The sequence below is a fragment of the Algoriphagus terrigena DSM 22685 genome (assembly GCF_000429445.1).
Lineage (GTDB): Bacteria > Bacteroidota > Bacteroidia > Cytophagales > Cyclobacteriaceae > Algoriphagus > Algoriphagus terrigena.
The window spans coordinates 1-57671 of the sequence record NZ_AUBW01000003.1; the positions used below are offsets into that span (position 1 = coordinate 1).

44 protein-coding genes (1 of these 44 running past the window's edge) are annotated in these 57671 nt (G+C 49.4%); 29 read left to right on the forward strand and 15 right to left on the reverse strand.

Annotated features, from left to right (window positions below):
• The 8 genes from G459_RS26495 to G459_RS0100040 form a co-directional block, all read left to right on the forward strand.
• Positions 1-216, forward strand: a 216-nt coding sequence (locus G459_RS26495) for a GMC oxidoreductase (protein ID WP_026969751.1), incomplete at its 5' end; no start/stop codon positions are given.
• Between the two features lie 3 nt (positions 217-219).
• Positions 220-924, forward strand: a complete 705-nt coding sequence (locus G459_RS0100010) for a gluconate 2-dehydrogenase subunit 3 family protein (RefSeq protein ID WP_026965787.1) — start codon at positions 220-222, stop codon at positions 922-924.
• A gap of 357 nt (positions 925-1281) precedes the next feature.
• Positions 1282-3093, forward strand: coding sequence for an MSCRAMM family protein (locus G459_RS0100015; protein WP_026965788.1), 1812 nt, complete (start codon positions 1282-1284; stop codon positions 3091-3093).
• A 31-nt stretch (positions 3094-3124) separates the two neighbouring features.
• Positions 3125-4555: a glycoside hydrolase family 76 protein gene (locus G459_RS0100020; RefSeq protein WP_245588097.1), complete on the forward strand. Its 1431-nt coding sequence runs from the start codon at positions 3125-3127 to the stop codon at positions 4553-4555.
• Between the two features lie 98 nt (positions 4556-4653).
• Positions 4654-7884 (forward strand): SusC/RagA family TonB-linked outer membrane protein, encoded by a 3231-nt coding sequence (locus tag G459_RS0100025; RefSeq protein WP_026965790.1) that lies wholly within the window; start codon positions 4654-4656, stop codon positions 7882-7884.
• Between the two features lie 42 nt (positions 7885-7926).
• Positions 7927-9984: a RagB/SusD family nutrient uptake outer membrane protein gene (locus G459_RS0100030; protein ID WP_026965791.1), complete on the forward strand. Its 2058-nt coding sequence runs from the start codon at positions 7927-7929 to the stop codon at positions 9982-9984.
• Positions 9985-10014: 30 nt separating this feature from the next.
• A complete protein-coding gene (locus tag G459_RS0100035; RefSeq protein ID WP_026965792.1) occupies positions 10015-10827 on the forward strand; it encodes a DUF3823 domain-containing protein in 813 nt (270 codons plus the stop codon).
• A 170-nt stretch (positions 10828-10997) separates the two neighbouring features.
• On the forward strand, positions 10998-13202 hold the full coding sequence (locus G459_RS0100040; RefSeq protein WP_026965793.1) for a hypothetical protein: 2205 nt from the start codon (positions 10998-11000) through the stop codon (positions 13200-13202).
• 28 nt (positions 13203-13230) lie between these two features.
• Here G459_RS0100040 and G459_RS0100045 read toward each other — a convergent pair whose 3' ends face one another.
• Positions 13231-15753, reverse strand: coding sequence for a Kelch repeat-containing protein (locus tag G459_RS0100045; RefSeq protein ID WP_051314993.1), 2523 nt, complete (start codon positions 15751-15753; stop codon positions 13231-13233).
• A 456-nt stretch (positions 15754-16209) separates the two neighbouring features.
• On the opposite strand from G459_RS0100045, the gene G459_RS0100060 reads away from it, so the two are divergent.
• From G459_RS0100060 to G459_RS0100085, 6 genes are all read left to right on the forward strand, one after another.
• Positions 16210-16620: a hypothetical protein gene (locus tag G459_RS0100060; RefSeq protein ID WP_026965795.1), complete on the forward strand. Its 411-nt coding sequence runs from the start codon at positions 16210-16212 to the stop codon at positions 16618-16620.
• 151 nt (positions 16621-16771) lie between these two features.
• On the forward strand, positions 16772-17866 hold the full coding sequence (locus tag G459_RS0100065; protein WP_035454785.1) for an efflux RND transporter periplasmic adaptor subunit: 1095 nt from the start codon (positions 16772-16774) through the stop codon (positions 17864-17866).
• A gap of 25 nt (positions 17867-17891) precedes the next feature.
• Positions 17892-21119, forward strand: a complete 3228-nt coding sequence (locus tag G459_RS0100070; protein WP_026965797.1) for an efflux RND transporter permease subunit — start codon at positions 17892-17894, stop codon at positions 21117-21119.
• Positions 21112-22554, forward strand: coding sequence for a TolC family protein (locus G459_RS0100075; RefSeq protein WP_026965798.1), 1443 nt, complete (start codon positions 21112-21114; stop codon positions 22552-22554). Before G459_RS0100070 ends, G459_RS0100075 begins: the two co-directional genes overlap by 8 nt.
• Before the next feature lie 202 nt (positions 22555-22756).
• Positions 22757-24595, forward strand: a complete 1839-nt coding sequence (locus G459_RS0100080; RefSeq protein ID WP_026965799.1) for a right-handed parallel beta-helix repeat-containing protein — start codon at positions 22757-22759, stop codon at positions 24593-24595.
• A 207-nt stretch (positions 24596-24802) separates the two neighbouring features.
• A complete protein-coding gene (locus G459_RS0100085; RefSeq protein ID WP_084454281.1) occupies positions 24803-25393 on the forward strand; it encodes a DUF4142 domain-containing protein in 591 nt (196 codons plus the stop codon).
• A 244-nt stretch (positions 25394-25637) separates the two neighbouring features.
• Here G459_RS0100085 and G459_RS0100095 read toward each other — a convergent pair whose 3' ends face one another.
• The 5 genes from G459_RS0100095 to G459_RS0100115 form a co-directional block, all read right to left on the reverse strand.
• Positions 25638-26795, reverse strand: a complete 1158-nt coding sequence (locus G459_RS0100095) for an esterase (RefSeq protein ID WP_026965801.1) — start codon at positions 26793-26795, stop codon at positions 25638-25640.
• Positions 26796-26817: 22 nt separating this feature from the next.
• Positions 26818-28014: an esterase gene (locus tag G459_RS0100100; protein WP_026965802.1), complete on the reverse strand. Its 1197-nt coding sequence runs from the start codon at positions 28012-28014 to the stop codon at positions 26818-26820.
• A 115-nt stretch (positions 28015-28129) separates the two neighbouring features.
• Positions 28130-30472: an ABC transporter permease gene (locus G459_RS0100105; protein ID WP_026965803.1), complete on the reverse strand. Its 2343-nt coding sequence runs from the start codon at positions 30470-30472 to the stop codon at positions 28130-28132.
• 525 nt (positions 30473-30997) lie between these two features.
• Entirely contained in the window at positions 30998-32056 is a 1059-nt protein-coding gene (locus G459_RS0100110; RefSeq protein ID WP_026965804.1) for a hypothetical protein, read from the reverse strand.
• Positions 32049-32678, reverse strand: coding sequence for an ABC transporter ATP-binding protein (locus tag G459_RS0100115; RefSeq protein ID WP_026965805.1), 630 nt, complete (start codon positions 32676-32678; stop codon positions 32049-32051). Before G459_RS0100115 ends, G459_RS0100110 begins: the two co-directional genes overlap by 8 nt.
• Before the next feature lie 202 nt (positions 32679-32880).
• Here G459_RS0100115 and G459_RS0100120 point away from each other — a divergent pair, with 202 nt between their 5' ends.
• The gene (locus tag G459_RS0100120; protein WP_026965806.1) at positions 32881-34026 is read left to right on the forward strand and encodes an acetyltransferase domain-containing protein; all 1146 of its coding nucleotides are present in this window, start codon (positions 32881-32883) and stop codon (positions 34024-34026) included.
• 115 nt (positions 34027-34141) lie between these two features.
• On the opposite strand, the gene G459_RS0100125 is transcribed toward G459_RS0100120, so the two are convergent.
• A complete protein-coding gene (locus G459_RS0100125; RefSeq protein WP_157373242.1) occupies positions 34142-36547 on the reverse strand; it encodes an ABC transporter permease in 2406 nt (801 codons plus the stop codon).
• Between the two features lie 620 nt (positions 36548-37167).
• Between G459_RS0100125 and G459_RS0100135 the strand changes: the two genes are divergently transcribed.
• Together G459_RS0100135 and G459_RS0100140 are read left to right on the forward strand one after the other, a co-directional pair.
• Complete coding sequence (locus tag G459_RS0100135; RefSeq protein WP_245588098.1) at positions 37168-37833, forward strand: Tat (twin-arginine translocation) pathway signal sequence containing protein; 666 nt, start codon at positions 37168-37170, stop codon at positions 37831-37833.
• Between the two features lie 10 nt (positions 37834-37843).
• Positions 37844-38257, forward strand: coding sequence for a DsrE family protein (locus tag G459_RS0100140; RefSeq protein ID WP_026965809.1), 414 nt, complete (start codon positions 37844-37846; stop codon positions 38255-38257).
• Between the two features lie 184 nt (positions 38258-38441).
• On the opposite strand, the gene G459_RS0100145 is transcribed toward G459_RS0100140, so the two are convergent.
• Positions 38442-40262 carry an alpha/beta hydrolase-fold protein gene (locus G459_RS0100145; protein WP_026965810.1) on the reverse strand — a complete coding sequence of 607 codons (1821 nt, stop codon included), beginning with the start codon at positions 40260-40262 and terminating at the stop codon, positions 38442-38444.
• Between the two features lie 426 nt (positions 40263-40688).
• Here G459_RS0100145 and G459_RS0100155 point away from each other — a divergent pair, with 426 nt between their 5' ends.
• From G459_RS0100155 to G459_RS0100195, 9 genes are all read left to right on the forward strand, one after another.
• Positions 40689-41270, forward strand: coding sequence for a Crp/Fnr family transcriptional regulator (locus tag G459_RS0100155; protein WP_026965811.1), 582 nt, complete (start codon positions 40689-40691; stop codon positions 41268-41270).
• A gap of 79 nt (positions 41271-41349) precedes the next feature.
• Complete coding sequence (locus G459_RS0100160; protein ID WP_051314994.1) at positions 41350-42183, forward strand: DUF2306 domain-containing protein; 834 nt, start codon at positions 41350-41352, stop codon at positions 42181-42183.
• Positions 42184-42577: 394 nt separating this feature from the next.
• Entirely contained in the window at positions 42578-42814 is a 237-nt protein-coding gene (locus G459_RS0100165) for a type II toxin-antitoxin system ParD family antitoxin (RefSeq protein ID WP_026965813.1), read from the forward strand.
• Complete coding sequence (locus tag G459_RS0100170) at positions 42811-43086, forward strand: type II toxin-antitoxin system RelE/ParE family toxin (protein ID WP_026965814.1); 276 nt, start codon at positions 42811-42813, stop codon at positions 43084-43086. The genes G459_RS0100165 and G459_RS0100170 overlap by 4 nt, the downstream gene beginning before the upstream one ends.
• A gap of 450 nt (positions 43087-43536) precedes the next feature.
• Entirely contained in the window at positions 43537-44115 is a 579-nt protein-coding gene (locus G459_RS0100175) for a hypothetical protein (protein ID WP_026965815.1), read from the forward strand.
• Between the two features lie 98 nt (positions 44116-44213).
• Positions 44214-45089, forward strand: a complete 876-nt coding sequence (locus tag G459_RS0100180) for a carbon-nitrogen hydrolase (protein ID WP_026965816.1) — start codon at positions 44214-44216, stop codon at positions 45087-45089.
• Between the two features lie 4 nt (positions 45090-45093).
• A complete protein-coding gene (locus G459_RS0100185) occupies positions 45094-46167 on the forward strand; it encodes an agmatine deiminase family protein (protein WP_051314995.1) in 1074 nt (357 codons plus the stop codon).
• Positions 46168-46262: 95 nt separating this feature from the next.
• Positions 46263-47075, forward strand: coding sequence for a DUF2490 domain-containing protein (locus tag G459_RS0100190; RefSeq protein WP_026965818.1), 813 nt, complete (start codon positions 46263-46265; stop codon positions 47073-47075).
• 86 nt (positions 47076-47161) lie between these two features.
• A complete protein-coding gene (locus tag G459_RS0100195; RefSeq protein ID WP_026965819.1) occupies positions 47162-48001 on the forward strand; it encodes an alpha/beta hydrolase in 840 nt (279 codons plus the stop codon).
• 127 nt (positions 48002-48128) lie between these two features.
• On the opposite strand, the gene G459_RS0100200 is transcribed toward G459_RS0100195, so the two are convergent.
• The 4 genes from G459_RS0100200 to G459_RS0100215 all read right to left on the reverse strand — a co-directional run bounded on the left by G459_RS0100200 (position 48129) and on the right by G459_RS0100215 (position 52480).
• Entirely contained in the window at positions 48129-48803 is a 675-nt protein-coding gene (locus tag G459_RS0100200) for an ABC transporter ATP-binding protein (RefSeq protein ID WP_026965820.1), read from the reverse strand.
• A gap of 8 nt (positions 48804-48811) precedes the next feature.
• On the reverse strand, positions 48812-50068 hold the full coding sequence (locus tag G459_RS0100205; RefSeq protein WP_026965821.1) for an ABC transporter permease: 1257 nt from the start codon (positions 50066-50068) through the stop codon (positions 48812-48814).
• Entirely contained in the window at positions 50065-51207 is a 1143-nt protein-coding gene (locus tag G459_RS0100210) for an efflux RND transporter periplasmic adaptor subunit (protein ID WP_245588099.1), read from the reverse strand. The genes G459_RS0100205 and G459_RS0100210 overlap by 4 nt, the downstream gene beginning before the upstream one ends.
• 64 nt (positions 51208-51271) lie before the next feature.
• Positions 51272-52480 (reverse strand): serine hydrolase domain-containing protein, encoded by a 1209-nt coding sequence (locus tag G459_RS0100215; RefSeq protein ID WP_026965823.1) that lies wholly within the window; start codon positions 52478-52480, stop codon positions 51272-51274.
• Between the two features lie 78 nt (positions 52481-52558).
• On the opposite strand from G459_RS0100215, the gene G459_RS0100220 reads away from it, so the two are divergent.
• Entirely contained in the window at positions 52559-53398 is an 840-nt protein-coding gene (locus tag G459_RS0100220; RefSeq protein WP_026965824.1) for an alpha/beta hydrolase, read from the forward strand.
• A 3-nt stretch (positions 53399-53401) separates the two neighbouring features.
• On the opposite strand, the gene G459_RS0100225 is transcribed toward G459_RS0100220, so the two are convergent.
• Positions 53402-53803: a DoxX family protein gene (locus G459_RS0100225; RefSeq protein ID WP_026965825.1), complete on the reverse strand. Its 402-nt coding sequence runs from the start codon at positions 53801-53803 to the stop codon at positions 53402-53404.
• Between the two features lie 145 nt (positions 53804-53948).
• On the opposite strand from G459_RS0100225, the gene G459_RS0100230 reads away from it, so the two are divergent.
• Entirely contained in the window at positions 53949-54254 is a 306-nt protein-coding gene (locus G459_RS0100230; protein ID WP_342664311.1) for a winged helix-turn-helix transcriptional regulator, read from the forward strand.
• Between the two features lie 35 nt (positions 54255-54289).
• On the opposite strand, the gene G459_RS0100235 is transcribed toward G459_RS0100230, so the two are convergent.
• Both G459_RS0100235 and G459_RS0100240 read right to left on the reverse strand, forming a co-directional pair.
• Positions 54290-55147: a 3-keto-disaccharide hydrolase gene (locus G459_RS0100235; RefSeq protein WP_035454788.1), complete on the reverse strand. Its 858-nt coding sequence runs from the start codon at positions 55145-55147 to the stop codon at positions 54290-54292.
• Positions 55140-55943, reverse strand: a complete 804-nt coding sequence (locus G459_RS0100240; RefSeq protein WP_051314996.1) for an endonuclease/exonuclease/phosphatase family protein — start codon at positions 55941-55943, stop codon at positions 55140-55142. The genes G459_RS0100235 and G459_RS0100240 overlap by 8 nt, the downstream gene beginning before the upstream one ends.
• 213 nt (positions 55944-56156) lie before the next feature.
• On the opposite strand from G459_RS0100240, the gene G459_RS0100250 reads away from it, so the two are divergent.
• Positions 56157-57671, forward strand: the 5' portion of a protein-coding gene (locus G459_RS0100250) for a DUF748 domain-containing protein (protein WP_026965829.1). 93 nt of this gene lie beyond the right edge of the window; only the first 1515 of its 1608 coding nucleotides appear in the window; the start codon lies at positions 56157-56159; its stop codon lies beyond the right edge, outside the window.

Below are 57671 nucleotides of genomic sequence, written 5' to 3' on the forward strand. Positions count from 1 at the left end.
ATCATCCACGAAGTGGGCACCACCCGGATGGGAGACGATCCGAAGTCTTCGGTAGTCAACTCCAACTGCCAGGCACACGACTGCAAAAACGTCTTTGTCGTCGATGCGGGTTCGTTCGTGTCCCAGGCAGACAAAAACCCCACTTGGACGATCCTGGCCCTCTCCTGGAGGACCTCCGAATACATCGTGGACCAACTCAAACAAAAAAACATCTAAGCCATGAACAGAAGAGAAAACCTAAAACTCCTCTTTACAGGCTCCGTGGGAGCGGGCTTGCTGTTGACAGGCTGCGAGCCTGAGCAGGTTGCCGTACAGAACCAAGTCCTCACCGGAGGCACCATCGGCGGCAGGACCGAGGAGGAAAAACTCCGCGATTCACAACTGCTCTCCGAAACCTTCTTCACCGAAGCGGAAGTGAAAAAACTCAACACCCTCGTGGACATCATCATGCCCGCAGGCGAGGATTCCCCCTCGGCTACGGAACTCAAAGTGCCCGACTTCATCGAATTCATGATGAAAGACCAGCCCGGCAACCAAACCCCGATGCGGGGCGGACTAATGTGGCTGGACTTCGAGTCGGACGAACTGTTCGGAAAGCCCTTCAACGAGCTGAGCAAAGACCAGGTCATCCAGATCGTGGAACTGGTCGCCTGGCCGGACAAAGCCGCTCCGGAGTACGCCGGCGCCGTCCGCTGGTTCAACATGCTCCGAAACCTGACCTGCTCGGGCTACTTCTCCACGCAGGCCGGCTGGAAATACATGGACTACCGCGGCAACACCCCCAACGTATGGGACGGCGTCCCGCAAAAAGTCCTCGACCAGTACGGCCTCGCCAACCCCGACAAATACAAAGACCTCTACCTCAAACCCGAAGAGCGCGGCACCATCGCCCAATGGGATGAAGAAGGTAACCTGGTCGGGTAATCTTCCTCTAAACCAAAAAAGCCCTCCGAAATTGAATTCGGAGGGCTTTATTTTTTATATCTGTCTGTGTTTTCGAAGCTGTGGAGGGTCTGAAGTCATACGTTTTTTTGGAGGCCTCTATGAATCTCCCCCGGCAAATTCATACGACCAGGAGCTGAGTTCGACCATGAATGATCCGAACGTCTCTAATCCATTCCCATTGCCAGATTAACAAATTTTTCCGGCGGATTAACCCTGATTTAACCGATTATTTAACCACTCGGCTTCTATTTTCCCTACCTGCCAACCGGTGAAGTGACACGCATTTCAGTTCGGTTGATCAGATTAAAATCAGTACAACCCCTAATAACCTTACCTATGATTAAACAACTACGAGCGATTGTATACGTCGCTTTGCTGGGTACTTTTTTCGTATCCGCAATCTCCTGTATCAATGAAGATGAGCCGATTGAGGAGAGTCGGGGAACCATCACGGGGACTGTCACGGACACGGACGGGCAGCCTATCGCGGATGTAGACGTTTCTCTTTTGGGAATCGGTGAAGAAGAGATCTCTGTCACGACGGGCAGTGACGGGAAGTATGTCTTTGAGAACGTCACGTTGAAGACACGTGCCGTGAAATTTGCCAAGACGGGCTGGCTTGCTGTCAGCGTAACCGTAAATCCCGAAAAATACAACAGTGAAAACATCGCCACGGCGGATGTGTCCTTGGTGTTTGCCTCTGCCAAGATCACCGGCACAATCAAAGACGGCAGGAACGAGAATGCTCCTCTCGAAGGGGTGACCGTCAGCGTGGGAGTTGCCGGTACGCAAACCACCGGAAGCGACGGGACTTTTGCCCTCGAAAACCTGATCGTAGACACCTATACGGTCACCTTCACCAAAGCAAATTATGAGACCGTCACCAAGACGGTAAGCGAGGCTGATTTTGTCGACGGTGTCGCAGCCTTGGACCTTACCATGGGCAGCAGCGAAATCCTCAGAGGATTGACTTTTGCCGATCTCCTGGTAGCTGAGAAGTGGTTCTACAATGAATATCGGGGCGGACGGAATGCAGATGCCTACCCACGATGGGACTGGGCATGTAACTACATGTCTGCACTGGATTTCCGTGGGGCATGGCAAGAGCAAAATGAGGGTACTACCCTGCAAATCCGGAATGGGGATGCGGATCGCAGCAATCCAGCCGATCTCAATGTATTTGACTCCTATGTGTATGGCAGCAAACTGATCACGGAGGACAACAAGATCCTTTCCTTAAGAATCAGCACGCACAACACTGACGCGGCAAACCCGGCCTATTTCGGAGTGCAGGTAGTGGACCTGTCAGCAGCTCAGCCTATCGCGGTGAAGATCGGTGAAAATAGAACGTATGCTTCCGGAAGCTACGGCGACGTCGAGTTTGATCTAAGTGACTATGTGGGCAAGGAGGTCATCGTCGCTGTGGGTATCTACCGACAGTCCACCGGCGACTATTGGAAGCAGCTGGTGGTTCGCGCGATTCGCTTCGCGGACCAAAAAGTGAACAATTGGGACTGGCTGCCGGGCACCGAGGTGATCGAAGGCTGGAAGCTGACCCAAGAGACTGTCCGCTCCACGATGCCGCATACAAAAAAGTCCTTTACTGGGATCAGCCCTGTCAATGGCAACCGTGATAACTATGTCGATGCCTACCGTGCCTGGCGGAATGTAGACCACGTTGCTGCACGATGGTTCTTTGTCCCGCTGAAGAAAGACCCAGAGGTGTTCCCGTCTGAGGGCTATCTAATCAAAACCCGCAATACGACGGAAACGAGCACCGAGGTGCCGGAGGCCTATCTGTATTCTAAGTTTTCCATCAATGCAGGCAGCAATCTGCTTACGCTGAACACGCGAAACTTCGGCGACAACTTCACCTATTTCAAACTTACCGCAATAGAAGACGACGGTACGGTGACGCATCTGGATCCCCAGTCTAATACCGCCGACGAAGCCAGTGCCGCAGAAGACGGATGCTGGAAGTTCAAGCATGGCGATGGGGGAGCCGGCAATCCGGAAGGCTACGCATCTTTTGTGTATGACTTATCTCAATTCAATGGCAAAGACGTGACTCTCGCACTTGGGGTCTACAACGCGGAGGCCAATTCGGGAGAGAACAAACTGGTAATCCACAGAATTGATCTGAACTAATACAATAAACCTAAACATGATACAATATCGAATGATGATCACAATTTGGAGTCTGTGCTTACTGCTGCTATCGGCATGTACTGAAAATCCATCTGACACCGACCCAAAGACCCCTCCGGTGGAGGTGAGTCTTTCTGAACAGAACCTGACCCGCGCCATGGAACTCACGGACAAAGCCGTATCCGCCCACTTTAGCGGATCAGGGATGGCAATGGCCAGGTATTACAATCCTTACACGGGAGTCCGGTCCGATGAGACCGGGAGCGTGTGGATGTACTCAGCTGCGATTGAAGCCGTCAACGCAATCCTCCACGGACTGCAGGCGCAAAAGGAAAACGGCAACGTGGCGATTTACGATGCGCACTTTGACCGCTATGCCACGCTTCTGGGACAACTCTACGATAACGCGGACTATTACCTGGGGACGTTTGAGTTGGTATCTTTTACCCAGACCAAAGAATGGTCAGTGTACGGCGTAAACCGCGGCAATGCCAAGGGGACAGCCAAAGTCGAAGGCATCGAAAATGTCTACGATGACCAGATGTGGCTGATCCGTGAACTGCTCGAGTCTTACAAGATCACCGGAGAAAATGCCTATTTGGAAAAGGCAGAATACCTGACAGACTATGTCTTGGATGGATGGGACAGCACCCGAAATCCGGACGGAACAGAGCGGGGCGGGATACCCTGGGGTCCAGGCTATGCGACCAAGCACGCCTGTAGCAATGGGCCAATGGTAAGCCCCTTGGTATGGCTTCACGAGATCTATAAGGACAAAAGCGACGAGATCACCTACCGCTACATCGATGCGGAAGACCGAAAGACCAGAAAGACCGCATCAGTGAAGAAAAGCGAGTACTATGCTGACTTTGCCAAGAAAGTATATGAGTGGCAGAAGAGTCAGTTGCTGCGGGCTGACGGGGTTTACGATGACATGAGAGGCGGATGTTCTCCGGGAAGTCCTCAGAACGAGACCATTGACGGCGAAGTCTATCGCAGAGGTATCACCTGCAACGATCGCGTAGGCCCGGCGATCTCTTACAACTCCGGGACGATGCTTTCGGGAGCTGCAGATCTATACAGAGCCCTCGGAGATGGCAGCTATCTGGACGACGCGAAGAAATTGTCCGACGACAGCTTCCGCTATTTTGCGAAAGCAGGAGAGACCAAGGAGGGATACTACACCTACAACATCGGCGGCTTCAACAACTGGTTTAACGGAGTCTTGATGCGCGGCTACGTAGACGTGCAGCCAGCTCACGGCGCTGCTGCTGAGTACATCGACACGTTCCAGAAGAACCTCGACTATGGCTACGAGAACTTCCTCTACGAGGGATTTCTTCCTACCAACCTGCTGGTAGGCTGGAGCCCAACGCCTAACAACAACAGGACTGAGGGTATGTTCAACTTCGCATTTGCAGCAGAATATGCCGTGCTATCGCGCTATGAGCTGTCCAAATGATTCCGGTTTTTGGCTTCCTGTGACAATGGAAAAGCCAAGTTTCTCAACTGTGGTATCTGCCTCAAAGGGGCATCGATCAATTAACTAGTCTAAAACATATGCAAAAGATATATAAGCAGTTTTTCAAAGGACTGATTAAGTATTCCCTCTTGGGAATTGCAATACAGTGCTTTGTCTTTGCTCCTGCTCTAGCTTCGGGATTTGTCGCAAACATTCATCCGATAGAGAAGCCTGATTTAGAGGACAAAGACAGAACCGTCACAGGTACGGTGACATTTTCCGAAGACGGAACCCCGATGCCGGGAGTGAATGTGCTGATCAAGGGGACGGTAGTGGGTACGACCACGGATATTGATGGTAAATTCCAGTTGACTGTCCCTGACGAGAATGCCGTCTTGACATTTTCCTTCATAGGATATGTGACTCAGGAGATCGAAGTAGGGGCACAATCAGTGATATTAGTGGCGATGGTGCCGGATACACAGCAGCTTGGAGAAGTGGTGGTCGTGGGCTATGGGATGCAGGAAAAAGTAACCGTGACAGGCTCTGTAGCCAACATCAAAGGTGACGAAATGCTGCGGACCAAGAACGAAAACCCACAGAACATGCTCACCGGTAGGGTAGCGGGTGTCCGGGTGTGGCAGAAAAGTGCCGAGCCCGGTACGTTTAACGCCAGTTTGGACATCAGAGGGCTGGGCTCCCCATTGATCGTGATCGATGGTATCCAGCGGACGATGGCTGATTTTCAGCGCCTCAATCCGACTGATATCGAAGATCTGTCGGTCTTGAAAGATGCTTCCGCTGCGATCTATGGCGCCCGTGCCGCCAATGGTGTAGTCCTCGTGACCACCAAAAAAGGCAGCACGACTGGCAGAGCACAGGTAACCTACAATGGCTCCTACACCCTGCAGAGCCCTTCTGGATTTCCGGAGCTGTCGGATCCCTACCAGACCATGACCCTCTACAACGAGATGGCCATGAACAATATCAACGGGGGAAATCTGATCTATGGGGCTGATGATTTTGAGGCCTTCCAAACCGGCCGACGCCGCACGACCGACTGGAATTCACTGCTGATCAATGAGTATTCTCCGCAGACCCAACATGATATCAGTATCACCGGGGGCACGGAAAAAACCCAGTATTACATCGCGGGTGGATACCTCTATCAGGAAGGATTTTTCAAATCAGGTGACATGAACTACAACAAAGTCAACCTGAGATCCAACATCACTACTGAGATCGCAAAGGGGCTGGATTTCAACCTGAACCTAAGCGGCGTGGCTGACCAACGAAATTCGCCTTACTCCAGCGCGGTGGACATCATCCGCAACTATTGGAGACAGGGAGTCTTGTTTCCGGCTTACGCAGATCCGGAGAATACCATGCTGAACTATGAAGGACTGGATCTGGAACAGAATACCGTGGCAATGATGGACGCTGATGTGTCAGGCTATAGACAATACAAGCAAAAGTATTTTCAATCTTCGGCTTCACTGGACTTTGATTTCGGAGCAGTCTCCCACGCATTGCAGGGACTGTCCGTCAAGGGGTTGATCAGCTACGACTTTCGGGGCGATGACAACAATTTCTATCGCAGAGAATACTACCAGTACATGTACGACCCGGTTGCCGATTCGTATGTGTCAAAACTCTATAACAACAGCTCGCCCAACCAGATCCGACGCGAGATCTACAGCAAGCAGCAGATACTGGGACAGTTTCTGATCAACTACAAGCGCACCTTTGGTGTCAACCACGACGTGTCCGGCCTTTTGGGTTTTGAAACCCAAAACCGAAAAGGAGACAATTTTTATGCGCAGCGTGATCTGGCGTTCGCCATGGGGTATCTCGTCGGCGGTATGAACGAAAATCAGCAGGGCGGAATGCAGGGTGGTTCCGGTGACCTCTATGAGATCGCCAACTCTGCGATGTTTGGTAGAGTGAACTACGCATACGCTGACAAATACATCGCCGAGGTGCAGTTCAGATATGACGGATCGTCCAAATTCGTCAAAACCAACCGCTGGGGCTGGTTCCCTTCCGCTTCTGTTGGTTGGAGACTTTCTGAAGAATCTTTCTTCAAATCTGTTTCCGCGCTGTCTTTTATCGATCAGCTCAAGTTCAGAGCCAGCTATGGGATGACTGCTGATGACGGATCGCTGGCCTACGACTGGTACCCTGGCTATATCTATCCGGCTACCAGCGGCAATGCCCAGCAGGGATACTACAACCAGTATGCTCCGGGATATATGCTCAACGGGGAGTTTGTCTATGGTGCGTCTGTGGTCGTTCCCAATGAGAACATCACCTGGTGGACAGCCAAGACCTTTAACGTAGGCTTGGATTTCGAAGCATGGAGAGGCAAGTTCGGTTTCGCGGTGGACTACTTTGACCGTCGCAGGGATGGGCTTTTCTCCACCCGCTCGGGCGATGTACCATCGGTGGTAGGTACTGGAGCACCGAGGGAAAATACCAACAGCGATCGCCAGTTTGGGATCGATCTGGAGCTTTCGCACCGCAACACCATCGGCCAATTGTCCTATGGGCTGAAAGGGATCGCGACCGTGACCCGCAGACAGCATTTGATCGCTGCGGAAAAGGGCCCCTATGGCAATTCCTATGACCGCTGGCGCAACGACAACCTGACGGACCGCTATCAAGGGGTACAGTTCGGGTATGTATCCGCGGGACGGTACACGGACTGGGAGGATATCTGGTCTTATGATATCTACAAGGATCGCGACATCTTGCCTGGTGACTACAAATATGAGGACTGGAACGGGGACGGCGAGATCAATGGTCTGGACCAGCATCCCTTTGCCTACGATCAGACCCCTTGGGTCAACTTCAGCTTGGGGCTCGACGCCAACTACAAGGATTTTGATCTGAGTCTGTTGTTTCAGGGATCTGCCCTGGGCTCGATGGAGTATCAGGAGCCACTGTACTCGATATGGGGCAGCAACGGAGGTGGTGCTTTGCAGCAATACTTGGATCGCTGGCATCCGGTGGATCCGATGGCTGATCCATACGATCCCGAGACAGAGTGGGTGAGCGGCTACTACGGCTACACCGGAAATTATCCTTTTGGAAACTCCGACTTCAACAGGGTAAGCACTGACTATCTGCGTCTAAAAAGTATCGAACTCGGCTATACACTGAGACCTCGGAACAGTCCCTCTACCAACATCCGGTTCTTTGCCAATGCTTACAACCTGCTGACTTTCACCGGGGTGAAGTTTGTCGATCCTGAGCATCCCGGAGATGAACTGGGACGAATGTATCCTTTGACCAAGACCTACACAGTGGGTGTGACAGCGTCATTTTAATGAGCGCTAGTTGAGACTTTGGAAAATTAAAATCGAAAAAAAATGAACATACGAATCATACTATTGCTATTCAGCTTATTGTACATCTCAAGTTGTACAGAACTGGATGTGCCCCCACCGAATGTGATCGGTGATGAGACACTCATGACCAGTGAGTCAGGAATGGATGTGTACATCGCCGGCATGTACAGCAAGATGCCTTTTGAGGATTTCAAATACATGGCACAGTGGGGTGTGGAATACAACTCCTGGCTGGGTTCGCTGGGGATCGAGGGAACCGGCGAAGCGCTCAATCGAGATGGAATCAGTGCGGCTTTCACAGGAGAGCGGACCCCTTACTGGGGGATGGCTTTTGGCTTGCTTCGCGAGGCAAACTATCTGTTGGAGAAATTGCCTGAGTATGCGGACGCATTCCCAGAGGTGACTTACAATCACTACCTGGGTGAAGCGTACTTTGTCCGGGCGACCGTCTTCTCGGCCATGGCCAGACGCTTCGGAGGCGTGCCGCTGGTGACAAGTGTACTTCGTTACCCTTCGGATTCGGAGACTTTGGAAGTACCCCGTTCCACAGAGGAAGAGACTTGGGATCAGGTGTTGGCCGACTACAATCAGGCGATAGCTTTGCTACAGCCGACCAGTCCTAAAAGCGGATACTCCAACAAAAACGTTGCGCATGCATTCAAATCTGAAGCAATGCTCTACGCGGGAAGTGTGGCAAAATACAACGAAACCGTGCCGGGAAGACTTACAGGCACCGGTCTGAAAACAGGGGTGCGCGTCATCGGCTTTTCCGAGCAAAGTGCACAGGCTGCTTCGATCCGATATTTCAGAGAAGCTTACCTTGCTGCAAACGAGGTGATCCAAAGTGGCCAGTATTCCCTTTACAAAAGGAAATGGGCGGCAAACGATCCAGACGCACAATACCAGAACATGGTGGACATGTTCAGTGACCCTACCAGTCCTGAGAACATCTATGTGAAGCAATACCAGTTTCCCGTGGCGACTCATGGCTACGACGCGTACAGCGCTCCATTTATCTTCAAAGCTCCACTTGCGGCAGGCACCTGCCCAACGCTGGATTTCCTGGAGCTGTTTGAAGGCTTCGACCGCTATCCGGATGGAACCATCAAGGTCACCACGGGTTCGTCAAATAACCAGGGAGATTACCTGATGTATGACTCTCCGATGGAGTTTTTTGAAGATGCCGAGCCCCGACTTCGCGCTTATGTCATATTTCCGGGCGATGTGTTTAAAAACCAGGAAATCGAAGTCCGCGCCGGAGTTTATACCGGTTCGGAGCCGGTGAAGCCGCTCTTCAACGATTATTCCTATGCTACGGCTGAGACACGCTATCAGCAATTGGCTGCATACACGCAGGCGCCCAAGAAGCTTTTCCTCAGCGCAAGAGAGGGAGGGAGCCAGGAGTTGGTTTCTTATCAGGGCGGACAGATCACTGCAGCCGGAGCCAACGGGCCTTTTTTCAACAATGGAGAAAGCACGCTCACAGGATTTTATGGTCGTAAGTGGTTAAATCCCGATCCTTCTTTCGAAGCAGGAGAGGGCAGATCTTCCCAGCATTTTGTGTTGATGAGATATGCAGACGTATTGCTCAACGCTGCCGAAGCGGCAGTAGAGCTTGCGCTCGCAGGCGAAGCTTCTCCGGATGGATCGGATATGCTGCAAATAGCGACCTCAGGCATCAATGAGATCCGTGAAAGAGCCGGTGCAACCCTGCTTACCGGAGCGCTTGCCTCGGATATCGCCAGCCGCAATATCGTGCGCAAAGAGCGTCGTAAAGAACTCGCACTGGAGCATAAGACCAAGTGGGACCTTCGCCGATGGAGAGTACAGCACTACGAAGAAAGAGATGGATTCTGGGGCGAGACGCGAGACAAAGAGGATTTCAGCATGAACTCCCGCTATCGCTTCAGAGGGCTGTATCCGTTTTTGTCTACCGAAAGTGGCAAGTACTTCTTTGACGCCCGTTTTCAGTGGGTGAGTCTGAAGACGTTCGAATACAACATTATCGACTACTACTTCGCCATCCCCGGCGGGGAAGTATCCAAGAGTCCGGTAATAGACCAGCAACCCAACAGATAAGTGATTCCCAATAACCTAGAATTTCAGAAGATGAAGAATATAGCATCCTTAGTACTTGCAGCGCTGATATCCCTCAGTTCCTGCAGTATGTTTGAACTGGATAACTACGATCTGCCAGCCGAAACTCTCCAGGGAGAAGTGGTGGACAAAGAGACAGGCGAGCCTGTGCTAACAGACCAGGGAAGCGAGGGCATCAGAGTCCGGCTGACCGAACTGAGCTGGGGAGAGAATGCCTCTCCCAACCCGGACTTCTTTTGTATGCCGGACGGGACATTCCAAAACACCAAGCTTTTTTCGGGAACTTACAATGTGCAAGTTGACGGTCCTTTTATTCCGCTTCTTCGCGAGGATAACCGCGGAGTGCCGCTGGCAAATGAAACCCAGACGCTGGATATCCAGGGCGTTTCCAATGTACGATTTGAGGTACAGCCTTTCCTGAGAGTGGAATGGGTCAAAGACCCGGAAGTGATCAATGGCAAGGTACGGGCGCAGATCCGTGTGACCCGTGGCGTGTCCGAAGAGGAGTTTCGCGCCAAGATCGAGCCTATGGGAGGGTACAGCAACAGCTTTCAGAATGTGACCGATATCCAGTTGTTCGTCAGCTATTCTTCCACCGTGGGCTACCGTGCCCGGGATGAGCGCTGGTCGAGCCAGTTGGAATTCTCCGGCACTTCGTTCAATTCGATGCTCGGGGAGGTCATCACGATCGAGTCAAACGGGACCATTCCGGAAGGCCGGATGGTCTTTGCCCGGGCAGCTGCGCGGATCAATTTTGACACCCCAAGAGGAAGCGGTACCCGACGCTGGAACTACAATGAGCCCCGTCAAGTATTGGTTTATTGATTTCAATAAAAGTAAGGAAGCCACCGGTTTTAGCGGTGGCTTCCCATTTACAGTCATTGCGGGAAAAGACCGCTTCATCGGCAAGTGATTCACACCGGGAACTTGATTCCTTTGGCACCGCCATGTAATCACTGCTCATCTCCATCCGTTTTTAAACAGTTTTTAAACTCATGCAAAAAATTATCCCAGTACTTCTACTCTCTCTTTTTCTCCTTCAGGCTTGCTCAAAACTACCCAATACAGGTTATCGACAGCAAAGCAAGGAAGGCGAGAAAACTGCTTTCCAAACCTCGAATCCCTGGAAACCCGTCACAGACGTCCGGGCGGATGTGGCGATCGTCTACAGTGTGAAGGATCATCACGGAAAGGCCGAAATGACATTCGAAGAACGGGTCCAGACTTGGCGCGACCGGGGATATACCACGCACTTCATGACCGGGATCGCCTGGGGCGAATACCAGGATTACTTCACCGGCGAATGGGATGGTGAATGGCATCTGGACGAAGGACAGGTGACCCAAAAGGGCGATACGCTGTGGCACGGCCGGATGGTACCCTACATCGTCCCGACGGAGAATTTTATAAAATACATGAAGGAGAAAGTGATCAAACGGGTCATTGACGCGGGGATTGATGCCATCTATCTGGAGGAGCCGGAGTTTTGGGCAAAAGCAGGATACAGTGAAGCATTTAAACGGGAGTGGAAAGCATATTACGGGTTTGACTGGAGGCCTCAGCATGAGTCCGCTGAAAACACCTATCTGGCCAACAAACTTAAATATCATCTGTACTATCGGGCGGTGGAGGAGGCCTTTTCCTTTGCCAAAGAATATGGGAAAAGCAAGGGGATGGACGTCCGCTGCTATGTTCCCACGCATTCGCTGGTGAACTATTCGCAATGGATGATCGTGAGCCCGGAGGCAAGTCTGGCTTCGCTGCCAAGTGTGGACGGATACATTGCGCAGGTCTGGACCGGCACGTCGCGTGAACCCAATTATTTCAACGGGCAAGCCAAGGAGCGCGTCTTCGAAACCGCTTTTCTCGAATACGGCTCCATGGAATCCATGACTGCTCCGACGGGCAGGAAGATGTACTTTCTGACCGATCCGATCGAAGACTGGCCGCGTGATTGGGCCGACTACAAGAAAAACTACCAGGCCACCTTTGCAGCACAATTGCTTTATCCGATGGTGGCCGACTACGAGGTCATGCCGTGGCCAGACAGGATCTACGAGGGACTCTATCGCACCAGTGCCAACAGTGAAGAAAAGGCGCAGATTCCGCGATTCTACTCCACCCAGATGCAGGTCATGATCAACACGCTCAACGACATGCCTCTGTCTGATAACAAAGTCAGCGGGTCGCAGAGGATTGGTATCTTGATGTCCAACTCCCTGATGTTTCAGCGGTTTCCAACCCACGAAGGGTACGATGATCCGCAGCTGTCCAATTTCTATGGACAGGCCCTGCCGCTGCTGAAGCGGGGAGTTCCCGTCAAGACGGTTCATATCGAGAATGTCTCATTTGAGCGTACCTGGGATGACCTGAAGATCCTGATCATGTCCTATTCCAACATGAAGCCCATGGAGAGAGAGGCGCATGACCACATTGCTGATTGGGTGAAAAACGGCGGGACATTGGTCTACTGCGGCAGGGACGATGACGCTTTTCAGAAGGTTCAGGAGTGGTGGAACACGGATGGAAATGACTTCAAAGCTCCATCTGAAGACCTGTTTCAGAAGTTGGGCTTGAAGGCGCCATTTGAGGCTGGAGAGTTTGCTGTTGGCAAAGGCAAAGTAGTCATCATGCGAAATGATCCAAAGGAGTTTGTCTTGGAGGAAAACAAGGACGAGGAGTTTGTCGGCACGATCAAGAGGCTTTACGATTCCGATGTCAAGTCCGCTGAGCTGGAGTTCAAAAACCACTTTGCGCTGACTAGGGGTCCCTACGAAATAATCTCAGTGGTCAATGAAAATGAAGATCAATCACCCTATACAGCCAAAGGGAAATTCATCGATTTGTTTGACCCGGAGATTCCTGTGCTGGACGAAAAGCAGGTGAATCCGGGTGAGCAGGCGTTTCTCTACAATATCGGAAGCGTAAAGAATCCAAAACTGCCACAGGTTTTGGCTGCTGCCGCGCGGATTTATGAGGAGAAAGTAGCGAATGATTCCTATTCCTTCGTGGCTAAAAGCCCGCTGAATACGACCAACGTGATGCGGGTCCTTTTGCCCGAAAAACCGAAAACCATCGAAGTAACTGATTCGGCTGGCGCGTCCCTACAGTCGGAAAGCTCCTGGGATGAGGGGAGCAAAACCTACTTCCTAAGCTTCGAAAACAGCCCGGAGGGAGTGCGGGTGAAATTCAGCTGGTGAGAGTTGCGGTGGCGGAAAGGGGAGGACGTCATTGATTGCTAATACCGGAATAGGTCCGGTGAAACTCCCTGCCCGTCGCCCTTTTGTACTCGATGGCAAAGGTCCGGTAGGCGATCTTGGACTCCTCAATCATCTTGAGTTTCAGCATGGCTTTGATCTGATGTATTAGTGCGGTCTCACTCAGGGGATCAATGTTGAATAGGGCTTCTGCCAGCGAGATCGTAATCGGGTACGATTCGCTGGCAAAGCTTTTCTCCACTTCCAGTACCAAGACCGGTTCCAGCTTTGTTTCCGCTTCTTCCTTGAACTGGTCAAACAGCGGATCATCTGCGAGGTACAGGAATTTGCCACGGGACACGATCTCTGCAAACTCGTCTCTGTGGGCGTCCATCTCATGTGCGGCGATGATCTCCAGACACTTGGTGTAGTCGCAGTAGGCTCCTTGGTGTAGGATCAGTTTGTAATGTCCTTTTTCATGGATCAATTCCACGCCTTCCAACTCGTTCAGTGTTTTACGGAGGTTGTTGATCGTGACTCCGCGGGAGTTTTTGACTTTTTCAGCAGGCTTATCCGGCCACAGCAGATTGCTGAGATGCTGGGAACTGATGCCGTCTTCCGTGATGCTACCTTGTAAGATGAGACAGAAAACCTGCTTTAGCTGTGTGCTAAACATGTACGTAATGTCTCGGCCTTTACTGTCTCTGACTGTGAAGTTGCCAAACAGCTGGATGGAATTGGGTCGGATTGAGTGTTCGGACTTTTGGACAGGGATATAGCCGCCCACTTCCTCGGGTTCAGTCGGGGTGTTGGCTGGCTGCGGTTTTAGTTTTTTGTACAAAAAGAACCCCAATCCTATTGCCACGGCTCCTGCAAGAATTGCCAACAGGGGCGCTTTTCCGGTTTGTTTTTCGGGAAAACTCGACAATTCTGCTTTGGTGATAGCAGGGAAAGCCAAGGAGTAGACCTTCAAATCCGAGGAGATGTCGTCCTCAAATTCCTGAACAACTGCGTACAGATTATTGAGTCCCTTGTCAAAATAGAGGTTGGCGTTGGTGGTGATCTTGTCCGAGCGGATCGGGATCGAATCGCCCAATATCTCGTAGCTGCCGTCTTTGATAGAAAAGCGATACAGTCTCAGCGATGACTGGGAGAAATGTTCGGGGTAGAGGAGGGTGTAGAAACTGGAATCGTTCAGTACCACCATTCCCCGCACCGGTACCATATTGTCATCTTCCCAAGGGATTTCCCAAAGTTTGGTGACCTGGTTTGTGTTTAAATCGACCTGATGAAGATCGTAGTAGTATTTCCTGCCCACGGATTGTTCCCCTGACTCATTGCCCATTCCGCCCAAGATGTATATCCGGTTGCTTTCAGGCTGATAGCCAAGGGAGGAAAAGTAACGGGGTGAGATTACGTCACCGGCAAATCCGTCCGTTTGATTCCACTTCTTTTGATTCAAGTCGAAGGCAAAGAAGCTTTTGCTGTACTTCATATTCCCAAACCCGCCGAAGATGGTGTATTGGGAACTGGAGTGGTCGATGTAAGATCCGTGGTGGTGGAGCTGGGTTGGCAGTTGTTCGCTGCTTTCTACATTCCACTGATAGGTGGCAAGATCCAGGCTGGCGACTGTCGGTCCCTCGTAGGGAGTGTCATAATAGACCTCATAAGTGTACAGTCTATTTCGGGTTGTATCGACGAAGTTGGTCCCCAGGATGAGTTCTACGGGACTTTTTTGCTCCAAAACTCTAATCTCGGTACTTCCATTTCGGACATTGTATAGCCAGAGGGAATCTTCGTTGTAGTAGTAAATTTCCTTTTTTTGCGGATTGTAGTTTGCGCCTGCGACGGAGGCCGATTTGAACGTGGTCTGATGCTTCCATTGGTAGGCATAGTTCTTTAACCAATCCGGATTGGTCACCTGGCCATAGGGCGTACCCTTCATGTCATGGACGATATTTCCTTCGTTTTCAAGCAAGGGAAAATGGTAGGATTCCCGACCCGCTATGGATAAATCTTTTATAGCAAAAGAGGGGACGTCGATGATATGGTCGCTCTTCCCGAAGAGAATCTTGGGGTGATAGATGTCGGCGAGATTCTGATTTTCAGCGGAAAAATCCTCACCGTCGATCGACAGTGTAATGGAATCGCCTACGAGGTCAAAGGAGATTTTCATGTCAAACCATTGTCTGTTGAGCAATTGGTCCCGATCCATATTGGCGACAATAAGGGTGCTTTTGCCTTCCTCGTTGAACTTGAAAACCAGATCTCCGCCTTGCCCATCGTAAAACAGATTGAAGATGCGACCGTTATCCCGGTTTTTGATCCGAAGGATGTATCCGATCTCGGTAGCCGGACTCAGGGAAAGGCTAAGGTCGATGTTAAAACGATCGGGAAACTCTACCTGATGTGCTCCCAACACATCGTAGGACGTCCGTTGGTCAATTGCCCGCTCGCTTCCATGGAATTTTAATCCTCCGATGTTGGAGGACTGCTGCGGCAAAAGCCCCACAAAAAGAATGACTAAGAAGTAGATTTTAGTAAATATGGGCATCGGTTATTTTGGTCGATCAAATGCTCAGGAGCGCTTTACTGCATACCAAGTAAAGATCTCAGGATCACAGGAGAATGCGGGATTCTATTTCAAGGAGATGTACCCCTTGAATTTTCATCCCCGTAGATAGCTGCTCTCATGCAATATTCAATCATTCGGGTCTTGGGCAAAGGTATCAAATTGGAAAAAAAATCAAAGAAGGCATGTGCTAACGGTAGTCGGACTTTCAGTAAAGTCAATCGTTACTTGTAGCTCCAGCCGCTGACAAATCCAGGAAAGACGGCTTTAGAATTTCTTTCGTAGGGTTTTCTGAATTTTTCTGCAAGCATTCTGGTTTTCAGGGATATGAAAAATTTCATAGAACAGATGTTGTCTTAAATATCTCGCAACGTTTTGGTGAAAAAATTAATAATTTTTCACTTGTTCTGGAAAATAACTCGATTTAGCTTTGTAGTCATGTTGAGAAAAGTGCTCCGACTTATTGTGAGTTTAACGCTGATCCTTTCTATAGGATACAGCCAGCTTTTCCTTGTATACTCCCTCGGCTCATTTACGTTCGGTTCCTCTACCTCGGACCAGCCCGTCAAGACAGAATCCAGAGCTTTTCATTTCAGCCCAAAAGTGAAGTCCGACCATTCGGCGGATCAGCAAAATCAGGACTGGGAATCGGAAGTATTGGAGAAAGACCCGGATGAGTACGCCGGAGCCTTCTCACTTGAACTCCAGCTTGCCCTGTCGGCGGTCTTCTTATTCCTCCTTTCGGTAAGTTTCGGAGCGTATCGCACCCGTTTTCTTAGATTCTACAGACACTTTTTCTTCATATTTCCGCATCGTTTGCACTTGTACAACGGGGTCTTTACTATTTAACAGGTTTCTTTTTCCCGGCAGTTTCCTGCCTGGTATCCTGTTCAATTAGCATATGACCCACTATCCCTGGAAGGCGGACTGAGATAGCCTCAGTCTGGTAATGTCCTCTCCAGCAGTTGTATTTCCATCACTCTTTTAATGATTTTAACGAATGAAGATCAATAGAATTCTCATGGCTATGGGAATCAGCACGCTGCTGTTTCATGCCAGCTGTGACTCCCATCATGAAAAACACGAGGAAGAAGCTACTTTCCTCGTCACGAGTCCCGTTCAGAAGGACACCATCGTATACAAAGACTACGTCAGCCAGATCCGCTCTTCCCAGCACATCGAGCTGAGAGCACTTGAGAAAGGCTACCTCCAAAATATCTACGTGGACGAAGGCCAGATCGTAAAAAAAGGGCAGCTGATGTTTCGTATCATGCCGCTGATCTACCAGTCTGAGATGGAGATCGCCAAGGCGGAAGCCAGCTTTGCGGAGATCGAATACCTCAATACCAAGACCCTTGCCGACAGCAATGTGGTTTCCCAAAACGAGTTGGCGCTTGCAAAAGCCAAATTGACAAAAGCCAACGCAGAATTGAAACTCGCTGAGACGCACTTGAGCTTCACCGAAATCCGAGCGCCATTTGACGGCATCATGGGTCGGTTCAACGACGTCCGGATGGGAAGTTTGCTGGACGAGGGAGAACTGCTGACGACCCTGTCTGACAATACCACGATGTGGGTATACTTCAACGTGCCTGAGGCGGAATACTTAGACTTGGTGTCCAGTGCTTCCATCGAAAATCTGCCAAAAGTGTTGCTCCACATGGCAAACGGTAAAGATTTTGGCACCCCCGGTGTGATCGAAGCGATCGAGTCCGACTTCAACAACGAGACAGGAAACATCGCCTTCCGGGCGACTTTTCAAAACCCAAACAGAGTCCTGAGACACGGTGAAACGGGAAATATCAAGATGCCCGTGCAGCACCCCGGCTCTTTGCTCATTCCCCAAAAGGCAACCTTCGAAATTCTGGACAAGAAATTTGTCTTTGTCGTAGGTGAAGACGGCGTGGTTCAATCCAAACAAATCACTGTTTTGACCGAATTGCCGCATCTTTTCATCATAGCAAATGAACTGAGAGCGAATGACAAGATCTTGATTGAGGGTTTGAGAAAAGTAGAAAACGGCCAAAAGATCAAGGTTGAATTTGTACCACTGGAGAAAGTAATGTCTGAGCTGAACAGCTTACATGCTGAATAAGGTCATACTCTAAATCACAGCTAAGATGTTTACTAAATTCATCCAAAGACCGGTATTGGCTATAGCCATATCGCTGGCCATTATATTCCTCGGAATTTTGGCTATCACTACCCGTCCGATATCCCAGTTTCCCGAGATTGCCCCTCCACGGGTCAATATATTCATCGCCTATCCCGGTTCCAGTGCCGACGTGCTGGTAAGTTCCACCCTGATTCCTCTGGAGCGCGCCATCAACGGCGTACAGGGCATGCAGTACATCATCTCTGATGCGACCAGTGCCGGTGAAGCGACTGTTCAGATCATCTTCGAACCCGGTACTGACCCGAATGCGGCGGTTGTAAACGTGAAAACCAGGGTCGATCAGATCATGAACAACCTGCCGCCTCTGGTGCAGCGTGAAGGGGTCATCATCACCCCGATTCAGCCGAGTATGTTGATGTATGTCAACCTGTTCAGCAAGGATAAGAATGCGGATGAGAAGTTCCTATACAACTACGCCAACGTTCACATTCTCCCTGAACTGCAACGGATTCATGGAATGGGCCGTGCCCAGATCCTGGGTAGCCGCCAGTATGCGATGCGGGTTTGGCTGAAGCCAGACCGGATGAGGGCTTACAACATTTCCACAGAAGAAGTGCTGGAGGCCATCGATGAGCAAAGTGTGATCGGCCGGCCGGGTCGATTGGGGCAGGCATCAGGTAAGGATCCGCAGTCTCTCGAATATGTGCTGACCTACAAAGGTCGATTCAACAAGCCCGAGGAGTATCAGGAGATCATCATCAAAGCTAACCCAGAGGGAGAAATCCTGAAGCTGAAAGACGTGGCGGAGGTTGAGCTGGGAAGTGAGTTCTTCGATATCTATTCTAACAAAGACGGCTATCCGGCGGCTTCCATTGTATTGAAGCAAAACATCGGAAGTAACGCGAGCAAGGTAATCGAGGAAGTGAAAGCCAAACTGGAGGAACTGAAGCCTGACTTCCCTCCCGGAATGGAATATGAGATCAACTACGACGTCTCCAAGTTCGTGGATGCATCCATAGATAAGGTAATGCACACCCTGCTCGAGGCCTTTGTCTTGGTGGCTGTTGTTGTGTTCCTATTCTTGGGGGATTGGAGATCTACGCTGATCCCTGCCATTGCGGTTCCGGTTTCATTGATTGGGGCATTTGTCTTTATGCAGCTATTTGGGCTCACGATCAACCTGATCACGCTCTTTGCCCTCGTGCTGGCGATCGGGATCGTGGTCGATGATGCCATCGTAGTGGTGGAGGCGGTTCACGCTAAGATGGAAGAGGAAGAACACCTCACTCCGTACAAGGCCGTGAAAAAAGTGCTGGGAGAGATCAGCGGTGCGATCATCGCGATCACCCTGATCATGACCGCGGTATTCGTGCCGGTTGCCTTCATGACGGGTCCGGTGGGAGTTTTCTACCGACAGTTCTCCATCACCATGGCGAGTGCCATCGTCCTTTCGGGTCTCGTCGCACTGACGCTGACGCCTGTATTGTGTGCGATGATCTTGAGAAACAACCACGGCAAACACAAGAAGAAATCGATTGTCGACAAGTTCATCGATTGGTTCAACCGCAAGTTTGACAGATTGACCGGCGGATACACCAAGCTCTTGACGCTGATTGTGAATCGCCGGGTCGTCACCTGGGCGATCTTGGCCTCGTTTGGCTTCGGTATCTTCGCGGTCAACCAGGTCCTGCCCTCAGGTTTTATCCCGAACGAAGATCAGGGGATGATCTACGCGATCATCCAGACTCCTCCGGGTTCTACCCTGGAGCGAACCAATGAAGTGTCACGACACCTTCAGGAGATCGCCGAGGAAGTAGAAGGAATCCAGTCTGTTTCTTCATTGGCAGGTTATGAAATCTTGACCGAAGGTCGTGGATCCAATGCAGGTACCTGTTTGATCAACCTGAAAGACTGGTCAGACCGTGAACATTCGGTACATGAGATCATCGAAGAGTTGGAGGAAAAAACCAAGGACCTTGGTGCAGTCATCGAGTATTTCGAGCCACCGGCAGTACCGGGCTACGGTTCCTCAGATGGTTTCTCACTCCGTATGTTGGATAAAAACAGCACCGTGGACTATCACGAGTTTGACAAAGTCAACACCGACTTCATGAACGCGCTGAAGAAACGTCCTGAATTGACAGGTCTGTTCACCTTCTTTGCGGCCAACTATCCGCAGTACGAGCTGATCATCGATAACGAACTGGCGATGCAAAAAGGCGTGTCCATCGGCAAGGCCATGGCCAACCTTGACGTACTCATCGGTAGTACCTACGAGCAGGGCTTTGTACGATTTGGCAACTTCTTCAAGGTGTACACCCAGTCTGCTCCGGAATACAGAAAGCTGCCAAGCGACATCCTCAACCTCTTCATCAAGAGTGAGCATGGAGAGATGGTGCCTTATTCGGCTTTTATGAAAATGGAGAAAAAGCAAGGGCCAAACGAGATCACCCGATTCAACCTGTACACTTCCTCCTCTATCAAAGGAGTGCCAGCCAAAGGCTACACCAGTGGGGATGCCATCGAGGCGATCCGGGAAGTGGCTGCACAGACGCTGCCCCACGGCTATGACATTGCCTGGGAGGGTCTTTCCTACGACGAATCGCGAAGAGGCAACGAGGCAGTTTACATCTTCATCGTCGTGTTGATCTTCGTTTACCTCGTTTTGGCTGCGCAATATGAGAGCTTTATCATCCCGCTTGCGGTCGTATTCTCGCTTCCGGCTGGGGTATTTGGATCGTTTCTGCTGCTGAAGCTTACGGGACTGGCCAATGATATCTACGCTCAGATCGGTCTGATCATGCTGGTCGGTCTCCTCGGTAAAAACGCCGTGTTGATCGTCGAATTTGCGGTGCAGAAGCGTCAGCAGGGCTCGACCATCTTGGATGCGGCGATCGAGGGAGCCAAGGTCCGTTTCCGTCCTATCCTGATGACATCCTTCGCCTTTATTGCAGGGTTGATTCCATTGGTGATCGCTACGGGTCCGGGTGCGATCGGCAACCGAACCATCGGTTCTTCGGCACTCGGTGGGATGCTTTTCGGGACCATCTTCGGCGTAATCATCGTGCCAGGCCTGTACTACATCTTTGGTACGTTGGCAGATGGCAGACAGATGATCCGGGATGAGCACGAGACCCCGCTCAGCGAAGAGTTTGTCGAAAGTGCTTCAAAAGATAGCACCATCAAAAAGTTGAAAAAGTTGCTGAACAAAAAAGGAATTGAAAATGAATAAGCACATTATCACCAAATCCCTTGCAGCCGCTTTTATCGTGCTTGCTGCATGGGGTTGCAAGATCACCGAACCTACCTCCCGTGCCGAACGGACAGGGACACCTGAGAGCTACAACGGCTCTCAGGATACCACCAACGTCACAGAGGTCAAGTGGAGCGAGTTTTTCAGTGATCCGAACTTGAGAGCGCTGATCGATACTGCGCTGGCAAACAACCAGGAGCTGAATATGATGCTCCAGGAGATCAATGTCTCTAACAATGAGATCAAAGCCAGAAAAGGTGAATACCTGCCCTTTGTCAATATTCAGGCTGGTGCCGGCATGGACAAGGTCGGGAGATATACTCGCTACGGTGCCTTGGAAGCTAACAACGAGATCAAACCCGGTGAGGAATTTCCGGAGCCTTACACTGATTTGATGGTTGGAGCCTACGCTTCTTGGGAACTTGACGTCTGGAAAAAGCTGAGAAACGCCAAGAAAGTGGCTGTTTTTAACTACCTCTCAACCGTAGAAGGTAAAAACTTCATGGTTACCCAGCTCGTAGCAGAGATCGCCAATTCCTACTTTGAGCTCATGGCACTGGACAATCAGCTGAGCATCCTGAACCAGAATATTGGGATTCAAAAGGATGCCTTGGAGATTGTGAAACTGCAAAAGCAGGCGGCCAAAGTATCCGAGCTTGCGGTGAAGAGATTTGAAGCGGAAGTTGCCAAAAACCAAAGCCTGATCTACAACATTCATCAGCAGATCACCGAGGCTGAAAACAGGATCAACTTCTTGGTAGGTCGGTTTCCACAGCCGGTAGCGCGTAATTCATCGTCCTTCGAGCAGATGACACCGCAACTGATCAAGGCTGGGATTCCTTCTCAGCTACTGGCCAACCGCCCGGATATCCGACAGGCAGAGCTCGAGCTGGAGGCTGCAAAACTGGACGTGAAGGTCGCGAAAGCCAATTTCTATCCTTCCTTCCGGATTACAGCCGGGCTGGGCTACAATGCATTCAACGCGGAATTTCTGTTTAACTCACCTCAGTCGATGCTGTACTCGCTTGCCGGCGACTTGATGGCTCCCCTGATCAACAGAAATGCGATCAAAGCCAACTATGCCTCGGCCAACTCCAAGCAGATGCAAGCGGTCATCAACTACGAGCAGAGTATCCTCAACGGATACATCGAAGTGGCTAACCAACTCTCCAAGATCAATAACCTGGAGAAAAGCTACGATTTGAAGTCCCAACAGGTGTCAGCGCTTACCGAGTCCATCTCGATATCCAACAGCTTGTTCCGCTCTGCACGGGCGGATTATATGGAGGTGTTGCTGACGCAAAGGGATGCCCTGGAATCCAGGATGGAGCTGATCGAAACCAAGATGGATCAGATGAGGGCCATGGTCAATGTCTATCAGGCTCTGGGCGGAGGATGGACCAGACCTGAATGACGGAAGACGTTAGCGTAGGCTAGCATAGAGTGATGATTAATCTTATTCAAAAACCATTCTGCAGCGTTGCGGAATGGTTTTTTGATTTTGGAAAGCTTATGAAGCTTCGGCCGGCTAAATCCATCTTTAGAGAAATCAGCGGAAAGGACACATTTCTAACGGTGAGCCGTTAACTTTTGGGTTGGAACTAATCGCCGCCACAATGACCTTCAAGCCTGTGTTTTTCTTCTTGTCCCTCGTCCTGCTTACTTTTTCGCTGAGCGCGCAGGAAGTCTATGTCTCTCCGGGCGGAAGTGATTCCAATGACGGCACGAAGAAACAACCGTTGAAGACAATCCCAGCTGCTCAAAAACAGGCTTTGAAAATCCTCGAAGATGAAGAGGAGTCTGAGGTAACGGTTTGGATAGCTGGGGGAACTTACTCGATTTCGGAGCCGCTGATATTCCGGCCATTTGGCTCGGGGCAGCTTGTCTTCAAGGCTCAGGGAAACGAATCTCCCGTGATCTCTGGAGGAGTTGAGGTGTCCCGGTGGAGCAAAAACAACGAAGGACTTTGGGAGGCTCCGGTGCCGGAGATTTTAGCGGAGTCTGGCTTTCGCGAGCTTTTTATCTCGGGGAAAAGGGCCATTCGGGCCAGATTTCCCAATGAGGGTTTCCTCTATGTAAAGCAAGCGGGAGAAGATCGACGCACCAATTTCTATTTTGAAAAAGGCGACTTTCCCATTCCCTCGGCTACTGATGGGGTCGAGTTGGTCTTTCTTCACGACTGGTCGATCTCGAGAATCGGCGTCAAAAACATCAATGCCGATACGGATCAATTAGTGGCTGTGGACACGATCGGCGCGCGGTCGCCTGCATTTTTCACGATCGACAACTGGGAACCTAATCCCCGGTATTTCTTGGAAAATGCACCTGAATTTTTGGATGCAGACTATGAGTGGGTTTTTCTCCCCGATCAGAAAAAACTCCTACTGAAGCTTCCCGAGGGTGTAAATCCGGCTGATTTAGAGGTGACGATTCCTTTTTCCGAAGGACTGATTTCGATAATCGGACAAGAGGATCAGGTTGTGAAAAACATCCGCTTCGAAGGAGTCGCCTTCCAATACAGTAAATGGAACATTCCCGAAGAAGGCTATTGTGGCGTTCAGGCCTGTCATTTCGACCCACGGCCGGGCAACGGAGGCTGGGCGGTAGTGCCAGGTGCGATCTCTGCGGTCTGGGCGGAGAACATTTCCTTTGTCGGCTGCTCATTTCGGAATTTTGGCGGCTCAGGGATCTGGTTTGGGACAGGCTCCAAAAACTGCAAGGTGGTGGACTCTGAGCTTACGGATATCTCGGGCAACGGGATCATGATAGGAGAGGGGCAGGACAGGCTCGTCGACGGCCAGCCCTGGTGGAAGTCAGCGGCAGAGCAGGTCGCAGCTTCCAACACCATCGAAAACTGCACGATCTCCCGTGTGGGAGCGCAGTTTTACGGAGCCGTCGGAATCTGGGCTGGTCTGACAGCTCAGACTACGATCGCTTACAATGAGCTCTTTGACCTGCCCTACACGGGAATTTCGGTGGGCTGGATGTGGACTCCGCAGGCTACACCTTCGCGGGAAAATACCATTGTCGGAAATCACATACATGAAATCATGAACACACTCAGCGATGGTGGAGGGATCTATATGCTGGGCCTTCAGCCCGGAAGCAAGATTCTCGACAATCGGATCCATGATGTGAAAGTCAATGCCGGTCGAGCAGAAAGCAACGGGATGTTCCTCGACGAGGGTACCACGGATCTGCTTGTTGAGGGTAATCTGGTGTATGAGATTGCCAAGTCTCCGCTCCGCTTCCACCGGGCGACTACTAATTTGGTAAGAGGAAATTACTTTTTTACCCAAGAAAGCCATCCGCCGATCCGCTATAATACGACTCAGGAGACCGATATACAGAAGGTGGACAATCATTTTTTTCCGAAGGGTGACGCAGACTATCAGAAGACCCTGCGCAAGGCAGTGTCCAGATGGAAGAAGAAGGTGAAAAGGGAAAAGCGCTGAACGGGAGGTTTGAACCGGTGCAGTCTGAAGGAAGTCATTTCTGAAGTAAAAACATCCCGGGATTCTGTCGGTAGTGGGAAGTTTTCGCAACAGTGTGTAGGCATGCTACCCAACGTTTTTAGGGCAAAACGCGCTTAAAACGCCATATAGGCATACGGAACAGTCCTTGCACAATTCTCGGAGTACACTAAACCAACTAATTTTCTTATGAGAACAGTTAATCAAACCCTGCCCACATCTTCTATGCGAACTGCCTTGGTCAAGAGATCAGGAGCGGTATTGCTATCCGCATTTTGCCTGGTAGGCATGGCATCTTGCGATAATGAAGACGACGAGCCCATCGTGGATTCGGTGAGCGAACAAGACCGGAACTTCGCCATCTCATCTTCTCAGTTTATCAATGCTCAGGTGAGTATGGGACAATTGGCCCTTGCTAACGGAGAGGACGATTCGGTGATGGAATATGGCACGCTGCTCGTGAACGAAAACACGGAAAGCCAAACGGAGTTCAACGAAATAGCAGATTCAAAAGACATTGAAGTCTCCACGGATATGTCCGCTGAAATGCAGGCCAAATACGATGAACTGGCTGCGCTTCAAGGCGAGGATTTTGACAAAGCATTTATCCAGTTTCAACTGGATGCGTTGGAGAGCTCCAAGTCGATGTTCGAAAATCAGATCGATAACGGCGAGAACTTCACTGTCAAAGGGTATGCTGAAAAGACCCTGAGCATGATTAAAGCTCACAGAACCGAGGCAACTTTGGTGAAGACAGAAATCGGGTTGGAAGATATCTAAGACTTGATCAACCAACCTTTGAGCCGGTTTCCTTTGCGGGAGACCGGCTTTTTTTGTGGGTCTCAAATTCCCGCAGATTTATGGTTTGTGTAGCTTTTCTTTTTGCTGTACTGCTTCTTCGAAACTGCACGCGTGGAATTAGAGATCAAATGTTGCTTGGGGAGAAGCAGCATAACGAAAAAAAGCGCGGACCGATTTGGCCAGCGCTTTTCTTGTTTTATAGAACGGGTTAATTGTTTTTCGCTTAAAACAGCATCGGAGCAAACATCGACAGGTAAGTTCTCCAGTTGGCCCAGGTGTGGCCGCCTTCATTTTCGAAGTACTCATGCTCAAAGCCCGTCTTGTCCAGCATGGCAAGCAACCGCTTGTTGGATTCCATGACGAAATCCTCTTTGCCGCAGGCCACCCAGTACTTGGAAACGCCGCTGTCTTTTAACGCGATGAACTTTTTCTCCATCTCGGCCATATCGGCATTGGCGTCAAAGATTCCGCTGCTGAATACCCCAATGTAGCCGAAAGTGCCCGGATAGTTGATCGAAGCGGTGATGGTATGTCCTCCCCCCATCGACAAACCGGCAAGCGCGCGGTGGTCTTTGTCAGCCTTTACCCGGTAGTTCTTTTCGATATAGGGCACGACGTCTTCGACCAGGCTCTTTTCAAATTTACCCTGATACTGTGCACGGGTCTCCCGAGTTGGTACAGGTTGGCCCGGAATATTTCTCAGGGTGGAAGTCTGCCAGGCATTGCCATTGGTCATGACGACAATCATCGGCTTGGATTTGCCCGAAGCGATCAGATTGTCCAGGATCAGATTTGCTCTTCCCAAGGAAGTCCAAGCATCTTCGTCTCCGCCGGCACCATGAAGGAGGTATAGGACGGGATAGGAATCTTTGCCGCTGGCATATCCGGGAGGAGTGTAGACGTACATTCTTCTGTCTACTTCCAGCGAGGGGGAGTTGTACCACACTTGCGAAATGTCTCCGTGCGGTGTGTCATTCAACTGGAAGACTTCTGATTCTTCTCCCGGTACCATCAGCAAACTGGCATAGCGGGTGCCGTCACGCAATGCCTGAGAATTGGTCGGGTCGATCAGTGCGACTCCATCCACAAAGAAATTGTAGTGATACATCGAGGATGGCAGCGGATCGATGGTCAGGGACCAGACACCCTGTTCGCCCTTTGTGAGGGGTAACGTTGTGCCAAATCCCATCCAGCTTCCGTTGAGCGTGACTTCGGTTGCTTTTTCAGAAAGCACTCTAAAAGTCACCGAGTGATCGTCGGCAACTTCCGGCGAAACGACCCGGGGAGCCTGCATCGCGCTGATCTCCTGCGCTTGGGTGCTGGCGGAAACTCCCAGCAAAAGGAGGAAGGCCAGGCTTTTGAATAAATAGGTAAACTTCATGTCGTAATGGGTTGATTATTGGTTAATTGAAAAGCAGCGGCGCAAATTGGCTCAGGTACACTCGCCAGTTTCTCCAGATATGACCACCCTCGCTTTCTACATAGGTGTACTTCATCCCCATACTGTCGAGCTTGGCCCGGTATTCTTTGTTGGCGTCGTAGAGGAAGTCAGTCTTGCCGATGGCGATCCAATACAATTTGTAGCCATTGTCCATTTGCGCTTTGAGCGTCTGGTCAAAATTGCTATAAACCTTGCCTGTAGCGTCTTCACGCGCCATGATCGCCGCGGAGAATAAGCCTACGTAGTCGAACGTGTTCGGATAGTATCGGGAGATGTGGAGGGAATGATAGCCGCCCATGGAAAGTCCAGCAATCGCGCGGTGAGCTTTGTCGGCCTGCACCCGGTAGTTGCTTTCCACGAAAGCGATGATGTCCTGGAACGAACCTTCATAAGTTCCGTCCATAGTCTTGGCGACCATAAACTGCGGCTTGTAGAAGCCCATACTGCCCTCGCCCGGCGCTCCGTCCTGGATTACATTCCCGTTTGGCATCACCACGATCATCGGTTTGACTTTGCCTTCGGCGATCAGGTTGTCCATGATTTGAGCGGTCCTGCCGAGCGCAATCCAAGCTTCTTCGTCACCACCGGCACCGTGAAGAAGATAGAGCACGGGAAGTTTTTCGGTTGATTTTTCATATCCCGGAGGAGTGTAGATCGTGATTCTGCGATCCATTCCCAGTCCCGGAGAGTCATACCAGCGACGGGTGACGCTGCCGTGGGCAATGTCATTGGTTCGGTACAGATCCGCTTGTCCTTTGCCGACGATCAGGATATTGGTGACAGAGGCCACATCCCGGATCAGGAAAGGATTGCTCGGGTCGGTAGTGCTGAAACCGTCGACGATGAAGGAATAGCCGTAGAGTTCTGGCTTGAGCGGTTCGCTTTTATAGGTCCAGACGCCCTTGTCGTCTTTGGTGAGTTCAGCCTTTCCCGGGCCGTCGAAAGTTCCCCGAGGGGTTTCGATCTTCACGGTTGGGAGAAAGTCTCCGGTGATTTGAACCGATTTGGCGTTGGGAGCCGAAAGCCGGAACGTCACCGAGGAGTCGTCGTGAATCTCTGGTGAAGTGATCGGCTGGGCTCCAAATAGAGCTTCCTGTGCCTGAACCGAAAAGTTCAGCACGAGGAGGCAAATGAAGGTAAAGAGTAGGTTTTTGTTCATGGGTTGTTTTCTATTGTCTCAAAGTGGAAAAATAGAAAAACACCCAATAAATTCCTACGACTATTTTTCTACAGGGAGCTAGTCGATTGATAGTTGTGAGACGGATGAAGTTTTTTTACCCTTCGTTTTGCAATGAATCTACCGGATTGGTCCAAGCGGCCTTGAGTGTATGATAGCCGACTGAGAGGAAGGTCAGTCCGAGCATCAGGATGGCCGTTAGAAAATACAAAGTCCATCGAATCTCCGTATGGTAGGTAAATCCGTCGAGGAACTGGTCGACAAAGTACCAAGCCAGAGGAAATCCGATCAGCAGACTTGTCAAAACCAAGATGGCGAAGTCGCCGCAAAGCAGGACGGAAAGACTTCCCGCTGACGCTCCGAGGACTTTACGGATGCCGATCTCCTTGGTTCTAAGCTCTGCGGTAAAGGAAGCCAAACCAAAGAGTCCCAGTCCTGAGATCAAAATCGCGATAGCCGTAAAAGCCAAAGAGAGCTTTCCGATGACTTGCTCGCTCTGATATTCCCTGTCAAAAACCTCCTCAAGAAAACGGAATTCAAATGGATAATCGGGGTTCTGTTTTTTGAAGACTGTCTCGATCTGCTCCACCGCAGTAGCCATGGGAGCCTGGCCGGAGACCTTGATGAAGTAGTGGGAGCCCACATTTTCGGAGTACATAAAGATCATCGGCTCGATATCCAGCCTGAGATTGTCATTGTGAAAATCCTCCGTGACGCCCACGATTTGGCCTTTTCCATTCCACATCTCCAGCGCTGTCCCGACCGCCGTCTCAGGATCCAAGCCCATGGCTTCGGCGGCTTTTTTGTTGATGATGTAGTTGGATGCATCTTGCGCTCCGGCAAAGTTTCGGCCTTCGCTTAGTGGGATACTCAAGGTGGGAATGAACGCTTCGTCACAGCGGAAGATCTTGAAGTTGACGGTCGATTGGGATGGTTTTCCCGGCCAAACAGGATCGGGGGTGGTGATGGGAACAGAGAAGATACTGTTTCCGCCAAAGGCGATGCTTTCCACTCCCGGTAGCTGATTCAGCTCGTTTTTGATGCCCGCGTAGTTCTTGACGATGCCCTCGTTTTGATCGACGACGAGGATGTTTTCCTTGTTGAAACCGAGATTACGCTCGCTGATATAAGTGATCTGCTGATAGACGGCAACGCTTCCTACGACCAGAATCGCCGAGGTCGCAAACTGCGCTACGACCAACACTCGCCGCAAGCCAATGCCGCTAAGCATGGAGCGACTGTCACCTTTCAAGACTTTGATCGGGTTAAATCCAGACAAAACCAAGGCAGGGTAGCTTCCCGAAAGTACGCCGGTTAGCAGGGTAATGGATACAACTCCGAGCAGAAAAACCGGATTCGTCAATTCCAAGCTGACGGATTTTTTGGTCAGGTCATTGAAAAAAGGAAGAAGCAGCTGCACCAGCAAAACGGCAAAAATCAAGGCAAACCACGAGAGTAGGATTGATTCCAAGATGAATTGGACGATCAGCTCGGATCGGTTTGCGCCGATGGATTTACGGATGCCAACCTCACGTCCGCGTGTGCCGGCTCGGGCGGTGGCGAGGTTGATGAAGTTGATGCAGGCCATGACGAGGATCAGCAGGGCGACCGTGCCGAAGAGATAGACCTGCTCGATTCTACCGCCGGCGTTCACTCCATTCTCAAATTCGCCGTGAAGTCGGAGGTTTTGATACGGAAAAAGAAAGGACCTGCTGGTACAGTCGGCGCAGTTACTTTGGATCAGACCGGCGATCTTCGAATTGGGGATTGGGCTGTTTTCCCGAAGCAAAACTGCAGTTCGGGAACCGCCAGCCTGCCAGTTTTCCATCCAGGGATTTTCCCGCAGGTACAGCTCAAAGGGCGCTACAAAATCAAACTGAAGTGTGGAATTGACGGGTAAGTTTTCGAAGACTCCGGTCACGGTCAGCTCTTGGTTTTGATTGAGAGTGACGGTCTTTCCGATGGGGTTTTCCTGAGGGAAAAGCTTTGCCGCCAAGTCTTCCGAAAGGACGATTGTATTCAGTTCTCCGAGATTTCCTTTGGAAAAAGGAACCCTGAAAACCTCAAAAAAGGCCGAGTCCGCAAAAATCCCGGTTTCGTTAAACCCTTCCGATTGGTTCTTCACCAGCAGATCTGTCTCAAAGCTGTATCGAGCCGCCGCTTCGATCTCGGGGATCTCGTTCACCAGCACGTCTTTGAGACTTGCCGATGGCACTGGGTGCGTCGAAATGCTGCCATCGGGCAGTTTGGAGTTGATCATCACGCTATAGATCCGATCAGTGTTGGGCAGAAACCGGTCGTAAGACACCTCATCGAGAATCCAAAGCAGGATAAAAATACTTACTGTGATGCCGGAGGTCAGGCCGAGGATATTGATCAGCGCATAGCCTTTGTGCCGAAGCAGATTTCTAAATGAGGTCTTTAGGTAGTTTTTCCACATAGGTTTTTCATGTTTGGAGAGAAGCTCCGTGTCTCTTCCAAGCCAATTTTCAAGGCTAAAGCTATGCCTGAACTAACTAGCTCAATTTGGATGGAAAGGCCTAATTGAAGAGACTATTCATCTTTTGACGAACAAAAATGTCCGATTTTGGGAAAAATCCCTACAGACACATCTCAATGAAAACTTTTAACCTCACTTCCAAGCGTCTTTGAAAACCGTATTTTCTTCAAGGCTATTTTGAAGGAAATTTCTTTGCGGTTAAAAATCTCCCACAGATTCCCACAGAAAAGGACACAGATTTTCGCAGATTAACCATTCGTTTTGGCAAACAAAAAAGCTTTAGCTTTTTCTCCTGTACTCTTGAAAAAGGTCCGAAAGAAGAAGGAGGGTTTAAGTTCGAGACATGATCAAGCCTAACTATTCTTCTTCTCTGGGTGCTCTGTGGTAAAAAATCCTTCGCGGGACTTAATTTGATTTCTCAAATTGAAGAGGAGGTTTGTTTTAAGTACAGTTTTTCAATTGGAATTAGAGTTGAAAAGGAGATCGGATCTGCGAGGCAAAGAAAAGGAGAGATCCCAGCACAGGAAAAATCCAAGGCACTCCAAATAGAATCAACAGAAAGCTACCGAAGAACAGGCCTACGCCGAATTGAAAAAAGGAATTGCCGGGGAACCTGTAGACCAATCCTTGCAGGGCCAAAACAAGGGAGATCAGAAATAGCGGCAAGGAAATCAGCATATCCAAGCCGGATTGTTGTCCTCCTTTCAGCAGGAGAAACAGCAACTCCGGAAATAAGACCAAGACTAAAGTCCCAAGATGGGTCAGCATCTTTTGAGTGAACGGTCGGGGCAGATTTCTGAACCATTCCATTCGGCTGTTTTCAAACTCACTCTTCTCCATCAGGATAGGAATCTGGAAGAACGCAACACATAGGACTCCAAATTCCAACCAGCGGTGATCGTAGCTTCCTGACCGGAAGGATAGGAAAAATCCGTTGAGCAAAAGCAAGCTCAGGCCTTTGGTCAGCAGCAGGAGAATCGGACGGTTTTGGCGGAGTTCCAGCGCAAACCAAGTGATCCGGGGTAGTGCTCCCTTCCATCGAGGACGTATCAAAACAGCTTCCTTGAGTGGCTTGCAAAGGTGTCGGCGAATCAACCAGATCGATATTCCCAACGCGAATAAGACAACAAGCCACAGGGTAGCAAGGAGCGTCCAGGCATTTTTTTCCAATCCAAAATAGCTCAGGAAGGCCAAATAGCCAATGAGAATCAAGTGGTTGGAGAGCAGGATGACCGTCCAGCTTTTTCCGAAAATCCGGAAAGGAAGGAGCGCCGTATGGTGAAAGAACCGATATTCCCGAGTCCGGAGAATCAGCAGTTGAAATCTAAGGTGAAATCCAGCGTAGAGCAGAAACCCGAAAGGCAGGATGGAAAAAGCCAGGGGATGCTCAAAGAGAAATTTACCTAAAAGGATGTGTTGCTTAAGCTCCATGAAAACTCCCCCAAAAACCAAAGCCAAAACCCAAAAACCGAGCAGGCTTCGGTAGAATGGGATGACGAAGGCTTTGAATTCAATGTCATTCATGGGAAAGGAGCTTGCCCGTCTCAAACACGAGTTTGGAGGTAAAGGAGAGATGATCCAAGGGGTTTGACTGGTGGGAGGTGAGCAGGAAGCTCACGCCGGATTTGCTTTGCTCCAGGATCAAGTCCGTCAGTATCTCCTGAGTCGAGACGTCAATGGTGGTGAATGGCTCGTCGAGGATGATCAGGCTGGGTCTTCCCAAGAATGCGAGAAGAAGAGCGGTCTTTTTGAGCATGCCCGAGGAATACGTTCCGACTGGATAGCTGGAGAATTTCCCAACTCCGAGTTTGTCCTTCAGGGTCTCAATTTGGAGCTTTTCAGCATTCTTGGACGCAGCGACCACTTGAATGATATCGTTGGCATTGAGGAACTCGGGAAAAACGGGTTCGGCTTCGGCATAGCCAATCTTCATCCGGTAGGCCAGAGGGCTTTTGCGTAGGGAGATTCCGCCCAGCGCAATTTCTCCCTCAGAATCATGGATGCCGGCCAATGCCTTCAGGAAGGTGGATTTGCCCGAGCCATTCTCTCCCTGAATCAGGTGAATTCCCTGTTGTAATTCCAATTGATCCAAGGTGAATTGAAAGCCAGAAGGATACTTTTTTCTAAATCCGGAAACAGAAAGCATTGACGCCATTTTGAGAATTATAGATAGGCAATTTGGCGGAAATCAGAATATATCTCAGGTTAAATGATTTTAAATCAGAACACTCGGGAAGTCATGTATTATCAAGATTCAATATTAAGCTCGTAATTTTTGCTACAATGTTGCATTTCTAATGTTGATGCCACAATATTGCATTTTAAAAATAACGGGAAATACCAGCCAGATGAAATTGCTCGCAAGATCAAATCGAATCTCTTCTATAGATGTGTTACGGGGCTTGGTGATGCTGATCATGCTCGTGGATCATGTGCGGGAGCGTTTTTATCTGCATCATCAAGTTGCCGATCCCATGGTAGTTTCGGAGACTGAGCCTGGGTTGTTTTTCACGAGGCTGTCAGCCCATCTTTGCGCTCCAATCTTTGTGTTTTTGACGGGGCTTGCCGCCTGGCTGTATGCCCATCCTGCAGATGGCGCACCGAGGTCAGCGAAGGGTTTCCTGCTAAAGCGCGGCTTTTTTCTCGTTTTTCTGGAACTCACGCTGATCAATCTTTCCTGGTTTGGGACGTATGACCGACTCTATCTCCAGGTGATCTGGGTGATTGGGCTTTGCATGATCGTCTTGGCTCTTGCTAGCAACCTGCCCAGATATTGGATAGGAGGAATCGGGTTTTTGATCGTGTTAGGGCACAATCTGCTGGATCCGATAGCCTTCAGTCCCGGAGAATTCGGATACGGAGCCTGGACGATTCTGCATGATCGGGGATTCCTCGTGCAGGGTGGTGCGCTCGATGTGAAGATCTCCTATCCTGTATTGCCTTGGTTTGGGGTGATTTTCCTGGGCTATTTTGCCGGATCTCTTTTTGGGAAAAAGATCGATGTGGAGCGTAGGACGAAGATTTTGCTGGGATTGGGAGCTAGTAGTCTCTTGCTCTTGACGGTGCTGCGGGGTTTCAATCTGTATGGTGAGCGTCAAGACTGGCTGGTGCAGCAGGACACTTTGCACACGGCGATGGACTTTCTGAATTTCACCAAGTATCCACCTTCGCTGGACTTTCTGCTGCTGACCCTTGGTATAGGTTTTCTTTTGTTGGCATGGTTTGAACGCGCAGATACGGGTTGGAGTCGCGTGTTACGTGTATTCGGATCTGCGCCGATGTTCTTTTACGTAGTCCACCTTTACGTATTGTTGATAGCGTATTTGATGTTTGTTAGACTGCTTGGGGATGAGTCCAGGGAGTATCTTGGCTTTGATCAACTTTGGCAAGTCTGGCTGACAGCGGGGGTGTTGGCTGTGACTTTGTACTTCCCGACGAGATGGTTCAGGGATTATAAGCGAAAGAGCCCGCTGGAGATTTTGAAATATTTCTGAGCAGATCCCTCCTTTTTTTAAGTGTGACTAAATATCTCTTTTCAGAGTAACGGGAGATGCTCCCTTTCTGAATGCCGGTTACCTATTAGAACCACCGATTTAAGCTGGCAGCGATTTATTCCGCATGCAGCGTGTCCACAGGATTAGCCAGCGCCGCCTGCACCGAGCGGTAGCTGACGGTCAGCAGCGCAATACCCATACTGACGCCCAAAGCGGCGATGAACAGGGCAGGCCCCATTGAGATCCGATAGGCAAATTCTTGCAACACTTCGCCCATGACGAACCAGGCAATTGGCATCGACAGGGCAAAGGCGATCAGGATCAAACGGATAAATTCCTTGGAAAACAGCCAGACGATGGATGGAGCAGAGGCTCCCAGTACCTTTCTGACGCCCACTTCTTTTTGTCGGTTGTTGGCCATGAAAGTCGCCAGTCCAAACAAACCCAAGCAACCGATAAAGATGGCGATGCCTGCAAAGAAGGCCAATAAGCTGGTGGTTTTTCGCTCACCTCGAAACAGATTGCTGACGTCGTCCCGGACGAAGCTGTATTCGAAGAGATGTTGCGGATAGGCCTTTTCCCAGATTTCCTCTACCTGGCCGAGTTGCTGCTGGACCTGAGCGCCGGTCAGTTTGAGGGAAATGGTCCGATAGCTGTCCAAGCCGTTCATCAGTAACAGGGGACTGACGTTATCGCCTGGTGAGGTGGAATTGAAGTCCTTCACAACCCCGTTCACATGCAGAAGATTGCCCCAAAGGTCGATTTCCTGACCTACGAAGTCGGAATAATCTTCGAAGCCGGCCGATTTGGCAAGACTTTCATTCACAACGACTCCGCTTACCGTATCAAGATCCGCCAATCCGGTGCCTGCCAGGATTTCCAATCCAAACAAGGCGATGTAGTCTCCATCTGCTTCTTTGATCTGAGTATTGATGAGTTCATCGGAGCCGGAGAGGTTGATGCTGGTGCTGAGGACACTGTTGGCAGCGGGCGCTGTTCGACTTAGGCTGGCAGCTTCCACTCCGGGAATCCGCATCAGTTCAGCTTTTAGAGTTCGCTTGTCCGTCTGTCCCATCGTGGAGTCGGACTCATCGGTGGCCGGGATAGGAATGTTTACAATTGCCTCTTGCACAAAACCCAAATCCCGCTGCTGCATATGGCGGAACTGCGCGTAAATGACCAAGGTAGAGATGATGAAGAACTGAGAAATAAAGAACTGGGATACAATCAGCGTACGTCGAATCGTATAGCCGGAGCCCCGGGAAACTGAACTTCCATGGATCACGTGCCCAGGACGCAATCCCGAGATGACCCAGGCCGGATAGAGTCCGGATAGGAGTGTGACACCTCCCCAAATAACAGCGAAGTAGAGCCAAATCCCCCAGTCAGAGGTCAGAGACAAACTAAGAGACAGATCCATGTAGCTGTTGACTACAGGGAGAAGTAGCTGGGTGGCTAGCAGGGAAAGAAGACATGCGCTAAGCGTCACCATCGACGACTCGGTCAGGATTTGGGCAATGAGTTGACCTCGTGTACTTCCCAGCACTTTTTTGATCCCGATCTCCTTGGTGCGGTTGACCGCTGAGGCGGTCGAAATATTGATGAAGTTGATGCAGCAGGTGAGCAAGAGAAACAGTCCGATCGCGGTGAATGCGATCTTGGCGGCGGCAGGCATTTTCGAATTGTAGTTCCCAACCCGCATGTCGGAATGAAGCTCATCAAGAGGCTGGATCAGAAAGTGCTTTCCCTGAGGATTTTCGTTGCCCTTTCCATAATGCTTCTCGACTAAGGCGTTCAGCCCGGCTTCCACAGACCCCAGACCCGCATCTTGGCTCAGCAAAAAATAACAGTTGTCCTCATCCGAAAGCCCGTCCCAGGCCCCGGGTTCTTTTTGTGATCGGATGGACTCAAAGGAAAGCATCAACTCAAACGGAAGGTCTGTCGCGGTGGGGAAATCGGCCAGCAATCCTTCGATTTGGTAGGGTTGATTGTTGTACAGGATTTCTTTGCCGATGACTTCCCGGCCGCCAAAATATTTCTCGGCCCATCGCAGAGAGATCAGCGCTTTGTAGGGTTCGGTGAGGATTTTCGAAGGATCCCCGACGAGGATTTCCCGGTCGAAAATCTTGAAAAATGCGTTTTCGGTGAAAACGACGCCGTTCTTTTCTTTGAAGCGGTCAACCGTCCCGTCGGACTTCACCACTCCCAGCAGACTGTTTTGCTTGTACACTGTGGTCACCGCCTTTTGTATCTCCGGTACTTCGGTCTTCAGCTCCACCGCCAGACTGGCGGGGACAGACTGGACGAAGGAGAGTCCGTTGGAGCTATTTTCTCCGGATATCACCCGATAAATCCGGTCTTTCTGCGAATGGTGTTGGTCGAATTGCAACCCTTGCCTGACGATCAAAAAAAGCAGCAAACTTCCAGTGATCCCCAACGTCAGCCCCGCGATATTGGTAATGGAATTGGCGCGTTCGCGAAAAAGTGTCCTCAGGGCAGTGATAAGATGATTTCTAAACATGGCAAGTGCAACTTTATTTTGGAGTTGGCTTGCCAAGCAAAGGCCAGAAAAAATGGCCTTTCAAATCAAACAGACAATCATTGAAAAGGAAGGTACTGTTCGGCAACGATTTATTTTGTTCCTCAGCGGACAAAGAGGAGTCTGGTGACATCTGTTTGGGAATTTGTCTTTGGGCAGAATCACAGCCAATTTGTAGGTCTGGTTTTTTCTGTTTTTCCAGCCGATTGAAATCCACTTTTTGCTACAAGGTTATGAGATTTACAGGGGAATATTTTATTCTTTTATACTAAAATATAATGCTATAAATATCTGAATATCAAAATTTTAGTATTGAATTTTAGACTGGAAAAAAGTACCTTTTTTGTCATTTCGACCGCGTTGCCGGACCAGTGGCTTAGCGAGTGGCCTTCCGCTTTTTATTTGCGGATAATTCTTAAGGTTTTGGCCCCGTTTTGAAAAGGGCCAGACCTATCTGCTGACAGTTTTAGTGAAGTTTTTACGCATTGATTTTCTCAAAAGTTGGAGTTCCGAGTCAATTCAAATCGATGGTCTTGGCCTCGTCAAGACTATTCGGACAGTACAAAATCCTGTTTTAACCCAAAAATCAAATGAAAGACAGCATGACAAACACAAGGCGTGACTTCCTCAATACACTGCTATTGACTGGAGCCGCAGGAGGGATGACCTCACTTATTTCTCCCCATCTGGCGATGGGCGGTACCACACCTGTTTCGGCGAGCGAAGCGGAGGAGTGGTTTAAGAAGATCAAAGGTGAACATCGGGTCGTGTACGACGGATCGACGCCCCACGATGGATTTCCGATCATTTGGAACTGGGCTTTTTATCTATCCAACAACCAGACAGGATCTACTGACAGTGATATCACGGCCATGACGGTGCTGAGGCATTCTGCAATCCCCTTTGCCTTGAAAACCGAACTTTGGGAAAAGTATCAGTTGGGTGAATTTGTGGGGGTCAATGATAAACAAACCCAAAAGCCATCCCTGCGAAATCCTTATTATGAACCTATGGCTGGCGATTTTCCCGTTCCGGCCATTCAGGGTATAAAGGATCTCCAGGCGAGAGGAGCTCTCTTCTGCGTCTGCGACTTGGCGTTGAATGTGTACAGCGGCATGAAGGCAACCCAGATGGGCGCGGATCCGGCAACTGTCTATGCGGAGTGGAAGGCTGGTGTTTTGCCGGGAATCCAGGTCGTGCCGTCAGGGGTATGGGCTTTGGAAAGAGCCCAAAAGAACGGTTGCGCCTACATTTTCGCAGGCAATTAAGGACTGATCGATGAAAACTTGGTTATTGAGCGCGTGCTGTTTTCTGATCCTGAGCGTCGGATTTGCACAACAGGCACCTGTGAAGATTGTTTTTGACGTGACCAGTGGGGATTCTACGGTTCATCAGGCAGTGGTCCGTCATGTGTCGATGATGGCTGAGGCCTATCCCGGATCACAGTTTGAAGTGGTGATATACGGAGGGGCGATTGATCTGGTCAGCAAAGACCGCTCGGTGGTGTCCAATGAGGTACAGAAACTGGCCGCGAATCCTAATATCAAATTTGCTGTCTGCGAGATTACCATGAAGAAATACCAGGTGGAATCCACCCAACTTATCCCCGGAGTGATTCACGTCCCGGATGGGATTTTGGAGATCTACAAAAGGCAGCAGGAGGGCTGGGGTTATATCAAGGAAAGCAAGTAGGCACTTCAAAATTAGCAACTTTCAAACGGAGGACCGCAAGGTGGATTCAGACTGATTGACGTCTTCTTTACAAGCCTGGATTAATAAAGCCAATTTTGGGGGCTGCTTACCGGACAAGCCGAACAAATTATTTAAAAAGAAAAGGTCCTGCAAACGGAGGACCTTTTCTAGTTAACAGACTAGTTCAATCCATATTTTTCTTTTCCACTACCCATCCCGGGGATTGAGCCAATCCCGGAGTCTTTCCGGTGAAGAGTTTGCCAGCCTCCTGGTCGTCCTTCAGCTGCCACTTGTACCAAGCTTTAGCTACTCTGGCAAATTCGCCGCCGTAAGGTTTGCCATACGTGCCACCATGCCCCACATCCAGATTGCCGACAAACACAGGAACATGGTTGATCCGCGAGAAATCATCCATTCCATTGCCATAAGCGATGTCAGACTTGCCTCCTAAAAGGTAAAGTGTCGGGACTTTAATGTTCTTCAGTTGCTCTTTGGTGACTTGTGGCATGCCCGGCATTCCTCCGCCATTTCCCAACACACCGCTGTTGAATACCCCAACAGTGGTGATCCGCGGATCGCCGGCCACTTCCAAGGTTTGCAAGCCGCCACAAGACATGCCGCTCACTGCAATGTTTTCGATGTCGATCTTTTGGTAGTAGGGACTTTTTGGGTCAGCATTTTGAGCAATCGCCCAATCGATCGCATCCAATAACTTATGCGATTTGGAGCGCACATCGGTTTGCTTTGGCATCGTGCCGATCGCAATCACCAGGAAGCCATGAGAGGCCACTTCATTGAGGAAGTTGACATGCTCAAAAGGGGAGTCAAAGCAGGCCCCATTGCCCCAGGAGATGATTGGAAGCTTGTTGGTACTTCCGAATTTTGACAAATCCTGAGGTTGGAAAACGGTATGGCCAGGCAAAGAAGCCGCACTGGTCATGACAGCAGGATAGCTTCCAGTCCCGCCATTTTCGATGGTTTGCGATTGGAAAACGAGGTTTTCGGAGAAAAAGGGAAGCGCCTTGGTCTGAATCCGCTCAGCGATGCGGTTGAGGTGATCGCCTTCATAGCTTTCGTACTGATGCGGGATTTGGTATGCGTTCAGGAGTTCATGCAGCTTTTTGGTGGACGCGCTGATGCCTTGATCCTGCAAGCCTGCGTCCATGCCAATGGCCTTCAGTTTCTTCAGGTTGGGAATGTATTGATCGACAATCGAAAGGGTTCGGTTGGCGATGATCTTATTGGCAACATCTTGCTGCGGCTCTCCATCTTTTGCAGGAAGATCGAGGTAGAAAGGAGGGTTTTGTGGATTGGGGGCAAAGGCCGCTGAAGTGGCCAGCGTCGCTATTTCAAAGAAGGAAGCTCCCTGCAATTGATCAAGCGTGAAGCCTTCCAGCTTGGTGATCAATTCTGCATTGGTGGTAGCTCCACCGTCCATACAGCAGGGACTGAGTGCGTAGATGGAGGAAAAAACCTCCGGATATTTCATTCCCAAGCGCATTGTACCGTATCCTCCCATGGAATGTCCGGCCAGGCCTCTACTTTCTTGTTTGGCTAACGTCCGATAATTCTTATCAATGTGGGCAACCAACTCTTTTGCAACAAAAGTCTCCCAGTCGCCCACGGTTGCCGAGCTCGCGTACATGCTTCCCTTGAAGCGGTTGTAGGCGTTGGGCATGACGACAATCATTTCATTGGACAGGCCTTCGGCCAAGGATTGCTCGATCACAGTTTGAAGATTGATCCAGTGATCCTCCCAGCCAAACCACTGGGAATCGGTGTCAGTAAAGCCGTGCAGCATGTAAAGCACAGGATATCGGCTATCAGGATTGGAAGCGTAGGAGGGAGGCAGGTAAACCGTCACGTCCCGATCAGTCGGGTCTCCAATCAGGTTGCCTTCGAGGGCAGTGCTGTGGAGTTTGATGCGCTCTTTGGTGCCTTTTTGCGCGAAAGTAAAACTGACGCTCAAAAGAATAAGAGCGGTAAACAGGAAAAGCTTCTTCATAGGTTAATGGGTTTAGGTCAGGACTAAAAATAGGTTTTATCCTGAGATTGGCCAAGAGGGAGTTATTCGACACAAAGATTAGGGTGAATCAGATCCGCGCCTGGGACAACCGCCGGTTTTTGGAAAAACTCGAAAAACTCAATTCTGGAAAAGCCTTGAAAATCAGAGGAAGCTGGGGGCCGTGATGGTTTTTCAAGACTTTGGCCAATTGCTCTTAGCGGGATGACAAGGATGGGAAGAGGCCAATTGCGAACTTACTAGGATTGAAAAGTAAAATTGCAGTTTCACCTAGCGTCTTGAGAAACATCAAATGTAAAAGCGAATTGCCACTTCTACGGACGGCAGCATCGAAACAAGACATCTAGGTTTGGAAGAAAAGAGTGCTGAAATTGGATTCCTAACGCTAAGAGAGATAACTGCTAAAGTATGGATCGCTATTTCGACGAAATGTTTGCCTACATCAATCTAATCTGGGACATCCCAGAAGGAGATAAGGAGGTCTGTCGGCTGTTTTTCAAGCCGATTCGGGTGAAAAAGGATACCCTTTTGGATGTGGCCGGGAAGATTCCGAACTATCACAATTTCATCGTGTCAGGTTATATGAGAAATTTTCATCTGGATGAAAAGGGAAACGAAGTCACGGTGGATCTGAACGACGGCCCTAGATTTTTTACCTCTTATTACCATTTTATGAATCGCTCTATTTCCAATGAAAATCTTCAATGCGTGACCGATTGCGAGATTTTGAGGATCTGTCGCGACGACGTGGATCGATCTGCGGAAATGGGCGAGACCCAAAAAGACTACACGATCAAAGTACTTCAGCAAAAAATGGAGCAGGAGAAAGAGCGAATCCATGACATGGCTAACCTCAACGCCGAGCAACGCTATTTGAAGTTGCTCCGAAATCAGCCTAATATCATCCGGAATTTCCCCCTGAAATATATCGCGTCGTATCTGGGGATCAAGCCCGAAAGCCTCAGTCGGATTCGGAAAGAAATTACTTAACAATTGTTAGGTGCTGATGCGGACAGACCCAACTAGATTTATGAAATAGACTATTTCATACCTAGTTAACCTGAGCATTTTGAGCACCACTAGTTTTACCCAAAAATTCCCGAGCCCGTCGGCTTCCTCAGTTTCCACCCGCATTTTTGATCTTTCTACCAAAGTTTGGTTTACCGTGATCGTGATTGGTCAAATGACTTTTGCCTACTATATCATTCGCTTGTATGGATCGTCGGTCCTGCAGGGGAATTTGGAGGGCTGGAACGCAATGACTTCGCATGGGTATGTGCCCAGCGATCTGATGGGAAATATCGTATTTGGAGCGCATATTTTCTTTGCTGCGGTCATTACGATCGGTGGGCCAATTCAACTTTTGCCACAAATCAGAGCGAGAATCCCTCGATTTCACAGGATCAACGGCAGACTCTATATCGGATCTGCGTTTTTGATCAGTTTGGCAGGACTCTATCTTGCCTGGATACGAGGTGCCGCAGGCGGGCTGACGGGTTCGATTTTTATCACGATCAACGCACTGATCATTCTCACCTGTGCCTACTTTGCCATCCGGTATGCGATCCAAAGAAACCTGGAGATTCACCGGCAATGGGCCATTCGATTGTTTCTGGCGATGAGTGGGGTTTGGTTCTTTCGGGTTTTTTTGATGCTTTGGCTTGTGATCCATCAAGCTCCGGTTGGCTTTGATCCGGAGACTTTTCAAGGGCCCTTTTTAAATGCACTGAGCATGTTCGTCTATATTTTACCCCAGGTTTTTGCTCAGATTTATTTTCGTGCCAAAGCAACCTTATCCACTAAATTCAAGATCGTAGCCTCGGTGGGACTGATCAGCCTAACATTGGGGATTATTGTGGGTGTTTTTGGGGCGACAATGGGACTGTGGCTGCCCGTGCTTTAAGGTTTCTCACACATTCTAGGATGAGAATGAGATGCTCTGAGCCTAAACTTTCGCTCAAATATGAGGGAGAATAAGTGCTGTTTTTGAGAATTTGACAGGAGCAGGGATTTGCTATTCACTGCAAATCCGAGAGGTTAAAAGAGTAAAAAGCCAATTGTAAATTGGTAAAAACGGGCTGGGTGGAATTACAAATCCCACCCAGCCTTTTGGAACTCATCTACTCCTAGATGGAAGAAAAAAATCGGGAAACTAACTTTGGCAGTGCTACTCGAGGTTTGAAACCTCGAGAACTTATCAAAGGACTTTGAATCCTGAAATGTAAGTCGTTACTAAAAAAAAAATCTCTTGAAATCGATGCATTATTGGTGCATATTTACATCAAACGCTAATAACGATGGGGAGACAAAGTATTTCTCTGACAGAGCCAAATGATCAATGGCTTCAGGAGCAAGTAGCCAGTCAAGAGTATGCCAGCAAAAGTGAATTGGTTAATGAGCTGATCCGCCAAGAGCGAAAACGTCAAGAAGAAATCGATTGGCTCCGATCAGAATTGATCAAAGGTGAGCAAAGTGGGTTTTCCACGAAATCCAAGCAGGACATTTTAGCTTTGGCTAAAGAAGGACTTAGATGAATTATCGATTAAGCCAAGAGGCCGAGGATGATTTAATCCGGATCTATCGATTTGGATTTTATCGTTTTGGAGAGGCTCAGGCAGATCGGTATTTCGAGGCTCTTTATTTGTGTTTTGACCAAATTGCAAAAAATCCAGAGCAATATCCAACAGCGGATCGAATTCGTCGCGACTATCGATTTTGCGTTCTCGGTCCGAACACCATCTACTTCAAAGTTGAAAACCAGGGAATTGTTGAGATTATTCGAATTATCGGTAAACAGAATTTTTGAATCCGATTTGTGAGGATGCGTACTTGGTGCAAAATTACACCAAATTAATAAAAATAAGGGAAGACAAAGTGTCGCAATCATAGCACTAAATGATCATTTGCTGCGAGAATTAGTGGCAAGGAAAGAGTATGCAGGCAAAAGGAAAGTCGTCAACGAGCTAACCTGTATATTGTTTTTTTTTCAAACTAGCTTAGCATATTGGAATTCGCAATTAGTTATCAGTATGGTTTTGTATTTTAGTTGAAATTATGAATAGTTTTAAACCTTATCTATTTAGCTTACATAGCTATTTAAGTTTGATCGACAATCATTACGTTGAGGGTAGATATTTGTGGATTAGTAACGCATATTTGGGTTCGTCTAATTTACTATGGCTTTCTTTTGAGCAATTAATTAAGTTTTTGATTGTAGAAGCTCAAATTTTAAATAAATAATGTTTTTGAAGAGGTTGTGTTTAAAGATGATAGCGGAGCTAAGAGACGTGTGGTTATTGATGAGCATGAAAGGGATGTTAAATTGACGTTTAAGGTGTTAGATACATTATTTTTCAATATAGAGTCTAAACATAATGTTCGTAATCTTTTTATTAAGCTCAAAGATGAGACGAATATAGAGTTTTCTAAATTTGAAGATATGTTAATTAAGGTGAATAGGGGGTTTAAAAGAAGGTACGTAATAAATGAGAGCTTTTCATTAAACCCAGTAACTTTAGATGAGATAGATGAATGCTTTTTTTTTCTTAGGAGTTTTGTTTCAGATAAGGTTCCACCATCATTTATAGACGAACTAATTTTCAAGAAAAAATATAACATTCAAGAACCAGTTCCTTTTTTTGATTCACTTTTTTTGAAAAATAGACATATTCATTCTCGGAAATATTTAGATCTTATTGATAAGATTCCGGACGGAAGGATTATAGCACATAATGGATTGAAATTTAAAGAGTTTCCAAGTGGATCCTATGAATATTTAATAAAAAAGGGCTATCTAATACAGAATAGATTTACTTATTTGAAAATGAAATCCTAGAATAAATTACTTGAATGTTCCAGAAAGTTGATCTGGCCATCATTTGCCATTCCCCCCCACCCAAAGTATCTTTGTCTCAGAATCAAAAATCCAAAATCGTGGCAAACAAAACCGTCAAAGTAGGTCTGGTCCAGCTCAGTTGCTCTGGGAATGTGGCCGAAAACATGGAGAAAACCATCGCAGGCGTCCGCACTGCCGCCCAAAAAGGCGCTCAGGTCGTGGTCCTGCAGGAGCTTTTTAGATCGCTCTACTTCTGCGATGTGGAAGACTACGAAAACTTTAAACTCGCCGAAGCCATCCCCGGTCCATCCACCGACACACTCGGTGCCTTGGCTAAGGAGCTTGGCGTGGTGATCGTAGCCTCACTTTTTGAGAAAAGAGCCGAGGGACTTTATCATAATACTACCGCCGTACTCGATGCCGACGGAACGTATCTGGGCAAGTATCGAAAGATGCACATCCCCGACGATCCAGGCTATTTTGAGAAATTTTACTTCACTCCGGGCGACTTGGGCTACAAGGTGTTTCCGACCAAGTTTGGGAAGATTGGAGTATTGATCTGTTGGGATCAGTGGTATCCGGAGGCCGCTAGAATCACGGCTTTGAAGGGTGCAGACTTTTTGGTGTATCCGACCGCTATCGGTTGGGCGCTACATCAGGATGAGCAAACCAATGACGACCAATACGGTGCTTGGCAGACCATTCAGCGCTCGCACTCAGTGGCTAATGGCATCCCGGTTGTTTCAGTCAACAGAACCGGAATTGAAGGTCCAATGCAGTTTTGGGGAGGCTCATTCGTATCCAATGCTTTTGGTCGGGTGACTTACAAAGCCCCTCATTTGGAAGAGGAAATACACGTGGAGGAGCTGGATCTGACAGGTTCGGATCGGTACAGGACGCATTGGCCGTTCCTGAGAGACCGTCGCATTGATTCCTACGAGCCGATCACCAAGCGCTACCTCGACGAAGAATAGTCCCATGAGAGATATCTTTGAACTCGCCAGAACCGGTGCTGCGACTCCGGCAGAATTGGGGTATTATTTTCCAGCGGAATTTGCCCCGCAGGAATCCATGTGGCTGAGTTGGCCACACAAGGAGGAATCGTGGCCGGGTAAGATTGACACGATCTACGCTCCTTATTCCCAGTTTATCAACGAGGTCGCTAAAGGTCAAAAGGTCAATATCAATGTGGCTGATGAAGAGATGAAGGCCTTTGCTCTCGGACATCTGCAAAAAGCGGGAGTGAATCTGAGCAACGTTTCTTTCTACCTGTTTCCAACCAATGACGCCTGGTGCCGCGATCATGGCCCGGCTTTCCTAATCAATCCTGAAGCAGAATACAAGAAGGCCTTGGTCAAGTGGGAATATAACGCTTGGGGTGAAAAATACCCTCCGCATGACCTCGACAATCTGATTCCACTGCACATCGCTGCCGAGTTAGCGATTCCCTGCTTCAGACCCGGGATCGTCATGGAAGGCGGTTCGGTGGAGTTTAACGGCAAGGGAACCTTGCTTACCTCGACCGCTTGCCTGCTCAATGAAAACAGGAATCCGCAACTCAGCCAAACTCAGATCGAGAAATACCTCTGTGACTATTACGGAGTAAAGCATATCCTATGGGTAGGCGAGGGTATTATTGGTGACGACACAGACGGACACATCGATGACATCACCCGCTTTGTCAATGAGGACACAGTGGTGACTGTGGTGGAGGAAAATAAGTCCGACGAAAACCACGAGATTCTGGACGAAAACCTGAAGTTGCTGAAGCGGATGCGTCTGCAAGACGGCAAGCAACTCAATATCGTCGAACTTCCGATGCCAAGTCCTGTGATCTGGGAGGACCAGCGCCTTCCGGCTTCTTACGCCAATTTTTACATTGCAAATGAGGTCGTCGTGGTTCCGACTTTCCGGGACAAAAACGACCAAAAGGCCTTGGATATTCTGACGGGATGTTTTCCGGAAAGAAAAGTCGTGGGAATTGATAGCACGGATATTATCTGGGGCTTGGGCTCGTTTCACTGCCTGAGTCAGCAGGAACCGGCTGTTTAGATTGCAGTTTACAGTGATCAGTAGGCAGTCCTGCCCGCTGATTACTGTAAAATGCCTACTTTTCATCTGATCTGTTTATCTAGACCATTGGGAGAATGGCAATAAAATCTTTTAGAAGGCTCACTTTTACGTTTTGGACATCGGTCTTTCTCTCGGGTTTTTCCTCAGAGGTGTGTGCTCAGCTCGGAAGCAAGTCCCAGGAGGTTTGGCCGGGTTTGGAGGTCTTTTATCGATTGAATCAACGATCGAGGTTTCTGGCAACCATGTCTGCCACCAAACTCGATAACTCCAGCTATACGGATGGTGGATATGGTTTTTTTTACGATCACTTCACTTTTCCTCCGAAATTTGCCCAAAAGTTTTTGACTCATCGGACGGACAGCCTTCCCGGAAAATACCTCTGGCTCCGGGTCGGATACCAGTTTAGCAATTCATCCAAGGGTGCCGAAGATGTCGTCGATAACCACACGATTGTCACGGAAGTCAATAGCCGTACCTATCTGCCGGGCAAGTTGTTGGGCACGATCAGGAACCGCGTGGATTGGCAGTTTCTGAACGGGGACTTTCAGGCGAGGTATCGACCTAGGCTTATTCTGGAGCGGGATTTCAGGACTGAGTATATGTTTTTCACCTTTAGGTCTTTCGGTGAATACTTTGCCTACTTTGGAGATTCGGACCTCAACCGGTTTCGGGTGCAGTTTGGAGTGGAGATCAAAGTGGCCAGAAATCTAGATTATGAGTTTTACTGGAATCACCAATTCAAGTATGCCCAGAAGCAGGATGCGGTGGATGCCTTTGGGATGAACCTGAAATTCTATTTCGTCAAAGGGGAGAGGGTAGTAGTTTGGGACAAAATCTTTCCAAAAAAAGAGAAGCAAATACCGGCGAACACGGATCTCCCGGAGTAGAATTCTGAGCTTCTTTCAATCAAAAGGTTTGGCTGGCTGCGACTGAAAACTGCAAACTTTTTCTACTTTGCTATAAAACTCGCCCAATGTCTTTCCAACGCCTTATTTTGGGATTTCTCCTGATTTCTATTTCCTACTCATGCGCCTTCAGGCGGATCAACCGAACGAAAGAGATCACTTACCTCCAAGCGGCCGATTCCCTGCCCGAGAGACAGTTGAATGTATTTTCCCCGAAGAAGAAGGGGATTTATCCGGTTTTGCTGTTTGTCCATGGCGGCAGTTGGAACAGTGGAAACAAGGAGATCTATGACTTCTTTGGAAGCAGGATGGCGCGAAGAAAAGTCGTGACCGTGGTGATCGACTATCCTTTGGCTCCGGAGTTTAAAGTCAATGCCATGGAAAAGGCAGTGGTGCAGGCGGTCAAATGGACGTCGGGAAATATAGCGGAATACGGGGGAGACCCGAAGCAAATCTACATCTCCGGTCATTCCGCAGGGGGCCATCTAGCGGGATTGGTTGCGATGAAAGCCAGTCTTTTTCCGGACGGAACTCCTCTGAAAGGGGCGATCCTCAACGATCCCGGAGGACTGGATATGGATCGGTACTTGGCAGATTCAGGCCAGACTACGGGGAAAAAATTCATCAAATCTTTTACCGATGATCCAGCCGTTTGGAAGGAGCATTCTCCCATTAATTTTCTGGGAGAGACCGATGTGCCATTGCTCATCATGGAAGGTGGTAAGACTTATCCTTCGATCACGCAGACGGTTGGAATCTTCCGAGAGGCGGCGGAGAAAAAAGGAGTGCCGCTGGAGTATTCCTTCTATCGGAGAAAACACCACATCCCCATGATGACCCAGTTCTTTTTCACCTGGACGAGGGGGTATCAGGATGTGTTGGGGTTTATCGAAGAGCAGTCTCAGTAGGCGGGTAATCGGTCGCAGTGATCAATAAGCGCAGTCATCTCGACGTTAGGAGAGATCTTTACAAACATATCGCTGCTCCGCATGATAAGATTTCTCCCTGCGGTCGAAATGACCCTCCAGTTCATGCTCACTGTCTGATCACCTTTCCATCCTCCATCTCAATCGTCCGGTCGGTGCCGTCCGCAAACTCCGGATCATGAGTCACGATCAGCATGGTTTGCTTGAACTGCTGAGCCATCTCGCGGAATTTATGAAAGACAATATCCGAATTTTTCTTATCCAGATTTCCGGTCGGTTCGTCGCCCATGATAAGTACGGGATCATTGATCAGGGCCCGGGCGATCGCCACCCGTTGCTTTTGTCCGCCCGAGAGTTGGTTAGCCCGCTTGAGCGCATGATCCTGCATGTCAAAAAACTTGAGCTTTTCCATCGCCCGATGTTCCAGTTCGTCACGGGAATGGAGGCCAAGCTTTAGGCCCGGGATCAGGACATTTTCAAGTACTGAAAACTCGTTGAGCAGGTAGTGAAACTGAAAAACAAAGCCGATTTTGGCGTTTCGAATGTGTGCCAGATAGTTCTTTGGCTTGCCGGAAATCATCTCTCCGTCCATGTACAGCTCGCCTTGGTAGTCGGTGTCCATAGTGGACAGGATGTAGAGCAAGGTTGATTTTCCACAGCCAGATTTTCCTACTATTGACACAAATTCGCCCTTTTCCACCCCAAAGCTGACCTTTTTCAGCACTTGCGTCTTGCTAGGATTGTAGAAGAATTTATCGATATTTTTTGCTTCGAGTACTGGCATCTGTTAGGTTATTTTCCCCTAATAATCTCGACAGGATCTACGCGGGAGGCTTTTCTAGCAGGAAAAAATCCGGCAAAGTAGGTGGTGATCAGACTGAATGTACCTCCAATAATGTAGTATTTGGGGTTGTAGTCGACCGGGAAAGTCTTGATCGTAGGCAGCGCTTCCGTCTCAAAAGGAACCTGATCGATGGCTAATCCGGCGAGAAACCCAAAGACCAATCCCAATACTCCTCCGACGATCCCGATGGTGAGCGCGATGGTGATGAAAATCCGGTTGACATCGCTGCTGTTGAAACCAATGGCTTTCAAGATGGCGATGGTGTCGAGCTTTTCGTAGATCATCATGTTGAGAATATTGTAGATCCCGAAGCCGGAGACGACCAGTAGCGTAATCCCGACGGCGTAGCTGATCATGGAGCGGATTTGAGTTCCGGTCTCGAACTGCGCGTTGACGGTCTGGATGTCGTCTGCGTCGATCTGGTAAATATCCCGTAGCTCACTCGCCATGGCGGGCGCGATGGTGAAGTCGTTCAGTTTTACCTGGATGTCGGTAATATAGGAGGCGGGTTCTCCGAGCATTTTCTGGACGGTATTGATCGAGGCGTAGCTGTTGACATTGTCAAAATCCCCCAGTCCGCTCTGGAAATAGCCAACTACCTTGAGTTGAACCCGGTTGCCTTGGGCAGTGGTGACCTGAATGACGTCGCCGATATCGGCCAGCATACGATCTGCGGCTCCTTTTCCCAAGATGATGGTGTTGATCTGATTCAGATCTTCATGGTTTCCCACCGTGACATAGTCCGAAAAAGCAAAGAGCGCCGCTTCCTTTTCCACGTCGATCCCGTTGACGATTCCTGTGAGATCGATGGTGCCGACATTGAAGAACACCTGCGCGGCGATCTTCGGACTGACACCGAGGACGCGGGGATCAGCCTCGAGATTTTGGATGATGGAGGCGCTGTTGTGGATCGAAAGCCTGCTGGTACTTGGCTTGATGGATCGGATGATGTTCAGCTTGTCCTTGAACTCCTCGCTTTGGTCAATCGGTTGATTCGGGTTGGGTTTGATCTCGTTGTAGAACCTAATATGGGGCGTTCGGTTGAGAACCAAGCCATCGAGCATCGTGTTGAGCCCGTTCATGAAGCCCAGCAAGGCCACAAACATGGTGATGCTAAACATCACGCCTGTGGCGGCGATCAGCGTCTGCTTCATCCGCGCGAGCATCAGGGCTTTGGCTATCTCGATGATCAGCGTCCACTTCATTTTCCCGGCATGATCAATTGAGTACTCGCCGTGATTCCTTCTAAGATCTCGGCGTATTCATAGGTTTTGATACCCAGTCGGACGGGGATGGTATCCTCCTCGGCGGTGATGACCCATTGGTCTTTCAAGACGTAATTCCTGGGAACGATCAGCGCGTTTTCTTTGGACTGTGTGATGATGTTTGCTTCCAAAGTCAGGTTGGGAAAGAGCGTCGGTGGGGCCTTGGTGAACTCTGCTTCGACGGTGAAGGTCTTGCTTTTAGAATCCATGATCGGGTAGATCTTGGTGACTTTCCCCTCAAAGACCTCCTCCTTAAAGCTGTCCATCGTCACCATCGTCCGCTGTCCGAGCTGGACCTTGGCGATGTCGTACTCGTCTACCTGCATCTCTAAAAAGAAGTCTCCAGCCCGTCCCAGTACTGCTAAGGGCGTCTGAGGACTGACCATTTCACCTTTTTCTTTCAGGATAGAAAAGACTACCCCGTCAAGCGCACTGCGGAGCACATAGTCGTTTTCCATCACCTTGCTGATCGCCAGACTTTTGCCGGCACTTTCGGAGTTGTAGGCGATTTCCCGCTTGAGGTCGCTGTGGTGCAGTAAAGCGGATTCGTAATTGGTTTGGGAGTTTTTGTAGTTTAACTCTTTCTGCTCCAAATCTACTTCCGTGCCGATTCCCTTGGCCCACAGGTTCTTGGTCCGAACCCACAGCAGCGAGTCATTGTGCAGCTTGCTTTTCGCAAGTCCGATCGCCAGCTCCGCATCTCTGAGCCTAGTCTGATTGGCTTGCTGATCCGCAAAATCCCGAGCCAGGAGCGCATTTTCCCTTCTGAGTTTTTCCGCTTCGCTATAGATCATCAAGATCGGTGTACCGGCTTTGATGGTGTCTCCTTCGTCGACAAATATCTCCTGAATTGGTCCGTTTGCGGAGGTGAAAGCCTCGTATTGATCCCTGGCTTTGACGATTCCCGAGGCGTAGACAGATTCGGTGAGCGGCTGGACCTTGGCGGTGATGGGTTCTGATTCAGACGATCCGCAGGAAAAAAGGATACTTGCTAAGATCATCCAGCCCGACAAATGGAAAAGAACCGGGTTGTAAAAACCTGAATTGACCATGGTTATTGCGAGTGAATTGGCTTTCAAAGTAGGGATTTTTCAGCTTGCGACAAGGGAGATTCGCGATTAAGACCACCGACTAACCGCTCTGCTAGTCGATGGCCTGGTAGACCATTTGCCGGAATTTGTTCTCGTAAAAGCTGCTGAATGGATTCATTTGCGTCATGAATACGGCCACCATTTTTTCTTTTGGATCGATGAAAAAATAGGTGCAATAAGCGCCGCTCCAATAGAATGTGCCCTCGGAACTCATGGCTTTGGAATCAGCCAGATCGTCCACGACAGCAAAACCCAGCCCGAATCCCTTGCCTGGATCCTGAAAGAGATCCCCGCTTTGGTTGATCGTCATGATCTCTACGGTTTTCGGACTGAGGTAGCGCTTCCCGTTCCATTCGCCTCCGTTGCCCATCATCTGTGCGAAGAGCAAATAATCCTGAGCGGTCGAAAAGAGTCCATGAGTCCCGCCAAATACAGTATTTCCCGAAGTCGGCGTTTGCCTTTCGGCATTGATCAGTTTGCCAGAGTCATCCAACTGGTGGAGCTGTACCATTCGTTTTGCCTGCTCTTCAGTGAGATTATAGCCGGTATCCTTCATGCCCAATGGGTCAAATAGGCGCGTTTTCAAAAATTCTGCGGGGCTCATTCCCGTGAAGACTTCGATCAGTCGCGCGAGTACATCCGGCGAAGCGGAGTAGTTCCACTTTTCACCCGGATGGCTGGCCAAAGGCTGAGACGCAAGTGCCTTCACCCGTTCCTCAATAGTTTCCGGGTTGGAGATATAGATAGCTTCGCGGACTTCTTCATCCAGTTTGGTTGGGCCGATGCCGTGAAGGAAGCCTGCCGTGTGGCTCAATACCTGTGCGATAGTGATCTGCGACTTGGCTGGCTCTAATCCAGAGGAACTGCCGATTTCCGGGTCTTTGACCACTTTCATGTCCTTGAACTCGGGAAGGTACTTGGAGATCGGATCATTCAAGAAGAAGTAGCCTTCCTCGTAAAGCATCATGAAGGCCGTACTCATGATAGGCTTGGTCATCGATTGGATGAAAAAGATCTGGTCTGTACGCATCGGAGTTTTGTTAGCGTAATCGCTGTAGCCTAAGGCGGATTCGTGGGCCTTTTCGCCGTTTTTGTAGATCAGGGTGACGACTCCCGGAAGTCGCCCTTCATCAATTTCTTTCTGATAAAAGGCATCGTAGCGGTCAAGTCTTTCCGAAGAAAGGCCACTTTGCGCTAGCGCAGAAGTAGCTAGCAGGGTTGAAAAAAGGACTACAAACAGGAATCGGAATTGGGTTTTCATGGGCTTAGGGACAGTTTGTTACCAAGTTAACCGAATCGCAGTTCTTTTTCCTATTTTGAAACCCAGAATCAAAAGCCCATGAAACACCTCGAATCCTCCTACACGACTCACGACGGCAAAAAGCTATTTCTGCAAGCTTGGATGCCTGAGCAACCCAAAGCAAGTCTGCTGCTGGTGCATGGATTGGGCGAGCACAGCGGACGATATCTTCCATTGGTAGAGAAACTCACGGGTCTCGGAGTTGCGGTTTTTACTTTTGACGGACGGGGACATGGGAAATCTGTCGAAGGACGACCGGACGCATTTTTTGAATCAGCCAGCGACTATCTGAAGGACATTGACGTGCTTTTCGGGAAGGCCAAAAACTACGTAAAAGACCTGCCGGCGTTCCTCTTTGGACACAGCATGGGCGGGGGATTGGTTGCGGCCTATGTGTTGAAATACCAACCTGAAGCAGCTGGCGTAATATTGAGTTCTCCTGCGATCATGGAAGATCCCGAAACTCCCGCCTTGCTGAAGACTGTGGCTGGTTTTGTGAGCAAGTATTTCCCCCGGCTAAAAGCGCTGAAGCTCGATGCGAAGATGATCTCCCGGATTCCGGCAGAGGTGCAGGCATATCTTGATGATCCGCTGGTCTATACCGAACCGGTCCCGGCCCGGACAGGGCAGGAGCTTTTCCTCAAGATGAAATATGTGCAGCAAAATGCTGGAAACTTTCGCCTTCCGCTCTTGATCCTACACGGCAGAGGAGATCGCCTGACCAATCCGGATGGCTCCGATTTGCTTTTCCAAAAAGCAAGTTCGGAAGACAAAACGCTGGAGGTATTTGAAGGGGGATACCACGAACTGATCCGAGATCTGGAGAGCGAACGATATCTGGGTCTGATTGTAGATTGGGTGCGAGCCAGAATGCCTTAGGAGCTAAGCTTGGATTGACGTTTCGGCGATCGGAGCTTTTTTCAATCTTCCCCATGCGGTAAATGCCGCCAGTAAAAGATAGACGATATTGATCCCAATATCGGAGCCTTCACCTCTGGAAACGTGAAAGACAATCGCCCCGAGCATCATCAAGACGGTGCCGAATGCGGCCCAAATGATGAGGCTGGGCCGGATTTTCAAAAGTCCGGGAAGGACCAATCCTATCCCAGTAACTAAGTCCAAAACTCCCGTGATCCTGACTAGCCGCTGATTTTCACCCGCCCAAGGCCACATTTCTGCGAGCTCGCTGATGGGGTAGGAGAGTTTCAGATAGGCTCCTATGATGAAGCCAGCTGCAAGGAAAGCTTGGCAGATCCAGAGTACCGTATTCCAGTTTTTGTTCATCTTGTATTGTCAGTTCGAATGTCCCTGCAATACTAGCTACCTTTACTATCCAACTGATATTACTTTCCTCGCGGATAGCACTATCCACGAGGAAAGCCACGCAAGAAACGGATATATGATAGCTAAAGGAGGATGCCCCAAAACGATGCTTTCGATCAAAGATGCCCTGGAGGCCTTGGAAGGGAAATGGAAGCTGTTAATTCTTTTTTCACTCTCAGCCGGGCCAAAGAGGTTTAAGCAGATCTCCAGAGATGTACCCGGAATCACAGACAAAACTCTTTCAAAAGAGCTGAAAAACCTCGAAAGTAATCAACTGATCAAGCGGGAAGTGTTTGACGCTTTTCCTCCGGCTGTGGAATACACGATCACAGCCCATGGGCTGAGCTTGGAAAAAGTCCTCGACGAGCTGCATTTCTGGGGACTTTCTCACCGGAATAAGGTGATGGGTTAGAAGATCAGTGGCTTTGTTGTCGGGATCCTGTCCGGTTATTTTTCGAGCAAAGCTCGCGTGACGGTTTCTTTGAGCTTTTTAGCATCGCCTTTCATGCTGGACAAGTCGACCACGGCCACGCGTCTGAAATCGATCGGATGACTTTCGCTTTGGAGGGAAATGTAGCCTTCTTTCAAGAGCTTGCCGTCAATCTTCACTGCCGGATCAAAAGGCGCTACACTGCCTCCGCCGATTTGTGGTTTGAAATAGCTGATTACCGTGTCCGATCCAACTAGGTGATGGACTTCTTCATCGCCGAGGACGATGAAATTCGCCGTGACCCACTGATCGCCAGCATAGGTTTGGGACTTGGAGTTGATGCAGTGAGGGGTGAAGAGCGTATCTGCCATGACTACGTTAGTGCCTGGAGTACACAGATTGCAGGTGGTGCGGGGATCTTTGCCATTGCCGCCGAGGAACTGCGCTTCGATGGAAATTGGGAAATTCTGGTCTTTCAAGATCGTCTTCGGGTCCTGAGAGTGCAGCATCGCTCCGCTGTTTCTCAAAGCCCAGCCTTCACCGCCTGGACATTGCTCGCCGACAAAGCGATACTCGACCTGAAGCAAGTAGTAGGAGAAAGGTTTTTTGTAGAAAATATGCCCGTACTGTTGCTCAAACTGTGTATATCCGTCGTACCTGACCTTCATCAATCCGTCTTCTACGCGAAAGGTATTTGCAAAATTATCGTTCAAGTCATGGGTACGGATTTTCACCGTCCAATCCTTGATGTCTTTTCCATTGAAAAGCTGAATCCACTTGGTATCAGCGGGAGTATTGACGCTCATGGCAGTAAGGCCTGCGACGAGCAACAGGGCAAGTGCCACTATCGGAAGATAGGTTTTTGATTTATTCATTTTGAGGGTCTTTTATCATTCTCAGTACCGCCCAGACGGGGTAATGATCGGAGAAGGGGATTTGATCAAGTACTTTGTATTCTACCAGTTCAAACTTGCGGGAATCGTACCAGATGTAGTCTATTCGCCCACCTTCGGTTTCTGTCCCATACGTATTTTGGGTGTTTCCGGCGACTGCGCCCGCTTCCTTCCAGTGGGATGGAATATGTGTGTATTCTGGAGAATCTGGAGTGAAGTTCAGGTCTCCAACCCAGATCACGGGCTTGTTGAGTGAGTCCGCGTAGGAGAGGATAGAGTCCAGTTGAGCTATTCTGTTTTCTTCAAATTCGTGACAAAGATGGGTGGCTCCAAAGTAGAATTCCTCCATTGATTTGAGCTCGGCTTTCGCCCAGGCGATGGCTCTTGGCTCTCCTCCCGCAGGATTGGGAAGTTTTACGGTATGGTAATTGGAAATCTTCTTTGCAAGAATTCCTTCGCCGTATCCGCCACCGTCGTAATCCATCGCTTTGGCGAAGTACCCTCTGTATCCGGTCTCTTGGCGTAGCTTGTAGATATAGTCAATCGGCTCTCCATGTATCGTGGCGGAGCGGGCCGTCATGCTGTCTACTTCCTGGAGGGCGACGACTTCCGGCTGGAGTTGGATCAGGAGGTTGGCGACTTCTGGAATGTTAGAGACCGAAGGGCGGTCGGCACGTTCGCCGTGAAGTATGTTGTAGGTTAGTATCTTGACATCTTGAGCTGATATTGGCTGCGCAAAGACACAACACGCAATCAAGGCAAAGAAAAATTGCTTCATATTCAAATGTATCAAAATTGTGTATTACTCTAGAAGCCAAATTTGACGAAGGGACGATAAAATGTACTTTTAACAGTTTTCAATCCAAATTGAGCACACCATGCGTAGATCGACAGGCCCAGATGGGTACAAGATTTTCCCAATGAAAAAAAGAGCATCCGACACCGTCCGATATGAGATCGTCGACAGATTGCTTCTGAAATTGGCCGGTCGATGAAAGCATTAAAAGTTCTGGTAATCGTCCTGGTATCTCTTGTTGCAATCGGTGCCGCCGCTGTGTTTGTCGGAATCAGGTGGGTCAACAACAATCTGGAATCCGTCATCAACGCCAACCCTGAGCGTACGTACAACATTCATTTTGAGACCGTGGATTTCGACTATCTGCAGCGGGTCATCATCATCTCCGAGGTAAAGATAAGCGCTGTGGGTAAGCAGCAGGAGGATGTTTTTGTCGACGGCCGTGTCGCACAGATACAGCTGAATAAACTCAATGTGCTGAGGCTTTTTCTAAACAGAGAGTTGGTCATGCAAGAGCTCGTGCTTGTCGAGCCGCTCCTCATCGTCTATGTGTCTGAGGAAAATCCAGATCAGCAAAGGCCCGCCGAGGGACTCAGGAATCTCTTTGGTGACATCCTGTCCCGTGGGAAAATCAGAAATTTTAAACTTGGCCAAGCCAGTGTTCAGATGATGAAGAATGGGGACCAAATCGGGACCTTGAGCGATCTGAATATATTGGCGACCGAACTCGAGACCGACTCGCTAAAGTGGAATAATCCGATCCCATTTGATTACCAGCGGATTGTCATTTCACTGGATAGCTTGGATCACACGTTTGCCAACGGACAAATCTTCCACACGGGAAAGGTCACTTTTGACACCGATCTCCAGGAGATGTCCTTTGTCGGGCTTTCGCTGAAGTATCCGAATGGAGCCAGGAAGGCGGCTTCCGAAATGGAATATCAGATTGACTTGATTGAATTTGAGCTTGACTCGATGAAGTTTTCAGGGCTGGAAGCCACCAGCAATCTGTATTCTGATCCTGATGTGAGGGCGGGGAAGTTGGAGATCTCAGGACTGGTGTTGAAAGATTTTCGCGACAAGAATCTGCCACGGCCGCACGATGACATCAAGCCGTTGTTTCAGGGAATGGTCAAGAGAATCCCTTTTCCGCTTAAGCTGGATACGTTGAGTCTGCTACACAGCACGATTATCTACAGCGAAGCAGTTCCGGATAACGGAGGGTATTGGGAATTTCATTTGGATCACCTCAATGGACAGTTTGTCAACATCACCACGATTCCCGAACACCAGGCCAGGCTGCAACTATTCGAAGGGGACTTTACTGCCAAAATAAATGGCGGCGGATCGATGACCATTGATTTTGACATCCCTTACGCTCAGGACGAATTTGATCTGAAAGTGGAGCTCACTGATTTTCCGCTACCTAATATCAACGAGATCCTCAATCCGATCATGAACGGCGAAATAGTCGAAGGTAGCCTCCATACCCTCTATCTCGAGATGCATGCAGATTCTATGAAAGCGACCAATCAACTCCGGTTTGACTACACTGATCTTAAAATCAACTTATTCAAAAAAGACTCCCGGGAGAAAAACAAGCTGATGTCCTCTCTGGCAAACATGCTCCTGCAGCAATCCAATATGCCCGGGGAAAAAAAATACCTCCGTCCGGAATACGTCACCGAGCGAAATCGGTATCGGGGACCT

Coding starts and splice junctions, on each gene's coding strand:
- G459_RS0100010 (WP_026965787.1), top strand. CDS start 220: ATGAACAGAAGAGAAAACCTAAAACTCCTCTTTACAGGCTCCGTGGGA.
- G459_RS0100015 (WP_026965788.1), top strand. CDS start 1,282: ATGATTAAACAACTACGAGCGATTGTATACGTCGCTTTGCTGGGTACT.
- G459_RS0100020 (WP_245588097.1), top strand. CDS start 3,125: ATGATGATCACAATTTGGAGTCTGTGCTTACTGCTGCTATCGGCATGT.
- G459_RS0100025 (WP_026965790.1), top strand. CDS start 4,654: ATGCAAAAGATATATAAGCAGTTTTTCAAAGGACTGATTAAGTATTCC.
- G459_RS0100030 (WP_026965791.1), top strand. CDS start 7,927: ATGAACATACGAATCATACTATTGCTATTCAGCTTATTGTACATCTCA.
- G459_RS0100035 (WP_026965792.1), top strand. CDS start 10,015: ATGAAGAATATAGCATCCTTAGTACTTGCAGCGCTGATATCCCTCAGT.
- G459_RS0100040 (WP_026965793.1), top strand. CDS start 10,998: ATGCAAAAAATTATCCCAGTACTTCTACTCTCTCTTTTTCTCCTTCAG.
- G459_RS0100045 (WP_051314993.1), bottom strand. CDS start 15,753: ATGCCCATATTTACTAAAATCTACTTCTTAGTCATTCTTTTTGTGGGG.
- G459_RS0100060 (WP_026965795.1), top strand. CDS start 16,210: ATGTTGAGAAAAGTGCTCCGACTTATTGTGAGTTTAACGCTGATCCTT.
- G459_RS0100065 (WP_035454785.1), top strand. CDS start 16,772: ATGAAGATCAATAGAATTCTCATGGCTATGGGAATCAGCACGCTGCTG.
- G459_RS0100070 (WP_026965797.1), top strand. CDS start 17,892: ATGTTTACTAAATTCATCCAAAGACCGGTATTGGCTATAGCCATATCG.
- G459_RS0100075 (WP_026965798.1), top strand. CDS start 21,112: ATGAATAAGCACATTATCACCAAATCCCTTGCAGCCGCTTTTATCGTG.
- G459_RS0100080 (WP_026965799.1), top strand. CDS start 22,757: ATGACCTTCAAGCCTGTGTTTTTCTTCTTGTCCCTCGTCCTGCTTACT.
- G459_RS0100085 (WP_084454281.1), top strand. CDS start 24,803: ATGAGAACAGTTAATCAAACCCTGCCCACATCTTCTATGCGAACTGCC.
- G459_RS0100095 (WP_026965801.1), bottom strand. CDS start 26,795: ATGAAGTTTACCTATTTATTCAAAAGCCTGGCCTTCCTCCTTTTGCTG.
- G459_RS0100100 (WP_026965802.1), bottom strand. CDS start 28,014: ATGAACAAAAACCTACTCTTTACCTTCATTTGCCTCCTCGTGCTGAAC.
- G459_RS0100105 (WP_026965803.1), bottom strand. CDS start 30,472: ATGTGGAAAAACTACCTAAAGACCTCATTTAGAAATCTGCTTCGGCAC.
- G459_RS0100110 (WP_026965804.1), bottom strand. CDS start 32,056: ATGAATGACATTGAATTCAAAGCCTTCGTCATCCCATTCTACCGAAGC.
- G459_RS0100115 (WP_026965805.1), bottom strand. CDS start 32,678: ATGCTTTCTGTTTCCGGATTTAGAAAAAAGTATCCTTCTGGCTTTCAA.
- G459_RS0100120 (WP_026965806.1), top strand. CDS start 32,881: ATGAAATTGCTCGCAAGATCAAATCGAATCTCTTCTATAGATGTGTTA.
- G459_RS0100125 (WP_157373242.1), bottom strand. CDS start 36,547: ATGTTTAGAAATCATCTTATCACTGCCCTGAGGACACTTTTTCGCGAA.
- G459_RS0100135 (WP_245588098.1), top strand. CDS start 37,168: ATGACAAACACAAGGCGTGACTTCCTCAATACACTGCTATTGACTGGA.
- G459_RS0100140 (WP_026965809.1), top strand. CDS start 37,844: ATGAAAACTTGGTTATTGAGCGCGTGCTGTTTTCTGATCCTGAGCGTC.
- G459_RS0100145 (WP_026965810.1), bottom strand. CDS start 40,262: ATGAAGAAGCTTTTCCTGTTTACCGCTCTTATTCTTTTGAGCGTCAGT.
- G459_RS0100155 (WP_026965811.1), top strand. CDS start 40,689: ATGGATCGCTATTTCGACGAAATGTTTGCCTACATCAATCTAATCTGG.
- G459_RS0100165 (WP_026965813.1), top strand. CDS start 42,578: ATGGGGAGACAAAGTATTTCTCTGACAGAGCCAAATGATCAATGGCTT.
- G459_RS0100170 (WP_026965814.1), top strand. CDS start 42,811: ATGAATTATCGATTAAGCCAAGAGGCCGAGGATGATTTAATCCGGATC.
- G459_RS0100185 (WP_051314995.1), top strand. CDS start 45,094: ATGAGAGATATCTTTGAACTCGCCAGAACCGGTGCTGCGACTCCGGCA.
- G459_RS0100190 (WP_026965818.1), top strand. CDS start 46,263: ATGGCAATAAAATCTTTTAGAAGGCTCACTTTTACGTTTTGGACATCG.
- G459_RS0100195 (WP_026965819.1), top strand. CDS start 47,162: ATGTCTTTCCAACGCCTTATTTTGGGATTTCTCCTGATTTCTATTTCC.
- G459_RS0100200 (WP_026965820.1), bottom strand. CDS start 48,803: ATGCCAGTACTCGAAGCAAAAAATATCGATAAATTCTTCTACAATCCT.
- G459_RS0100205 (WP_026965821.1), bottom strand. CDS start 50,068: ATGAAGTGGACGCTGATCATCGAGATAGCCAAAGCCCTGATGCTCGCG.
- G459_RS0100215 (WP_026965823.1), bottom strand. CDS start 52,480: ATGAAAACCCAATTCCGATTCCTGTTTGTAGTCCTTTTTTCAACCCTG.
- G459_RS0100220 (WP_026965824.1), top strand. CDS start 52,559: ATGAAACACCTCGAATCCTCCTACACGACTCACGACGGCAAAAAGCTA.
- G459_RS0100225 (WP_026965825.1), bottom strand. CDS start 53,803: ATGAACAAAAACTGGAATACGGTACTCTGGATCTGCCAAGCTTTCCTT.
- G459_RS0100230 (WP_342664311.1), top strand. CDS start 53,949: ATGCTTTCGATCAAAGATGCCCTGGAGGCCTTGGAAGGGAAATGGAAG.
- G459_RS0100235 (WP_035454788.1), bottom strand. CDS start 55,147: ATGAATAAATCAAAAACCTATCTTCCGATAGTGGCACTTGCCCTGTTG.
- G459_RS0100240 (WP_051314996.1), bottom strand. CDS start 55,943: ATGAAGCAATTTTTCTTTGCCTTGATTGCGTGTTGTGTCTTTGCGCAG.